We start from the raw sequence: 55,045 nt of genomic DNA on the forward strand, positions 1-55,045 counted from the left end.
GATGCCGATCACCGCGGCGTCATGCTGATCGGCGAGCGTGGCCGCGACGTCGAGCAGGACGGCGTTAGGCCGGCCGCCGTCGAGATGCACCATCAGGGTCGAATAGGTCATGCGCGGTCTCCCTCTTTCGCCGATCTGTCGGCGTTAGGGCGGGCGCAGGAAAGGATCGGGAACTACGCATAAGCGCGCGCTGCGTAGTTCCCGACGCTGTCCGCGATCGGTCGCGGCGATAGTTTGCGGTCATCGGCTCGGACCTCTCCGCGCCGTGCCCAGGAGAGTGTCATGTCCCACGACGCCAGATTACAGAAAGCCGTGCTCGCCGAACTCAACTGGGACCCGAGCGTGCCCGCCGGGCATATCGGCGTGACGGCGAACAACGGCGTCGTCACGCTGAGCGGTCACGCCGGCAGCTACGCCGCGAAATACGCCGCCGAACGCGCCGCCGCACGTGTTGATGGGGTGAAGGCGGTCGCCGAGGCGATCGAGGTGCAGCTGGAGGACCGCTTCAAGCCTGGGGACGAGGCGATCGCCAGCGCGATCGTCGAGCGCCTCTCTTGGGATACGACCGTGCCGCACGACAGCATCAAGGCGCAGGTCGAGGATGGCTGGGTCAGCCTGCGCGGCGAAGTGCGCTGGCATTTCCAGAAGGACGCAGCCGAGGCGGCGGTGCGGCCGCTCGCGGGCGTGGTCGGCGTGATCAACCACGTCACGCTAAAACCGCGCATCGACGTGACCGACGTCAGCAACGACATTCGCACCGCACTGCATCGCTCGTGGTTCTTCGATGGCGACACGATCAAGGTGTCGGTCGACGGCGGCACCGTACGGCTCACCGGATCGGTCGACTCGCCGCACGACCGGATGGTCGCCGAACGCACCGCCTGGGCGGCGCCGGGCGCGGTGAAGGTCGAGAACATGCTCGAAATCGTCTGACATGCGGGCGCTGTCATCGCATCGCGAACGTCACGTTGCCGACCGGATCGGCTGGCTTCGCGCGGCGGTGCTCGGCGCCAATGACGGGCCGATGACGAGGTCGCCTCGACTGGCAGCCTGATCATCGGCGTCGCCGTCGCCGGTGGTCAGGTCGGCGCGATCGGCGTCGGCGTGATGCTCGCCGCGTTGCTGTTCACGGCGCGGATGAGCGATACCGTCGCGATTATTGGTCCTGGGACGACGCGCCCTCCGAACGCGAAGCACTGCAGACTCAGCCAGATTTCCGGACCTGGCCTGCGCGCGCTGGGCTCGTGTCCCTCGAGAACCGGGTCTTGGTGCACCGGGACGACCGGAGAAATGCCGAAGCGTTCTGATCGTCGCGCGAACGGGAATTCAGGTCATCGTCACGGCGGCACGGCCGTGCTCGATGATCGCCGTGCCGGCCGTTTTGACAGCGCCGTCGGCGCGCGCGACGGTATCGACCGTCCGGAACTGCGTTTTCCATTGGTCCGTACCCACGTCGCACAACAGGTACCCGCGACGGTCGTTGGTCCAGGCGAGGAACGGGTTGCGGGCGCGGATGCGGTCTTCGCCGACCCGGCGATCCGCACCGTCGCCGCCCGAGCTGATCGACGTGCCGACGAACTCGACGGCGACGGCAGCCCCCTGGCCACCCTCGGTACGCAGCACGCCGGCATAGTTCTGATGCTCGTCGCCGGTCAGCACGACCGCGTTGCCGAGCCCCTCGACCATCTTCAACACGCGTTCGCGCGGCGCGTCGTAGCCGCCCCAGCTGTCCATGTTGCGGATCGGCGCGGGCTCGTCGCCGGTGCGCCGGTCGAGCGGCATCATCATCACCTGCTGCGCCAGCGCGTTCCACCGCGCTTTCTTCTGCTTCAATGCCGTGCCGAGCCACGCCTCCTGCGCGCGTCCCATGACCTGCGCGGCGGGATCGGCCCAGCCCTTGCAGCGCGTCTTGAAGCCGTCGTCGCAGGGCTGGTCGGTCCGGAACTGCCGGGTGTCGAGCAAATGAAGGTCGAGCAGATTGCCGATCGTCGCGCGACGATAGATCTGCATGCCAGCGGGCCCCGGAAACGCCGAACGACGCAGCGGCATATGCTCGTAATAGGCCTGGAATGCGGCGGCCCGGCGCAGTGCGAACACCTCGGGCGGATCGTTCTCCTGGTCGATCTCGCCGACCCAGTTGTTCTCGACCTCGTGATCGTCGAACGTGACGAACCATGCCGCGGCGGCGTGGGCGGCCTGGAGGTCCGGGTCGGTCTTGTACTGGGCGTAGCGGCGGCGATAATCGGCGAGGTCGAACAGCTTCTGCCCGGCATGCTCGCGGACGAAGCGGCGGGGCTTGCCGTCATAGCCGACCGGCATCGGCGCGCTCCGGCCTTCGTAGATATAGTCGCCGTAATGGAAGACGAAGGCGGGATCGTCTGCTGCGAGGTGACGATAGGCGGTGAAGAGGCCGTCCTCGTAGTTCTGGCAACCGGCGACCGCGAACCGCAGCCGGTCGAGCGACGCGCCGGCAAGCGGCAGCGTGCGCGCGCATCCTGTGGTCGAGCGCTCGCTGCCGACTGTGAACCGGTACCAATACGGCCGATCGGGTAGCAGGCCCGCAACCTCGACATGGACCGAGTGGGCGAGTTCGGGACGCGCCAGCGTCTTGCCGCCCGCGACCAGCGTCGCAAAGCGTGGGTCGGTCGCGACCTGCCACTCGACCTCGACCGGCTGCATCGGCATGCCGCCATGTTCGGCGAGCGGATCGGGCGCAAGCCGGGTCCAGATGACGAAGCCGTCCGCGGCCGGATCGCCTGCCGCGATGCCGAGGCGAAACGGGTAGGCGGCAAACAGTTGTTGCGCGCGCACGATCGCCGGCGCGCCGACCAGCGCCGCGGCGGCACCGATTATGGTCCGGCGATTGAGAAGCAGGCGCGAGGTGGTGTCGGTCATGATGGTCTCGTCAGTAGAGGGGTTGGGCGACGAGGGCCGCTTCGCCTGTGCAGAGTGCCGTGCCGGGTTTTGCCGTTCTGGCGTCGTGTCGAAGCGCCGCAATCTCCCGCCTGGCTGCGGCGAGATCGGCGGTGAAGGCCGGGTCGCCCTGCATCGCTGTCAGCGTCGACGACGCCGACAGCCGCCCCGCCTCGACGGCGCTGGCATTGTGGACGCCGCACACGATCCGACTTTCGCCATAAGCCCGGCCGCGTGCGAGCAGGGCGGTCGCGCGATCGGGCGCGATCTCCGCCAGCAAGGTCGCCATCGTCCAGCCCGCGGTCGTATGGCCCGACGGGTAATCATAGCTGTCCGCCACCTCGGCGGCGGGCTGACAGATCGGTCCGCGGTCGATCAGGAACGGTCGCTGCCGCTTGTAGAATGTCTTGGCGCCATTGGTTTGACGGGACGTGTCGAACATCGCGCGCCGAAGCAGCGCGGCGGTCCGCGGGGCGTTCTCAGGCGTGAGCGCGATCCCCATCGCGCAACTGAAGTCGCGGAACAGGTCGGCGGGCGCGGACTTCACGTCGTTGGTGGCCAGCGCCCAGCGCGGACTGCCCTGCAACGCGCGCGTCGCCTTGAAGATCGCACGGTCGGCGACCCCGCGAGGGTCGGTGGACCTGGGGGCAGGCGGCAGGATGGCCAACACGTCGAACGCACCGGGCTTGAGATATCCCGCCGGCCCGAGCGCCTGCTGCGCGCCGGCAACGGCACCGAGGCTCGCGAGCGTGACGGCGAGGAGAAGCGGCAAACGCGTCATGGGGTGAGTATCCTGATGGCCTGGATCATGAGACGCCGTGCGCCGGTTTTGCACGGGCAATGGACCGGTAATGTGTCAGCCACGTTGCATCGCGCTCGCCCACATCGCCGCGGTTTCCGCTGGTGGCGGACAGTCGAGCACGAGCAGAAGTCGCTCCTCGCCGGTGCCCGCGATCGGCGGCGAACGGTGGATGATCGCCTGCTCGCCGGCGAGAACGCGGCCCTTGAACAGACCGACCGCGCCGGTGTCGAGCGATTGCGGTGTCTCGACGACCGGCACGTCCGGGCTCTCGACCGACCGTTCGATCCACTGCGTTCCCGATCCGCGATAGGTGCAGATCAGGCGGACGGAGACGTAATCGGCGTGCCAGCGTTTGCAGGCGTCGCCCACCACCCGCTCCAGCCGGATCACGACGTGCGACAGCGCCATGATTGCCGCGAAGGACGTGGTGAGCGCGGCGATGTCCGCGGCGATATCCGCATGCCAGGCGGCGGCGGGCAGCTGCGCGAACGCATTCGTCAATTCTTCATGTGCGCGATCGACCGTCGTCGTCATCTGGATGGTGCCAAAACCGCCTAGCGCCCCGACCGGCACCGATGGTCGCTCCCAGATCGCGAGATTGACGTCGCGGTCGAGGATCGCAGCGAGCGCATCGACGGTCCGCGCCCGATGAACGTGCGAGCGGACTGGCGCGAGTATCGACGCGTCGGTCATCACGCCATCTCCCGCACGCCCCAGGCGGGGAACGGATCGGGCAACCCCTCCCACAACCGTGGGGTGAAAGCGGCGGCGGGCACCAGGCAGGCATCGAGACGACGCCGGATCTCGGCCTCGTCCATGTCGATGCCGATGAAGACCAGTTCCTGCCGTCGGTCGCCCCAGATCGGCGACCATTTCGCGGCGACCATCCGGTCCCACGCTTCACCGCTCGGTCGCTTCGGCTCCGGTACGCACGCCCACCAGCGGCCCAGCGCCTCCGTCACCGACTGCGCTCCGGCCTGCGCGAGTTCGCCACACCAGTCGGGGCGCGTCGCAAGCCAGAAATGCCCTTTCGCCCGGACCACACCCGGCCAGCCACCGCGCGCGAAGGCGTGGAACTTCACCGGGTCGAACGGCGCGCGAGCCCGGTAGACGAAGCTTTCAACACCGTATTCCTCGCTCTCGGGACGGTGATCGGCATGACCGTAGAGTTCCTTCGCCCAGAGCGGATGCAGTTCCGCCTTCTCGTCGTCGAACAGCCCGGTCTCGATAACGGAATCGAGCGGCACGCGTCCGTGATCGGCCTCGACGATGCGGGCATCGGCGTTGAGCGACGCGACCAGTTTTCGCACGGTCGCGAGTTGCGCGGCGTCGACCAGGTCGCCCTTGGTGATGACGATCACGTCCGCGAACTCGATCTGCTCGACCAGCAACCCGACCAGGCTGCGGCGATCGTCGTTGCCGAGCGCTTCGCCGCGATCGGCGAGAAAGTCGGTGCTGGCATAGTCGCGCAGCAGATTGGCGGCGTCGACCACCGTCACCATCGTGTCGAGCCGCGCGACGTCCGACAGGCTTTCGCCCTGCTCGTCCTCGAACGAAAACGTCGCGGCTACGGGCAACGGTTCGGAGATACCGGTACTTTCGATGACCAGGCAGTCGAACCGCCCGGAATCGGCCAGCGCTCGCACCTCGACGAGCAGATCCTCGCGCAGCGTGCAGCAGATGCAGCCATTGGTCATCTCGACCAGCGTGTCTTCACCGCGTGACAGGGCGGTATCGCCGCTGCGCACCAGATCCGCGTCGATGTTCACTTCGGACATGTCGTTGACGATCACCGCCACCCGCCGGCCCTCCCGGTTGGCAAGGATGTGATTGAGGAGCGTCGTCTTACCCGCACCGAGGAATCCGGACAGGACCGTCACGGGCAACAGCGGCTTCATATCCTGGACCATCGACTTACCTCACGCAAAATGATATGATGTATCATTACGGTATTGATGACGGGCGTGGCAAGATGAGAACGATACGGACGTGCGGAATGGACTGGCTCGATCGGGCGGCGATGGCGGGATCGGCGGCGTGCATGGTGCATTGCCTTGCGCTACCGCTCCTCCTGGCGGCGGTGCCGATGGTGTCCGCGATCATCGTCATCCCCGAAAGCTTCCACCGTTGGGTGCTGCTGGTGGCTGTTCCGATAGCGGTGATCGCGCTGATCGGCGGGCGGACCCGTCACGCCACATCATGGCCTCTGTGCCTTGGTGCCGCCGGACTGGGTCTGATGACGATAGGGGCGTTCGTCCTGCCGGAAGGCAGCGCCGAGGTCGCCGTCACGGTGACTGGCGGCATCCTGGTGGCTACCGCGCACATTATGAACCTGCGGCTGCGGCATACCTGCCTCACCTGACGACAGTCCGGCATTTCGCGTTTAAGATCTCGCTCACCTTACTCGATCACCGACTGAACGAGGCGCGGCTTTGGCTGGAGCAGCACAAGCGCACGTGCGGGATGTCCGCAAACCGGCCTTCGGCTAATCTTACGCGGGGACGGCCAGTGTAACTTCCGGTTTATCCTGCTAGCGGACGTCCATGCTCAAGATACGAACCAAGCGGCGCGCGACGGAGACGGGGCGGGCGCTCGAGCGCCTTGCGGCGGTAGAGGCGTCGGTGAAAGCGCTTGGCGACGAGGATCTGCTCGACCTCGCCGACATCTTTGCCGCAGGCGATCCGACACCGTTGCGCGAGATGGCGCGGGACGAGATGCGCCGACGCGACATCCGCCTGTGAAACGATTCCCGTCGCGCTTCCGGCGCCTCGACGGTGCACTCGCCGACCTCGCCGTCGAGGAGCCGATGCTGCTTACCGAGCTTGACGGCTTCCTCACCGGGCTGCTGATTTGTCCGGAGGCGATCCCCCCGGGCGAATGGATGACCGTGGTGTGGGGAGCGGACGTCGACGGCGTCGCGCCGTTCGAGGACCCGCTGGACGTGCAATGGTTCGCCGACGCGGTGGCGGCGCGACGCGAAGAGATCGCGCGCGATCTTGTCCGCGGCAAGCTTCAGCCGATCTTCGACGTCGACGAGCGCGATGGCGAGGTCCTTTGGGAGTATTGGATCGACGGCTTCGCCGAGGCGATCGCACTACGTCCGAACGCCTGGGAGGCGATGGCCGGCGACCCGGAAAGCGCAGCGCCGTGGTCGCAATTGACGACGCTGATCGCGGTCGCGCGCGAGGAGAGCGAGCTCGACAGCGTGGAGATCAACGCGCTGCAGGACGGTGCCGCGTCGGCGCTGACAGACGCCGTCCAGCTACTGTACGTAGTGCGTACGCGCCTCGCCGGCACGACGTCGCTCGATGCGCTGGCGACGACGGCATCGAAAGTCGGGCGCAACGATCCGTGCCCTTGCGGGTCGGGGAAAAAGCACAAGCGCTGCTGTGGTTGATCAGGTCGTAGGCGAAGATATTGCGGCCTGATTACTGGCGAGTCCGCCGACAACCTTGTCGAGCCATCCTGCGGACGAACCGTACGCGATTCCCGTCTGGCCGCTGACACGATGCACCGCTGACAAACGACATGAACGGGCGTCCACTTTGCGCCCCAGGCCGCGTGCCCCGGATATCCGCTGCGAACCACGTTCTAATATACATTAATAGTACCAGCCAAAACAGCGGCATATGCGAACGATTTGCATTAGCGTAACGTGTCGCGTAGGGGCGTCCCCATTCGGGGGACATCATGCGGTTTGGGCTTTTCACTCTACTGGCTTTGCCGATCATCGGTACGACCTCGCCGGTTTGCGCGCAGGCGACACTCGCACCGGCGACGGATGATCATGACGCTCGGCCTTCGGACGCGCCTGCGGATATCATCGTCAGTGCGACCCGCAGCATCCTGCCGCCCAACGCGCTGCCGCTGACGATCGACGTGATCGATCGTGCGGCGCTGGATCAGCAGGTCGCGATCGGCGGGTCGGTGGTCGATGCGGTGTCGAACCTGACGCCGTCCTTCTCGCCGACGCGGCAGAAGCTGTCGGGCGCGGGCGAGACGTTGCGCGGGCGCTCGCCGCTCTATGCGATCAACGGCATCCCGCAGTCGACGCCGCTGCGCGATGGATCGCGCGACGGCTTCACGATCGATCCGTTCTTCATCGACCGCGTCGAATTGATCTACGGTTCGAACGCGTTGCAGGGGATCGGCGGCACCGGCGGGATCGTCAACCAGGTGACCGTGCAGCCGCCGCGCACCGAAGGTCTGTCGGGCCGCGCGCTGGTGCAGGGGACGACCGATACCGGCTTCAGCGGCGACGGCAAGGGCGGCAAGGTCGCCGGGCTGCTCGCGTGGAAATCGGGGCGCTTCGACGTCATGGCGGGCGGTGCATACGACAAGCGCGGTGCGTTCTACGACGGCCACGGCAACCGCGTCGGCACCGACCTGACGCAGGGCGAGACGCAGAATTCGCGCAGCTGGTCGATGTTCGCGCGCGCTGGCTATGCGCTGACCGACACCGCACGGATCGACCTGATCGCCAACCGGTTCGAGCTGAAGGGCGGCAGCAATTACATCGCCAGCAACGGTAATTTCCGCACGAACCTGCCGACCACGTCGGTGCGCGGAACACCGCCGGGTGATCCGGCCGAGAACCGCACCGAGAGCATCGCGCTGTCGCTGACCGATCCCGATCTGTGGGGCGGTAATCTCGTGACGCAGGTCTTCTTCAACCGGTCGCGCGATACGTTCGGCGGCGAGGTCGCGCCGATCGCGACGTTCCAGGACGTGCGGCTCGCGCCGGTTGGCACGCTGTTCGACCAGTCGCAGAACCGCTCGCGCAAATATGGCGGCAAGTTCAGTTACGAGCGTGCCGTCCCCGGCTTCGAGGCGCTGACCGCGACGCTCGGCTTCGACGCGCTATACGATCGCACCGAGCAGCGCCTGATCACGACCGACCGCGTCTGGGTCCCGCCCGCCGACTTCCGCAGCCTCGCCCCGTTCGGGCAGGTCAACCTCGCGCTGTTCGACAAGGTCGTCCGGATCGCCGGCGGTGCACGGTACGAGAATGTGAAGATCGTCATCGACGACTACACCACGCTCGCCTCGTACGGCAGCCACGCGGTCGCGGGCGGCAGCCCGAGCTTCAGCAAGGCGCTGTTCAACGGCGGCGTCATTGTCGAGCCGATCCCCGGCATCCGCGCCTATGGCAGCTATGCGCAGGGCTTTACGGTGCCCGACGTCGGCCGCATCTCGCGCGCGATCAGCCGCGACGGGGTCGACCTCGACAGCTATGTCGACATCGCGCCGATCGTGTCGAACAACCGTGAGTTGGGCGTCGAGGTGAAGCGCGGACCGATGAACGCGAGCGCGACCTATTTCTGGTCGACCAGCACGCGCGGACAGGTGCTGGTATTCACCGGCGGCGCCTACGAGGCACAGCGCCAGCGCGTCGAGATCCAGGGCATCGAGGTCAATCTGGAGGCGCGGATGCCGCTGCCGGGGCTAACTCTGTCGACCGGGTTTGCGCATCTGGTCGGCCGCACCGACTCGAACGATGACGGCAAGGTCGATATCGATCTGGACGGCGCGAACATCTCGCCCGATCGCCTCAACCTCGCGGCGAGCTATGTCCGCGGCAAGGTGTCCGCCCGCGTGCAGCAGCAATTCTACCTCGCGCGCAAATATGCCGGGCTGCCCGCCGCAAACGACTTCAGCGGCTACAATATTACCGACGCGAGCATACGATATGCCTTGCCCGTCGGCGCGCTGACGCTGAGCGCGCAGAACATCTTCGACCATTTCTATATCGATTATTACAGCGACACGGTGCGGCCGACCGACAACGCGCACTTCTTCTCCGGGCGCGGGCGCAATTTCACGCTCGGCTGGGACGTGCGGTTCTAGCATGGCGTTGCTCGATACGCTGCACCGCTGGGCTGGCGGGTTCCTGGGCCTAGTCCTCGCGTTGTTCGGGCTGACCGGCGCGATCCTGGTGCACCGCGATGCGTGGATCATGCTGCCGCATGCCGGCGACGCGCAGATCCAGAGCACGCGCATCCTCGCCGCGACCACCGAGCGGTTGATGGCGGACCCCGCGAACCGGCCGCAGAGCATCACCTTTGCCAACGCCAATCTCGGGCTCGACCGGCTCGATTTCGGCAAGGGGGCAGGGGCCTATACCGATCAGGCGGGCACGATCGTCAGCCAGTGGCAGAGCCAATGGGCGCGGCCTGAATTGTGGCTGTTCGACCTGCATCATCATCTGTTTTCGGGCGACACCGGCGAGACGATCATCGGCATAGCGGGCGTGGCGGGGCTGTTCTTCGTGATCACGGGGACGATCCTGTGGTGGCGGACGCGCAAGACGTTCGCATTCCGTCTGGTACCCAAGCGTCTCAGTCGTCCGGCGATCGTCCGGCACCACCGCGATCTGGGGATCGTCGCGGCACCGTTGCTGATCCTGTCGCTGCTGACGGGCGCGACGCTGGTGTTCCGGCCGATCAGCGCACTGTTCCTCGGCCCCAGCGCACCGGCGACGATCGACGCGGCATTGAAGCCGCCGAAGGGGCCCAAGGTCGCTCTGGCCGACCACCTCGACTGGCAGGGCATGGTCATCGCGGCGCGCGCGCGCTTTCCCGACGCCGAACTGCGCAGCCTGTCGCTGCCGCGCAAGGAAAGCGGGCTCATCACGATCCGCATGAAGCGGCCGCAGGAATGGCTGCCGAACGGGCGGACGACGCTGTGGTTCGCGGCCGATGACGGCCGGCTGATCGGCGCACGTGATGCAGCGTCGCTGTCGAACGTCGTCGCCGCCTACAACATCCTGTATCCGCTCCACGCCGCCAAGGTCGGCGGGCTCGGCTACCGCCTTGTGATGACGCTGTCGGGGCTCGTTCTCGGCCTGCTCGGGACGTTGAGCGTCTGGAGCTTCTGGTTCAAACGGCCTGCGCGGACGAAGGTGCGGGACAAGGGCAGCGCCCGATAAGCGGGTTAGGCTCGTTCTTCCAAGGTTTCTCGGTCGAACGGTCTAGTCAGCAAGGCGCCGATGCTGCCAATAGGGCGCAACTTTCCGCAGCGAAGGCGTCCGTGGTCGGATTGGATGAAGCGTTGCGGCATGCTGGAATGCCGCGATACTATCGAGAAACTCGTAAGGGAGACCGCGGTGAGCAGCTCGAAAAAGTCCATGCGGCGCACACTTGTGCTGCTGTCTGCGATCGGCCTGTCCAGTAGCGTTTTCGCACAATCGGCCGTCACCCCGCCGTCCGCGCCTGAAGCCAGTGCGAGCGCTGCGGCGGCCCCAGCGTATACGCCGACCGTCGCCAATCTCGAGGCCCGCCGGTGGTTCCAGGATGCGAAGTTCGGCGTGTTCCTGCACTGGGGGCTGTACAGCGAGCTCGGCGGCGGTGGTTCGCCGGGGCTGGCCGAGTGGATCATGCAGGAGAACAAGATTCCGGCCGACAAATACGCGCGGCTGGCCAAGTTCTTCAATCCGGCGAATTTCGATGCGGATGCCTGGGTCGGATCGTTCAAGGCTGCGGGCGCGCGCTACATCGTCGTCACCAGCAAGCATCACGACGGCTTCGCGATGTTCGACAGCACGGTCTCGCCGTACAACGTGGTCAAGGCGACGCCGTTCGCGCGGGATCCGATCGCCGAACTGGCGGCCGCATGCCGACGGCAGGGCGTGAAGCTGTTCTTCTATTATTCGCAGCTCGACTGGCACAATCCCGACTATTTCCCGCGCGGGCAGACGGGACATGCGACCGGACGACCGGAGTCCGGCGATTGGCAAAAATATCTCGATTATCAGGATGCGCAGCTGCGCGAGCTGCTGACCCGCTACGGCCCGATCGGCGGCATCTGGTTCGATGGCTGGTGGGACCAGGAGAAGACGCCACTGCGCGATCGCTGGCGGCTCGACCGGACCTATCGCCTGATCCACGCGCTGCAACCCGCCGCGCTGATCGTCAACAACCACCATCACGCGCCTTTCCCAGGCGAGGATTACCAGACCTTCGAGCGCGACCTGCCCGGGCAGAACACAATGGGCTACAGCGACCCGTCGGTGGTCGGCACACTGCCGCTCGAGATGTCGGAGACGATGAACGGCAGCTGGGGATTCAACCTTGTCGACGACAAGTACAAGTCGCCCGAAACGCTGGTGCGCACGCTGGTCGGGGCGGCGGGACGCAACGCCAATTTCCTGCTCAACACCGGACCCATGCCGAACGGCGAGATCCAGCCTGAAAACCTGGCGACCTTCCGTACGATCGGCGAATGGATGACCGCGCACGGCAAGGCCATCTACGGCACGCGCGGCGGGCCGATCGCGCCGGGGGACTGGGGCGTCACCACGCAGCGTGGCAAGACGGTGTATGTCCATCTGATGCGCGCGCACGACGGGCGGGTCACGCTGCCGATCGATGCGCCGATGCGGGGCAGGGTCGCGTCCGCCCGGCTGTTCGACGGCGGGGAACCGGTAAAGGTCACGGCGGGCAAGCGCCGGATCGAACTGTCGGGTCTGCCGCCGCTGGGCAAGGCGTGGGACCAGATCGTCGCGCTGGAATTGCGCTAACCCGTGATGCGCGCCGACCCGGTTTTGCTACTGCCGGCGCGTCGCCTCAGGCGTCGCGCGGCGGCTGCCACCCCAATGCGACCGAGATGCGCTGGCCGGTCTGCTTGAGTTCGGCACACGCGTCTTCGATCGAGACGAGTTGCGAGCCGTCGAGCAACTCCAGGAACGGCACCGTCAGCGCCGCGAGCAGCTCGCCATCGAAGCCGAAGATCGGGCAGCTGATATCGGTCACGCCGCGCGTCACCGGGCTTTCGCGCAGACCGTGGCCCTGCGCGCGAACCTGCCGGAGCGTCTTGGCCAGGGCGGCGTGCCCGACCGGCTCCTTGCGCAGCGCGGAGGCGCGCGCGAGCAGTCGTTCGGCCGCATCCTCGGGCGTGAAGGCCAGGATGACGCTGCCCGAGCAACTGCGCACCAGATCGATCGACGCACCGACGCGCAGCGCGAAGCCGCGCACGCCGGGGTTTTCCTCGCGCGCGATGACGAGCCCTTCGGCGCGTTGCACCACGACGAGATGACAGGACTGGCCGATCGCGGCGGCGAGCATCTGCATCTCGGGCTGCGCGGTGACGACCAGCTTGCGCGCAGGTGTGGCGCGATAGGCGACGTCGAGGAACTTGTAGGTCACGGTGTAGCGATCGGTGACCTTCGATTTCTGCAGATAGCCGGCTTCTTCCATGACCACGACGATACGGAACAGCTCGCCGAGCGAGCGTTGCAGCGCGGTCGCCATCTCGCTCGCCAGCAGCCCCTGCGGGTTGTTGGCGAGAAGTTCGATGATCAGGAACGCCTTGTCGAGCGCGGGCGCATTGTAATTGCCCTTGCGCTGCGCCGCGTCCCCCTCCTGCTTCGCCATCGTTTCCTCGCCCCCCGTTCTGGCGTTGATGTCTAGCCGCAACCGCCCCGCCAAGGAAGCGCGCGGGCAGGGCGCGGTCTCCGGCTCTCAATCCATTCGGGAACTCAGATGGTGACGATCGCCTTCAACACATCCTCCTGTCGGGCGATCAGCGCCGGGATCGCGAGAGGCGAATCGTCGAGATCGACCCGGTCGGTCAGGAACCGGTCGGCCGGCACAGAGCCGTTGCGGATCGACGCGATGACATGGTCGAAATCCGCCGCGAGCGCGTTGCGGCTGGCGAGCAGGGTCGTCTCGCGCTTGTGGAATTCGGGGTCGGGGAAGACCAGATCGTCGAGGCACAGGCCCACCAGCACATAGGTGCCGGCGTTGGCGACGTTGAACAGGCCCGCCTTCATCGCCTGGCTGCTGCCCGTCGCGTCGAACACATAGTCGAACATCTCGCCGTCCGTTCGATCCGCCAGCGCGGCGGTCGCATCCGGGCCGGCAACGACGCCGTCATCGAAACCGAACCGCTCCGCTGCGGTCGCGAGACGCTTTGCGCTGCGATCCAGCAGCGTGACGGAGCCGGCGCCGGCGATCCGCGCGAACAGCGCGCAGCCGATGCCGATCGGTCCCGCCCCGGTGACCAGCACCCGCGTGCCCGGTTCGATCGCGGCACGGCGGACCGCGTGCGCGCCGATCGCGAGGAATTCGACCATCGCCGCCTGATCGACGGTGAGGCCCTCGGTCGTCACGATCGAACCGACCGGCACCGCGAGAAATTCGGTCATGCCGCCATCGGCGTGCACGCCGAGCACGCTGATCCGCGCGCAGCAATTGGGCCGCCCCCGCCGGCACGCGACGCAGGTGCCGCACGCGATGTAGGGATTGACCGTCACGATCTGGCCGAGTGTCAGCCCGCTGTCCGCAGGCGCCTCGATCACCTCGCCGGCGAGTTCGTGGCCGATCAGGCGGGGATAGGTGAAGAACGGCTGGCTGCCGTCGAAGATATGATAGTCGGTGCCACAGATCCCGACCCGCCGCATCCGCAGCAGTACCTGACCCTCCCCGCGCTGGGGCGCCGGCCGGTCTTCTATCCGCGCCGCGTTGGGCGCCGTGCAGACCAATGCCTTCATTGCTTCCTCCACTATGTCGTTCTGCGTCGCTGGGTCGTTCTGCGTCGCTGGTCGCGCGCCGAGGGCAGGGCGCCTGCTCCACAACGACCGGCTGATTGACGCAGAATGAGACCCGCCTATCATATGTGCAATCGAAATTCGAGTTTCCGGTTATAGTCGTCGCCGGAATTGAGGAGAGAAAAATGTCTCGTCGCGTGTGTTTCGCGCTCGATCTCGTCGATGATGCGGATCTGATCGCCGACTATGAGCGGGCGCATGCGCCGGGCGCGGTCTGGCCCGAGGTGACGCGGGGTATCCGCGACAAGGGTTTCACCGACATGGAAATATGGCGTGTCGGCGATCGTCTGGTGATGATCGCGCAGGTGTCCGACGACTGGCCACGCGACCTCGATGCCGAGGGAAGGGCGATCGATGCGCGCTGGGAGGCGGCGATGGATCGCTTCCAACGCCCGCTGTCGTGCGCCGGTGACGGGGAAAAATGGGTCCCGATGCGCCGCATATATTCGCTTGGCGACCAAGCCGGCTAGCGGGCGCCGTCGACGGGATCCGCGCATCCCGTGGGCGTGGTCTCCGGGGAAGAGGTTGCCAAAGGCGAGGCGCTCGGTTAGCTCTCGCTCGTGAAAATATGATCTCGCATGTGTGGGGACAGTCGTTTGCTGTCACACGTTTATCGATGGCCTGACGCGGCGTCGCAACGATCGAGACTGGAGAGACAGGATGGCCTTGCCGCCGATGATCGATGCTCACTCCGCGGATCCTCACCACGCCCCGCGGTCGACGGGCGGCGCGGACGGCGGGCGCTATGTCGCGGCGCTCGTCATCACCGTTGCGCTGTTCTTCCTGTGGGGGATGGCGAACAACCTGAACGACATCCTGATCGCGCAGTTCCGCAAGGCGTTCGCGCTGTCGGACTTCGGCACCAGCTTCGTCCAGCAGGTCTTTTATTTCGGCTATTTCGTCGTCGCGATCCCGGCGTCGTCGGTGATGCGGCGCTTCGGCTACAAGACCGCGATCGTCACCGGGCTGACGCTGTACGGGTGCGGCGCGTTGCTGTTCTATCCCGCCGCTGTCGCCGGCATGTACCAGCTGTTCCTGCTCGCGTTGTTCGTGATCGCCTGCGGCCTCGCGTTCCTCGAAACCTCGGCCAACCCGCTGATGACCGAACTGGGCGATCCGCGCACCGCGACGCGGCGGCTCAACTGGGCGCAGGCGGCCAACCCGCTCGGCGCGATCACCGGGATTCTGGTCGGGCGCAATTTCATCCTGTCGGGGATCGAGCATAACGAGCGCAGCCTCGCCGCGATGAGCGACGCGGCGCGCGACGCGTTTTACCGCGCCGAAGTGCAGGCGGTGGTGATGCCCTATGTCGCGATCGCGGTGGTCGTGCTGCTGTTCGCAGTCGCCGCCGCGCTGGTGCCGTTCCCACGTGGCAGCGTCGAGCATGATGCGGGCCCGACGGGTCGCTTCACCGACGTGTTCTGCCGCCCGCAGCTGATCGCCGCGGTCGTCGCGCAGTTCTTCTATGTCGGCGCGCAGGTCGGCCTGTGGAGCTATACGATCCGCTATGCGCAGGCGAACGCAGGGATGGGCGAACGTGCCGGTGCCGATGCACTGTTCGTGTCGCTGGTGCTATTCGCGGCCGGGCGCTTCGTCGGCACTGCACTGATGGCGCGGCTCGCGCCGGTCGTGTTGCTCGCGATCTTCTCGGCGATCTCGCTGCTGCTGGCGGTGTTCGCAGGCGTCGTCGGCGGCACGATCGGCCTGTACGCGATGGTCGCCGCCAGCCTGTTCATGTCGATCCAGTTCCCGACGATCTTCGCGCTAGGCGTCGAGGGTCTGGGGCCGCTGCGCAAGGCGGGATCGTCGTTGATCATCATGGCGATCATCGGCGGCGCGGCGCTGACCGCGCTGATGGGCTGGGTCTCGGATCGCGCCGGCATCACGCATGCGATGCTGGTGCCGGCCGCCTGTTTCGCAGGCGTATTCGCCTTTGCACTGTACGCCCGCGGCACGACCGCGCGGGCATCGATCTGAAAGGAAAGACGACGTGGATAGACTGAAGGGCAAGCGCGCGATCGTGACCGGCGCCGGCCAGGGTATCGGGCGCGCCGCGGCCGAACTGTTCGCCGCAGAGGGCGCCGAGGTGCTCGCGCTCGATCGCAATGCGGCGGCATTGGCGGATCTCGCCGGATGCACCACGCATGTCATCGACCTGACCGATCGCGCCGCGATCCGCGCGTTTGCGGAAAGCGCCGGCGGGGTCGACGTGCTGTTCAACTGCGCGGGCTATGTCGATGCAGGCGTGCTGCTGGAGACCGCCGACGCGGGCTACGACCTGTCGTTCGACCTCAACGTCCACGCGATCACGCACATGCTGACCGCGCTGCTGCCGGCGATGATCGCGCGTGGCGGCGGCTCGATCGTCAACATGTCGTCGGTCGCCGGCGCGGTGATCGGCGTCGGCAATCGCTACGCCTATTGCGCGTCGAAGGCCGCGGTGGCCGGGATCACCCGCTCGGTCGCGCTCGATTATGTCGGCAAGGGTATCCGCTGCAACGCGATCTGCCCGGGCACGGTGCAGTCGCCGTCGCTGGACGAGCGGCTGGCGGCGACCGGCGACGAGGCGGCGGCGCGCGCCGCGTTCGTCGCGCGCCAGCCGATGGGCCGGCTTGGCAAGGCCGACGAGGTCGCGGCGCTCGCGCTGTATCTCGCATCGGACGAGAGCGCCTACACCACCGGGCAGTTGCACGTGATCGACGGCGGCTGGTGCATGGCGTGATGCGATGGTGACGATCGCCTCGACCCTCGATTTCCAGCGTGCGGCAAAGGCACGGCTGCCGCGCTTCCTGTTCGATTATGCGGACGGCGGCGCGTATGCCGAGCAGACGCTGCGGCGTAACACCGCGGATCTCGCCGACATCGCGTTGCGCCAGCGGGTGTTGCAGGACGTCGCGACGATCGATCTGTCGACCACCTTGTTCGGCCGGCAGATGCCGCTGCCCGTGGCGCTCGCACCGATCGGGATCGGCGGCATGTATCGCCGTCGCGGCGAGACACAGGCGGCGCGCGCCGCCAACGCGCGCGGCCTGCCGTTCACGCTCTCGACCGTCGGGTTGTGCGGGATCGACGAGGTCCGCCGCGCGACCGACGGACCGTTGTGGTTCCAACTCTACGTCCTGCGCGACCGTGGTTTCATGCGCGAGCTGATCGCGAACGCCAAGGCGGCAGGCGCGGAGGCGCTGGTGTTCACGGTCGACATGCCGGTACCGGGCGCCCGCTACCGCGACGCGCATTCGGGCATGTCCGGCCCGCGCGCGCCGTTGCGCCGAATGCTGCAGGCGATCGGCCGGCCTAGCTGGGCGTGGGATGTCGGTCTGCGCGGGCGGCCGCATCGGCTTGGCAATCTGGAGCCGGTGCTCGGCAAGGCCAGCGGCATGAACGATTACATGGGCTGGCTCGGCGCCAATTTCGATCCGTCGATCCAGTGGCGCGATCTCGACTGGATCCGTGCCGCGTGGGACGGCCCGCTGATCATCAAGGGTATCCTCGACCCCGACGACGCGCGCGCCGCCGCCGATGTCGGTGCGGACGGGATCGTCGTCTCCAACCACGGCGGCCGCCAGCTCGACGGCGTGCTGTCGACCGCGCGCGCGCTGCCGGCGATCGCCGATGCGGTCGGCGACCGGCTGACCGTGCTGGCGGATTCGGGCGTGCGCTCGGGTCTCGACGTCGTGCGGATGCTCGCGCTGGGCGCACACGGCGTCCTGCTCGGGCGCGCGTGGCTCTATGCGCTGGCCGCGCGCGGCGAGGCGGGCGTGACCCAACTGCTCGACCTGATCGAAAAGGAAATGCGCGTCGCGATGACGCTCACCGGCGTCAACACGATCGCCAAGATCGATCGCTCCATTCTGGTGTCTGCAAAGGATAATCTATGAAACTCTGTCGCTATGGTACGCCCGGAAACGAACAGCCGGGCCTGATCGATGCCGACGGCCGCCTCCGCGCGCTGACCGGCCACGCCGACATCGCCGCGGAAACGCTGTCGCCTGAATCGCTGGCAAAGCTCGCCGCGATCGATCCCGCGACGCTGCCACTGGTCGAGGGCGAGCAGCGCTACGGGGTGCCCGTATCGGGCACGCGCAAATTCATCGCGATCGGGCTGAACTATGCCGATCACGCCGCCGAATCGAACCTGCCGATCCCGGCAGAGCCGGTCGTCTTCAACAAATGGGTCAGCTGTCTGCAGGGCGCGAACGACCCCGTCGTCATCCCGCGCGACTCTAAGAAGACCGACTGGGAAGTCGAACTGGGCATCGTCATCGGCACCCGCGCCGAATACGTCGAAACCGCCGATGCACTCGCGCATGTCGCGGGCTACCTCGTGGTCAACGACGTCTCCGAGCGGCATTGGCAGATCGAGCGCGGCGCGACCTGGGACAAGGGCAAGGGCTTCCCGACCTTTGGCCCGGTCGGCCCGTGGCTCGTCACCGCCGACGAGGTGGGCGATCCGCAGAACCTGTCGATGTGGCTCGACGTCAACGGCAAGCGGATGCAGGACGGCAGCACGAAGACGATGATCTTCTCGGTCGCCGAGATCGTCGCCTATTGCTCGCAGTTCATGACGCTGGAGCCCGGCGACATCATCACCACCGGCACGCCGCCGGGCGTCGGCATGGGCCAGAAGCCCGAGCCCCGGTATCTCAAGGCGGGCGACGTCGTCACGCTCGGCATCGAGAAACTCGGTGAGCAGCGCCAGGATTTCGTCGCCTGGCAGCCGCGCCGCTAGGATGGCCCGACCGCCGTTCGTCGATGCGCATCTGCACCTCTGGGACAGGGATGGCCTGCGCTATCCCTGGCTCGACGAGCCGGACACCGCGCCGATCGCCGCCACCTATACGGTCGCGCACCATCGCACGGCGGCGGCGGCGTGGAACCTGGTCGGCGCGGTGCACATCGACGCCGGTGCGCACCGCGACGACGGCGAGCGTGAGACCGACTGGCTCAACGCGGTCGCCGACACGCACGGCCTGCCCGATGCGATCATCGCGCGCGTCGAACTCGACGATCCCGACGTCGAGGCGCTGCTCGCCCGGCAAGCTGCGCGACCACGCGTCCGCGGCATCCGCCACCTCGTCAACTGGCATCCCGATGCCGTGCGGCAAGCCTATCCGCGCGACCTGACGATCGATCCGGCATGGCGACGCGGCTTTGGCCTGCTCGCCGATCACGCGCTCAGCTATGATTTTCACGGCTTCCCCGCGCAGCTTGCCGGGCTGGTCGAAATCGCCGCGCTCCACCCGAGCGTTTCCGTCATCGTCAATCATCTCGGGCTGCCGATCCCCGGCGACGGGCTCGACCAATGGCGCGCCGGAGTGACCGCGCTGGCGGCGATGCCGCAGGTGTCGATCAAGCTGTCGGGGGCCGGCTTCATCCACGCGCCGTTCGACCCCGCCGCCTTTGCCGACATCGTCGCGGAGGTGATCGAGCTGTTCGGCACCCGCCGCGTGATGGTCGCCACCAATTTTCCCACCGACCGCCTGTTCGCGACGCTGGACGAGACGCTCGGCGCCTATGAGGCTCTGCTCGCCAACCGCAGCGACGACGAGCGCGCGGACCTGTGGGGCCGCAACGCCAACCGCATCTATCGACTGGACCTGGACCTTTGACGCCTATTCCCCATCGGCCGATCGGCCGCACCGCGCTTTCGGTGCCCGAACTCGGCTTCGGTGCCGCCTCGCTCGGCAATCTCTACGCGCCGGTCGCCGACGCCGATGCGCGCGCCGCGGTCGATGCCGCGCTCGCTGCGGGGCTGCGCTATGTCGACACCGCGCCGCATTACGGCCGCGGGCTGTCCGAACGGCGCGTCGGCGATGCGCTGCGGTTGCAGCCGGATACCGTCGTCTCGACCAAGGTCGGCCGGTTGATGGACCCCGATGCCTCGATCACCGATGATCGCGAACGCGACGGCTTCCGCTCGCCGATGCCGTTCCGGATGCGCTACGACTACACGCACGACGGCATCCTGCGCAGCCACGAGCACAGCCTGCAGCGGTTGGGCGTGGCGAAGATAGACCTGCTCTATGTCCACGACATCGGTCGCTACACGCACGGCGAGGCCGCGGACGGTTACTGGCAGCAGCTGACTAGCGGCGGCGGATTGAAGGCACTCGAGCGGTTGCGCGACGACGGCACGATCACGGGCTTCGGCATCGGCGTCAACGAGATCCAGGTCTGCCTCGACGTGATGGCCGAGGCACGGCTCGACGCGATCCTGCTCGCCGGGCGCTATACATTGCTCGAACAAGATGCGCTCGACGCGCTGTTCCCGGCTTGCGCCGCGGCGGGCACGTCGATCGTGATCGGCGGTCCGTACAACAGCGGCATCCTCGCGACCGGCACGCGGCGCGGCGGCACGATCCACTATGACTACGGACCCGCGCCCGACCACGTCCTGGCACGCGTACGCGGAATCGAGGCGATCGCCGATCGCCACGCCGTCGCTCTGCCTGCCGCAGCGCTCGCGTTCGTGCTCGCGCATCCTCTCGTGGCCAGCGTCATTCCGGGCATCGGCAGCGCGGCGCGCGTGGCGCAGACGGTCGACCTGTATCACGCGGCGATCCCGCTCGCATTCTGGGAAGACTTGCGCGCCGAAGGGCTGCTGCGCGGCGATGCGCCCGTGCCGGAGTTGGCGGCATGACCGCTGCCGCCATCCGCCTGTCCCCCAGCGACAATGTCGCGGTAGCCTGCCGCAACCTGGTCCCCGGCGAGACGATCGTGGTCGAGGGCACCACGCTGGCGATCACCGAAAAGGTCGATCTCGGTCATAAGATCGCAGTCTCGTCCTTGAAAATGCGAGACAAGATCGTCAAATATGGCATGCCGATCGGATCGGCGACGACGGACGTGCCCGCGGGCGGCTGGGTGCACATGCACAACATGCAAAGCGACTATATCCCCGCGCACCTGCGTGACGCGGCAGGAGATCATTCATGAACGACGCTGTTCAGACCATTGGAGCCCAGAAAATTGGGGCCCAGAACGACGGGACCCAGAACGACAAGACGATGACCGGCTGGCTGCGCGCCGATGGCCGCAAGGGCATCCGCGATGCCATCGTGGTCGTGTATCTGGTCGAATGCGCGCACCACGTCGCGCGCCGGATCGTCGACAAGATCGACGATCCGCGCGTCCAGCTGATCGGCTTTCCCGGCTGCTATCCCAACGACTACGCGCTGGCGATGATGAAGGCGCTGACCACGCACCCCAATGTCGGCGGAGTCGTGCTGCTGTCGCTCGGCTGCGAAAGCTTCAACCGCGAACTGCTCGGCGCGAACGCACGGGAGCAGGGCCGCCCGGTCGAAACCGTGGTGATCCAGCAGGTCGGCGGTACCGGCCCGGCGATCGCGGCGGGCATGGCGGCGGTCGAACGCGTCCGTGCCGAAGCCGACGCACGCGCGCGTCGCGTGCCGATGGCGATGTCCGAGCTGGTGTTCGGCACGATCTGTGGCGGGTCTGACGGGACCAGCGGAATCACCGGCAATCCGGCGGTCGGCCGAGCCTTCGATACGCTGATCGACGCGGGTGCGGCGTGCATCTTCGAGGAAACCGGCGAGATGATCGGCTGCGAAGGCCATATGGCGAGCCGCGCCGCGACACCCGAAGTGGCGGACGCGCTGATCGCGTCGGTCCACAAGGCCGAGATCTATTACCGCGCGATGGGCTATGGCAGCTTTGCACCCGGCAACGCCGAGGGTGGCTTGTCGAGCCAGGAGGAGAAATCCGCCGGCGCTTATGCCAAGTCGGGCAGCCGCGCGATCGATGGCGTGATCGATCCCGCCGAACTGGTGCCGGGGCCGGGCCTCTATCTGCTCGACGTCGTGCCACCGGGCGATCCGAAGTTCGGCTTCCCCAACATCGTCGACAATGCCGAGATCGGCGAACTGATGGCGAGCGGCGCGCATATCAACCTGTTCGTCACCGGCCGCGGCTCGGTGGTCGGCTCGGCGATCTCGCCGGTGGTGAAGATCTGCGCCAATCCCGACACCTATCGGCGGATGGCCGACGACATGGACGTCGACGCCGGTCGCATCCTCGAGGGGCGCGGTACGCTGGACGAAGTCGGCGCCGAGATCGTCGACCTGATCATCGGCATCGCGAACGGCGCGCAGACCAAGTCCGAAGAACTGGGCCATTCCGAATTCATCCTGACGTACAAGGCGTCGGGACCGGCTCGCCCCGCGGTCTGTCACTAAGTCAGGCGTTGGCGGCGCGCGTCAGGCTGAGGAAGACGTCCTCGAGATCGGGTTCCTTGGTCGAGACGTCGACGATCCCGAAGCCGACGGACTGGACTGCGGCCAGGACTTCGCCGGCGTTCACGCGGTCCTTCTTGTAAGTGATCTCCAGCGTCCGCGTGCCTTTCAGCGCGATCTTCTGGAAGCAGGCGTTGGCGGGGATGTCGGTGACGTCGCGGTCGACCGTGACCGCGACGATCTTCTCCTGCGCCTTGCCGACCAGTTCGCGCGTCGGTTCGTTCGCGATCAGCCGACCGTTGTTGATGATCGCGATCCGGTCGCAGAGTTCCTCGGCTTCCTCGAGGTAATGCGTGGTGAGGACCACTGTCACGCCGGCCTGGTTGAGGCCGCGGACATAGGTCCAGAGCTGCTGGCGCAGTTCGATATCGACGCCTGCGGTCGGCTCGTCGAGGACGAGGACGGGCGGCGAGTGGACCATCGCTTTCGCCACCATCAACCGCCGCTTCATCCCGCCCGACAGCGTGCGGGCGTAAGCATGCGCCTTGTCCTCGAGATGAACCGCACGGAGCAGTTCCATGGTGCGGCGCTTCGCCTTGGGGACGCCGTAGAGGCCGGCCTGGATCTCCAGCGTCTCGAACGGCGAGAAGAAGGGGTCGAACAGGATCTCCTGGTTGACGATGCCGATCGACGCCTTGGCGTTGCGCGGGTGCTCGTCGATGTCGAACCCCCAGATCGCCGCGCTACCGTCGGTCTTGTTGACGAGCCCGGCGAGGATGTTGATCAGCGTGGACTTGCCTGCGCCGTTGGGGCCGAGCAGCCCGAAAATCTGCCCACGCGGCACGTCGAACGTCACGCCGTCCAAGGCACGCTTGCCACCAGCGTAGGTTTTGCAAAGGTTCGAGATTGCGATCGCAGCTTCGGTCATGGCTGCGGCATAGCGGGGGCCGCAAGGCGGGTCATCCCCTGATGCTGCAAGAAGATGTGTTCACGCGAAGGCGCAAAGGCGCGAAGGATCCGGCGCGCAGACGATCGGTCGCCAGACGAAACGAACTGCGCCGCCATACGCGATTGAAAAGTCGCCGTGCGACAAGCGCAACATCTTCGCGCCTTTGCGCCTTCGCGTGAACCATCTTCTGTCGCAGGGGCAACGGACGCGGGTGGAAGAAGCAATTGCCCGGCCGGCGTGCGCTTGCTATCGCCCCCTCATGCATCCGCCGCTCGAAACCACCCGCGTCACTCACGCCCGCGTCGCCTGCGACGGCGCCACCGACATCCCCGGCGGCGCAGCGCTCGGCCACCCACGCGTCTGGTTGCAGATCGACGAGACCGGCTATGTCGATTGCGGCTATTGCGACCGTCGCTTCATCCTGGTCGGCGGCTCCGCCGATGGCGTGGACCAGTCGACTTTGCGCGATCACGGGGATGGCGCAGGGCGCTAAGCCGCTTATATCTATCGGATGACGATAGCAGCAGACCCCCGTTCGTTCCTCTACCGCGATACCCTGGACCCCGAACAGGCGCAGGCGCTGACCGCCAAGGCGCTGGGCAAGGCCGATGACGGCGAACTGTATCTCCAGTACCGCAAAGCCGAGGCGTTCGGGTTCGACGACGGTCGGCTAAAGACCGCATCCTATGACACGAGCTCGGGCTTCGGCCTGCGCGCGGTGTCGGGCGAGACGACCGCGTTCGCGCATTCAAACGAGATGACCCCCGCCGCGATCCGTCGCGCGGCCGAGACGATGGCGCTGATCGAACCCGGCGTCGCCGGGAAGGCTGGTCCGCCGCAGGGCACCAACCAGCGCCGCTACACCGCTGCCGATCCCCTCGACCTCGTCCCGTTCGCGGACAAGGTGAATTTGTGCCAGACAATCGACGCTGCGGCGCGTGCACGTGATCCTCGCGTCGCGCAGGTATCGGTTAGCCTGTCCGGGACATGGTCGGTGGTCGAGATCGTCCGTGCGGACGGCTTCGTCGCGACCGATGTGCGGCCATTGGTGCGCCTCAACATCTCGATCGTCGCCGAGCAGAACGGGCGTCGCGAGACGGGGAGCTACGGGATCGGCGGCCGCTATCTCTACAATGACCTGTTCGAGCCCGCGACGTACAACCGCGCGATCGACGAGGCGTTGTCGCAGGCGTTGGTGAACCTCGACTCGATCGCCGCTCCTGCGGGCGAGATGACGGTGTTGCTCGGCAATGGCTGGCCTGGCATCCTGCTGCACGAGGCGATCGGTCACGGGCTCGAGGGCGACTTCAACCGCAAGGGTACGTCAGCATTCTCCGGCCGGATCGGCGAGCGCGTTGCGGCCGAAGGCGTAACCGTCGTCGATGATGGCTCGCTTCAGGACCGCCGCGGGTCGCTGACGATCGACGACGAGGGCACGCCGACGCGCGAGACCGTGCTGATCGAGGACGGCATCCTCAAGGGCTATATGCAGGACCGCCTCAACGCACGGCTGATGGGCGTCGAGGCGACCGGCAACGGCCGCCGCGAAAGCTACGCGCACGCACCGATGCCGCGGATGACCAACACGTTCATGAAGGCGGGCAACGACGATCCGGCCGAGCTTCTGTCGCGCGTGAAGAAGGGCATCTTCGCCAAGGCGTTCGGCGGCGGCCAGGTCGATATCGTGTCCGGAAAATTCGTGTTCAGCTGCACCGAGGCCTATCTGATCGAGGACGGCAAGCTCGGTGCCCCGATCAAGGGCGCGACGCTGATCGGCGACGGGCCGAGTTCGCTGACCAAGGTCCGCGGGATCGGCAACGACTTCGCACTCGACGAGGGTATCGGGATCTGCGGCAAGGGCGGACAGTCCGTGCCGGCGGGCGTTGGCCAGCCGACGTTGCTGGTCGATGGGCTTACGGTTGGCGGGACGGCGGCCTAAAACCCGGAGATCAACATATCGAGCGCAGCCTTGATCTCGAACTGCGCTGCGTCGAGTGTCGTGACGGTATCTTCGATATCGCGGACATCGATCGCCCGCGCTAACGGCGTGATCATGGTCAGTGCCGTGCCGTCGATAACGAAGGTCGGCGTCAGCCTCTTGAGTGCGACGGTGTCGATCGGGCGAAGCGGCACTACGAAGCGGGTCGGCAAATCGGTCAGAAGATCAGACTGGCAATCGATCACCAGCACGTTGCCGCGAACGCGGTAGACATCGAACTGTGCCAATCAGAGCGACCGCAAATGAGCGAGCGGATCGCCGTTCTTTTCGTACCAGTGGTTCCAGCCCTCTATCGCCTCGCGATTTTCTTCCTTCCAGCGCCGCTCCTGTTCGACCTTCGTCGCGTGCCTGATAGCATGTTCGCTGATCTGGGAGAGGTTGAGCCCTGCCTCCCGTGCCGCCGCTACGATGCCGGTATCGAGCGACAAATTGACCGATTTGCGCTTGCCGGTTGCGACGGGATCATGTTTCATGGGCATAGAGTATGCGCGTCGATGATGCGCGTCAATTCGGAGCCGAACGATGGACTTCTTCCCCGCGCTTACCGACGATCACCGCGCGTTCGTGATGCGGCAACCGGTATTCTTCGTTGCCACCGCCGCGGAAGGCGCGCGGATCAATCTCAGTCCCAAGGGCATGGACAGCTTTCGTGTGCTCGATCCGAAAACGGTCGCGTATCTCGACGTCGGTGGGTCGGGGAACGAGACGAACGCGCATCTGGGTGCCGATGGTCGCATCACGATCATGTTCTGCGCGTTCGACCAGCCCGCGTTGATCTTCCGCATTTATGGCAAAGGGCGCGCGGTGCTGCCGCAGGACGAGGGCTGGGCTGACCTCTACGCGCAGTTCACGCCGTTGCCGGGAACGCGGCAGATCTTCGTGATCGCGGTCGACGAGGTGCAGACGAGTTGCGGGTGGGGCGTGCCGTTCATGACGCTGGAACGCGAACGGCAAACGCTGTCGAAGTATCACGCGAAGCAGACCGAGGCCCAGCGGATCGACGAACTGGCGGGACCGACCGAGAGCATCGACGGGTTGCCGGTTCGGCTCGGCACCGTTCTGCCGGATCGCGTCGGCGCATGAGCTTGGTCGAACTGGGGCGGTACGGCCGGAACGAGGCGCATATCATCGTCGGGCGGCTGGAGAGCGAAGGCATCCCCGCGATCGCGTTCGATGGTGGGATGTCGATCATGGAGGGCAGCTGGCTGCTGATCCCGGTTCGCGTGATGGTCGACGAGGATGACCTCGACGAGGCGAGGGGGATCTTGGCGGGGTGAGCAGGTGCGTTAGGCGCTGACAGAAAGCCGCCTAAGCCCCCGGATCGTCATTCCCGCGCAGGCGGGAACCCATACTGGCAATGCTCGCGAGTCAATCGACAAGCCTTGAGCATATGGGTCCCCGCCTCCGCGGGGATGACGAAAAGTTGGGATCGCCCGCGCCAATTACCAGCGTATTGGAGGGCGGAGTCTTGACCACCCTCCGCCAAGATCAGCCCCCAGCGCTAACCCGCCAGATCGCGTTGCCGACGTCGTCCGCGACCAGCAGCCCACCGGTCTTGTCGGTGATGACGCCGACCGGGCGGCCCTGCGCGTCGCCGTCCTTGTTCAGGAACCCGCCGAGCACATCGACCGGCTTCGCGTTCGCCGCCGGGAAGCCGGTGTCGCCGAAGGGCACGTAGACGACCTTGTAGCCCGACACCGGCTTGCGGTTCCACGAGCCGTGCTCGCCGATGAACGCGCCGTTGGCGAACTTCGCGCCAAGTTTTGCGTCCGCGGAGAAGGTCAGGCCGAGCGCGGCGACGTGTGGTCCGAGTGCGTAGTCGGGGCGCTTGGCGTATTGTTGGAGCGCGGGGTTCTTCGGTTCGACGCGGGTGTCGGGATAGCCGCCCCAATAATACCAGGGCCAGCCGAAATGATCGCCGAACTCGACCTGCGTCAGGTAATCCGGCGCCAGGTCGGAGCCGAGCATGTCGCGCTCGTTGACGACCGTCCATAGGCCGCCCGACTTGGGGTTGATCGCCATGCCGTTGGGGTTGCGCAGACCGGCGGCGTAGATCCGCCAGTTCTTGTCCTTCGGCCAGACCTGCAGGATATTCGCGCGGTATTTCTCGGCGTCCATGCCGTTCTCGGCGATGTTCGACGACGAGCCGACGCCGACGTACAGCGTCTTGCCGTCGGCGGCGGCGATGACGTTGCGCGCCCAGTGATTGCCGCCGGGGTTGAGCTTGATGACGAGCTCGGGCTTGGCGGTAATCTTGGTCGCGCCATCGGTGTACGGCACGCGGACGAGCGCGTCGGTGTTGCCGATGTAGAGCTGGCCATCGAGCAATGTCATGCCGAACGGCGAGTTGAGACCGGTCATGAACACCGACTTGGTCTCAGCCACGCCGTCGCCGTTCGCGTCGCGCAGCAGCGTGATGCGGTTGGCCGACGGCACGCCGGCGCCGGCGCGGCCCATCAGCACCTTCATCACCCAGCCGGTGATCCCGCCGCCTTCGCGTGGGGGCGAGTTCGTCTCGGCGACTAGTACGTCGCCGTTGGGGAGGCGGTACATCCAGCGTGGGTGATCGAGCCCGGTCGCGAACGGCTGGACCTTCAGCCCGGCGGCAGGCGTCGGCATCGCGCCGTTCTGCCAGCCGACGACCTTGGCGACCTTGACGGTCGGGATCGTCTGGATGCGGGGATCGGTGATCTTGGGCAGCTTGCCGGCGACTTGGTCGACCGACAATTCCGCCGTGTCGGGCCAGGCGAGATAGGTGACGCCCGCGGCGATCACCAGCAGGATCAGCCCAAGGACGATGAGGATGTGTTTGCGCATGAAGGGAAGTTAGAACGGAGGCAGGGCCGGGGCAATGGATCATGGGTAAAAGGCCCGTCGATCCATTGCAGAGGCTGTATCAGTCGTCGTCCTCGACCGGCACCACCGGCGGATGCAGGCGCAATCGGTTGATACGGCGTTCGTCGGCGTCGATAATCTCGAGCTTCCAGCCGCTTGGATGATCGACGCATTCGCCGATCTGCGGGACATGCCCCGCCAGCAAGGCCGCCAGCCCGCCCAGCGTGTCGATATCGCCGTCGACCTCCGCCAGACGTGGATCGATCAGTTCGGCGGCATCCTCCAGTTCAGCGCGTGCGTCGGCATCCCAGGCGCCGCCTTCGATCGGCGTCATCAGCACTTGGGGCGCCTCGTCATGCTCGTCCTCGACCTCGCCGACGATCTCTTCGATCAGGTCCTCGAATGTCACCAGACCCTCAGTGCCCGAATATTCGTCGAGCACGATCGTCAGATGTACGTGCTTCTGGCGCATGTCGGCGAGCAGATCGAGCGCACCGCGCGACATCGGCGCGTAGAGCGGCTCGCGGATCAGCCCGGCGATCGACGTCGGATGCTCGGCACCGGTCGCGAGGATGTTGAAGACATCCTTGATGTGGACCATGCCGATGATCGTATCGAGGTTGTCGCGGTAGACCGGCAGGCGGCTATGGCCGGCTTCGGCGAACAGCTTGACGAGATCGGCGAACGGCGTGTCCTCCTCGACCGCGATGATGTCCGCGCGGGGCACGCCGACGTCGCCCGCATCGCGCTCGCTGAAGTGGAGCAGGTTGCGGACCATCTGGCGCTCGAGCGGGGTCAGATCGCCCTTCGCATCGGGGGCGGGATCGCCCTCGTGCCGGTCGATCGCATCCTCGAGCTGGTCGCGAAGGGATTCGTCTTGAGCACCGAAGATCAGGCCCTTGAGCCCGCGCCAGATACTGTCGCTACTATCGCCGTTACCGGCATTGGGGCCATCGGCCATCGTGGTCGTCAGTCCTCTGTTATCAAGTAAGGATCGTGGAGACCGAGCGCCGCGAGCGCATCGCGCTCGATCTGCTCCATGCCCTCGGCCTCGTCGTCGTCGATATGGTCATAGCCTAGCAGATGCAGCGTGCCGTGCACCATCAGATGCATCGCGTGATCCTCGACCGAAATCCCGCGCTCGGCCGCTTCCGCGACGCAGACGCCGTGCGCGAGGATGATGTCGCCGAGCAGCACTTCGCCATCGTCCGAATTCTGGCTCACCGTGGCAAGCAGGTCGGGCTGGACCATCGGGAAGGACAGGACGTTGGTCGGCTTGTCCTTCTGGCGGTACTGCTTGTTAAGGGTGTGGACCTCGTCATCCGAGGCGAGCCGGATCGAGATCTCGACCGTGGCTGCGCTGGTCAGCAGTTCGCCATGCGGAGTCCGCTCGATCGCCGCCATCGCCGCACGCAAGGCGAGCGCCTCCCAATCATACCCGGGGCCCTGGCCCGGCCAGGGGGCGTCAGAAGAAAGTGCGATTTCGAGCATGCAGGCCTTTCGGGCGAAAGCGTCAGGACGAAAGCACTACCCGCGAACGGAAGTTCCACGCCAGCGCATTTCTATCGATCGCGCAGGCGACTGCCTAGGAAGTCGATCAGTGCCTCGACCCGGGCCGGCCTCAACGGGCTGGGCGGAGTCAGCAGATGAAGGCCGATCGGCGCGGGTGCCCAATCGTCGAGGATCGTCACCAGCGCGCCGGTCGCGAGATGCGCATTGACGATGAAGTCGGGCAGCCGCGCGATGCCGAGGCCGGCGATCAACGAGGGAATGATTGCTTCGCCGCTGTTCGCGGTAAGCTGCCCCTGCGTGCGTACCGAGACGTCCGCGCCGTCGGGCCCGTGAAAGCGCCAGGGCCCGACGACATTGGAATAGCCGAACAGTTTATGCTCGCCGAGTTGCGCCGGATGCGTCGGCGTTCCGTGCGCCGCCAGATAACGCGGTGCAGCGACGAGATGCGCCTGGATCGTGCACAGGCGGCGCGCGCGCAGCGAACTGTCGGGCAGCTCGGCGATCCGCAACGCGACGTCGAACCCCTCCGCGACGATATCGACGCGCGCGTCGGACAGATGCAGGTCGACCTCGATCCCGGGGTGCGCGGCGAGAAATTCGGCGAGCAACGGCGCGACGTTGGTGATGCCGAAGCTCATCGGCGCGGCCAGGCGGACGCGGCCGGTATGCGCGCTGGCGGCGTCGTGCGCGGACTCTTCGGCGGCCCGCGCTTCGCCGAGGATACGTGCGGCATGCTCGGCGAGCGGTTTGCCCGCCTCGGTCAGCGCGAGCCGCCGCGAGGTGCGGTGGAACAGCGACTGGCCGAGATGCGCTTCGAGCCGCGTGATCGCCTTCGACACCGTCGCCTTGCTGAGCCCGACCGCGTCGGCGGCGGCGCTGAACGAACGATGCTCCACCACACTGGCGAAGATCGCCCAGGCTTCGAGATCGGGCAGGCGCATGAGGAGCTCCGAGAACATCAGAAATATACCACCCCGGCGAAGGCCGGGGCCCAATTGGGAGGCATCGATAACGAAGCGCAGTCCTTCGTTATGTCGACCTTGCCGATTGGGCCCCGGCCTTCGCCGGGGTGGTGGATCAGCTTGTCAGCACGCTAGCACCGAAACGATCGGTTTCCACCGTTTCTATTTACGCGGCGATCCCCGCGCCTATCTTGGGATCAACCAGTGGAGACATCTCATGACGACCACGACGCTCAGCAAAGTAGACCGCCGCGCCTTCGACAGCCTCGGCCATGCCGATCATGGCTGGCTGAACGCGCGCCACCATTTCTCGTTCGCCAGCTATTACGATCCCGCGCGGATGGGCTGGGGCGCGATCCGGGTGTGGAACGACGATCAGATCGCCGCCAATTCGGGCTTCCCGCCGCATCCGCACCAGGACATGGAGATCATCACCTACGTCCGCAGCGGCGCGATCACGCATCAGGATTCGCTCGGCAACAAGGGCCGTACCGAGGCAGGCGACGTGCAGGTGATGAGCGCTGGCACCGGCGTCCGCCACGCCGAGTATAATCTCGAGCCCGAGACGACCACGATCTTCCAGATCTGGATCGAGCCGTCGCGCAAGGGCGGCGCGCCGAGCTGGGGCGCCAAGCCGTTCCCCAAGGGCGAGCGCTCGGGCCAGTTCGTGACGCTGGCGAGCGGGTTCGAGGGTGATGCCGACGCGTTGCCGATCCGCGCGAATGCCCGCGTGCTGGCCGCGACGCTCAAGGCCGGCGACAGTGTCGACTATGCGATCGGCGAAGGTCGCCACGTGTATCTGGTGCCTGCGACCGGTGCGATCACGATCGGCGACGACGCCTTTGCCGCGCGCGACGGAGCGGCGCTGTCGGGCGGCCAGACGGTGACGATCACGGCACAGGACGACGCCGAGATCGTTCTCGTAGACTCGGAATAATACTCCCCTCCCGCCTGCGGGAGGGGTTGGGGGAGGGGCTTCTTGCCTCGACCCCGCCCGGAACTTCCCTCCCCTAACCCCTCCCGCAGGCGGGAGGGGAACTCGAAGGAAACGCATATGACCAAGGTTCTCGTGCTCTATTACTCGTCCTACGGCCACATCGAGCAGATGGCCGACGCCGTCGCCGAGGGCGCGCGGGCCGGTGGCGCCGACGTCGATATCCGCCGCGTCGCAGAGACCGCACCGCAGGCCGTCATCGAAGCCGCACACTTCAAGACCGATACCGCGCACGCCGAGATCGAAGGCCCCGCCGCGCTCGAACACTATGACGCGATCATCGTCGGCGCGCCGACCCGATTCGGCCGGATGCCCGCGCAGATGGCGCAGTTCTGGGACACGACCGGCGGCCAGTGGTTCTCGGGCGCCTTGGTCGGCAAGGTCGGCGGTGCCTTCACCTCGACCGCGAGCCAGCATGGCGGCCAGGAGACGACCTTGTTCTCGATCATCACCAACCTGTTGCATCACGGCATGACGATCGTCGGGCTCGACTATGGCTTCCAGGCGCAGATGGGCGTCGACGCAGTCAAGGGCGGCTCGCCCTACGGCGCGACGACGATCTCGGACGGCGACGGCAGCCGCATGCCGAGCACCGCGGAGCTCGACGGCGCCCGTTATCAGGGCAAGCGTATCGCCGAGACCGCAGCGAAGCTGAAGGGCTGAACCGCGTAGGGAATACCCACGCTCCTACTCCTCCGTCATGCCGGGCTTGTTCCGGCATCCACCGTTCCGCAAAATCGACAGAGATGATTTCGCGGAACCATGGACCCCGGAACGAGCCCGGGGTGACGGAGTAGTTTGGACATGCCCCGGTCTCTACCCCGGTCTCTAATCAGTCGTCCTTGCCCTCGTAAGCCTCGACGACGCGCCCGACGATCGGATGGCGGACCACGTCGCCAACGGTGAAGCGGCACATCGAGATGCTCTCGAGCCCTTCCAGTCGCCGCACCGCATCGCCCAATCCCGACGCCGCGACTCCGCCCGGAATATCCACCTGCTTCGGATCGCCGCAGATCACCATCCGGCTGTTCTGGCCGAAACGGGTCAGGAACATCTTCATCTGCGCGGGCGTGGTGTTCTGCGCTTCGTCGAGGATCACGAACGCATCTGCCAGCGTCCGCCCACGCATGAACGCGATCGGTGCGACCTCGATTTCGCCGCTCGCGATCCGGCGTTCGACCTGCTCGGCGGGGAGGCAATCGTACAGCGCATCGTACAGCGGGCGAAGATACGGATCGACCTTCTCCTTCATGTCGCCGGGCAGGAACCCGAGCCGCTCGCCCGCCTCGACCGCGGGGCGCGACAGGATCAGCCGCTGGACGCTGCCGGTGATGAGCTGCTGTACCGCCTGCGCGACGGCGACATAGGTCTTGCCCGTCCCTGCCGGCCCGAGCGCGAAGATCATGTCGTTGTTGGCGAGTTCGCGCATGTAGTGTGCCTGCGCTGGCGTGCGCGGTACGATCGTCTTCTTGCGCGTGCGGATCATGATCGGCGGCGCGCCACCGCCGCCCGCATCGGCGCGGATGATGCCCTCGAGCACGGGCTCGTCCGCCATCGCGATCGACGCGTCGACGAGACCGGTATCGACATCCTCGCCGCGTTGGATCCGGGCGTAGAGATCGTGGAGCACGTCGCGCGCCTTGGCGACCTGTTCGGCGGTGCCCTCCAGGCCGATCTTGTTCCCTCGTGCGGTGATGTAGACGCCGAGGCGATTTTCGAGCGCTACCAGGTTCTGGTCGTACTGGCCGAACAGCCGGACGAGCAATTGGGGCTTGTCGAACAACAGCTCGACTCGGGCGCGGTCACCGGACTGGGCGGGAACGGGTTTACGGCTCATACGGTCCTTTCAGGGTGTCAAAGGTTACGCCTGGAAGCGTCGAACCGTAACCTTTGAAAGGAAGATGAGCATCGCGGGCGACGCGTTCAAGCCGCGCCGGAGCGCTGGCTGAGAGATGATTCGAGTCGCGTGGGCGAAGCTGCATCGGGGGCGAGTGTGACAGGCGATCCGTATGTAGGACAGCGAAATCGCGGGGGTTCGCGCGGACGTTCGGTACGATCTTTACCGGGGCCGACAGGCCCCGATCAAAAGTCGGATATCAGCACACAATCGTTCCCGTCATCCTGACGAAAGTCAGGATCCAGAGCCGCACGGAGCGTACTCGGTTACCCTGGATCCTGACTGTCGTCAGGATGACGGACCGTAGGAAGGGGCGCGTGGACGATGGCCAGCCGTCCCGTCGTTACGCCGCCTCGCGCACGCGCTCCACGCCGGTCAGCGAATTAGGGCCGGCAGCGGCCAGCGTCACCTCGACCAGATCGCCGATCGCATGGTCGCCGATCAGGTGGACCGATTGCAGCCACGGCGACTTGCCGATCAGCTGTCCCGGCAGTTTCCCCGTACGCTCCAGCAGGACCGAGCACGTACGCCCGACAGTGGCGGCATTGAAGGCGTGCTGGTCGCGGTTGAGCGCCGCCTGGAGACGCTGGAGGCGCTCGTCCATCACGTCCTCAGAGACCTGCTCGACGATCGACGCCGCCGGCGTGCCGGGGCGGGGGCTGTATTTGAAGCTGTACGCCTGCGCATAGCCGACCGCGTCGACCAGGCTCAGCGTGTCCTCGAACTCGGCGTCGGTCTCGCCGGGGAAACCGACGATGAAGTCGCCCGAGAGCGCAATGTCGGGGCGGACTTCGCGGACCCGGTCGAGCAGGCGGAGATAAGAGTCGCGCGTGTGCGACCGGTTCATCGCCTTCAGCACGCGGTCGCTGCCGGACTGCACGGGCAGATGGAGGAACGGCATCAGGCTCTCGATATCGCGGTGCGCGTCGATCAGGCCCTGCGTCATGTCGTTGGGGTGGCTGGTGGTGTAGCGGATGCGCGCGAGGCCGGGGATGCGGTCGAGGTCGCGGATCAGGTCGTGCAGCCCGCGCTCGTTCTCGCTCCACGCGTTGACGTTCTGGCCGAGCAGCGTGATCTCGCGCGCACCGGCGTCGACCAGCGCCTTCGCCTCGTCGACGATCGCGGCGAACGGCCGGCTGATCTCCGCGCCTCTCGTGTAGGGCACGACGCAATAGGTGCAGAATTTGTCGCACCCTTCCTGCACGGTGAGGAACGCCGAGGGCGCGACCTTCCGCCGCGCCGGCAGCGCGCCGAACTTCGACAGCAGCGGCATGTCGGTGTCGAGCGACGGCGTGCCCGCGGCGGCCTTGGCGACGAGGTCGGGCAAGTTGTGATAGGCTTGCGGGCCGACGACGATATCGACCTTGGCGCGGGTGAATATCTCCTCGCCCTCGGCCTGCGCGACACAGCCGGCGACCGCGATCATCGGCGTCTTGCCGGACTTGCGGCGCTGGTCCTTCCGCAGCCGGCCGATATCCGAATAGACCTTTTCGGTGGCGCGTTCGCGGATGTGGCAGGTGTTGAGGACGACGACGTCGGCATCGACCGCGTCGGCCTGCGTCAGGCCCTGCGCGGCCATCAATTCGGCCATACGCTCGCCGTCATAGACGTTCATCTGGCAGCCGAACGACTTGACGTGAAAGGTTTTGGGGAAGGTTTCGGGAGGGGACATGCCGAGCCCCTACCAAATTTGCGCGCAAGTGGGGAGGGGGCTCTCTAACCCTCCCCCCTCGGGGAGAGGGAGGGGCCCGCCCGCTCTTGCGGGTGGGAGGGTGAGGGGTGTGAGGCTCCGGACCGTTCGTCCCAAAGCCCCTCACCCTTCCGTCGCCAAGCGGCTCCTCCCTCCCTCTCCCCGTTGGGGAGAGGGACTAGGCGTTCACTTCTTCGCTGGAACCGCAGCCGGCACGACCGCCATCGTCCAGTCCTTCTCCGGCCGCAGGTATTTCGCCGCCGTCGCCTGCAACTCCACCGGCGTGGTGGCGACCAAGTCCGAAGCGATCCGCTGCGTCGCCGCGATCCGGCGCGGATCGAACGTCGCCCCGCCGAGCTGCTGCAACCAGAACTGGTTCCCCGTCGAGGCGCGCAGGATATACTGCCCCATCGGCGTCTTGATCCGGTCCAGCTCGTCCGCCGCGATCGGCGTCGACACCAGTTCCGCCGCGATCTGTCGTGCGATCTGGAAGAAGAACGACACCTTGTCCGGCGCCACCTGACCGATCGCGACCATCCGCCCGCCGGTGGTCATGCCCACCGGCCACTGGCTCGACACGTTGGGGCTGTAGCTCGCCCCCGCCGCCTGCCGCAGCCGCTCGAACAGCCGATCGCTGAACACCTGCGCCAGCACGTCGAGACGCCGTGCCTCGACGATGTTGTCGATCCCGCCGCCGGTCGGCCACGCGATCACCGCCGCCGCCTGGTTCTCGGGGCCGGTATGCGCGCGCATCACCGGCGCCGCGTTATGCGCGGGGAAGCCGACCGGCGCCCCGACCGTCGACACCGCGGTCCGCGGCGCCATCGCCCCGAACGACTTCGCCACCGCCGCGATCGCCTCCTCGGTCTTCACGTCGCCGAAGATCGAGACCTCGATCGGCCCGGTCTTCAGGATCGGCTCCCAGAACGCGCGGAAGTCCTTCGCATTGAGCGCTTCGACCGTCGCCTTCGACGGCGTCCCCCAACGCGGATCGCCCGCGCGGAGCAGGCCCTCGAGGTCGCGCGACAACACGCCGTCGGGCGACGAATCATAGCCTGCAAACCCGGCCAGCGCAGCAACACGCGCCCGCGCGACCGGTGCCGGATCCCAGGCCGGGAACGTCAGTTTCGCAGCCATCAGCCGCAACTGATCCGCGTAATCCGCGGGCGACGTGATCGCATTCAGTGTGAACGCATCGTCGTCGATCCCGAAGTCGAGACCGATCCGCCGCCCCGCGGTAAGCTGATCGAGATCGCCCTGATCGAGCTTGCCGATACCCCCCGCGACCAAGGCGAGATCGCCCGCCCAGGCCGGCGTCGGCCGGTTCGACGGGATCGCGGTATAGCCGCCGCCGAACCGCACGCGCACATAGACGCGCCCGGTCTCGCCCGAGTTGGGGAACAGCAGCACGCGCGTCCCGTTGGCGAAGTTCACCTGCTCCATGTCGAAGGAGGCGATCTTCTCGCGGCTGGCGACGACGCCCGGCCTGCCGAGCGACGGCAGCTTCGAGAAGTCGACCGCGGCCTGCGCGCGGCGCTTGCCGGCAAGACCCGACACGTCCGCCTTCAACGCGGTCGCCAGCTTCGTCGCGGCGCCGGCATCGGGCGTCTGCGTATTGACGAGCGCGCGCGTGATGCCTTCGAAGATCGCCTTGCTCGATGCGAGCAGCGTGGCGGGCGTGAACATGCCCTTCGCCTTGGCGTCCTGCAGAATTTTGTACGACGTCTCGGGCCCCGCGACCGTCTCGCGAATGTCGAGCGCACTGGCCATGTCGTCGGCCTGCTTCGATCCCGCCTCGACCTTGGCGGTCTCGACGCTGGTCCGCATGATCGTGTCGAAATCGGCGTATTCGCGATCGACTTCGGCCTGGCTCGGCGCGTTGGTCTGCGCGTCGGCGATCACCGCGCGCACGTCCTTCAACGCCGCTTCCCAGTCGGTCCCGATCGGTACGATGTTGACGCTCGTCAGGTTCGCCGAGCGCGACACGTCGTCGATCGACACGCCCGCCTGGAGGAAGCTGCCGCCGGCGCGCGCGCGCGTTTCAAGGCGGCGGCTGATCAGCCGCGTCGCGAGCACGTCGACCAGCCGCTTCTGGTTCATGATCGCGGTGTCGTCCTTGTACTCCCAGGGGCGGACGACGCCGAGCGTGACCACCGCCGGGATGGCCGGCTCGGCGATCGACGCGGCGACCGGCGCTTTGGAATCGGGCTTGCCGAAGCTGGGCGCAGGCGTGAACGGGTCGGTACGCTTCCAGTCCGCGAAGTTCTTGACGATCAGCCGTCCGAACAGCGCCGGATCCATGTCGCCCGAGATGATGACGACGGTGTTCTCGGGCCGATACCAGCGATCGTGGAACGCCTTCACGGTGGCGCCGGTCGCCGCCTCCAGCGTCTTGATATTGCCGATCGGCGAGCGATCCGCGAGCGGCTGCCCGGCGAAGAACGTCGCGCGGATCGCATCGCCGAACCGCACCTGCGGCCCCGGCTGCTCGCGCTGTTCCGCCAGCACGACCGGCCGCTCGGCGGTCACCGACGCATCGGTGATCGTCGGCTTCTCCATCATGCCCGACATGATCTTCAGGCTCTCGTCGAGCCCTGTTTCGGTCGCCGAGGGCAGGTCGAGCTTGAAGGTGGTCGAGGTCGGCGTAGTCTGCGCGTTGGTGTCCGAGCCGAAGGTCGCGCCGAACCGCTGCCAGACGCGCTTCGCCTCGCCGTCCGGCACGTATTCGGAGCCGCGGAAGGTCAGATGCTCGATGAAATGCGCGAACCCGCGTTCGCTGTCGGTCTCGTTGAGCGACCCCGCATCGATCCGCACGCGCACCGATACCTGGCCGGGCGGCACGCCGTTCTTGCGCACCGCAAAGCGCATGCCGTTGGGCAGCGTGCCGAACTTCCATTCGGGATCGCGGGTGAGATCGCTGCCCTTGTAGAGCCACGCGGTCGTGTCGATCCCGGTCAGTTCGGGAAGCGTCGGCGCTTCCTTGCCACCCTCTGTAGCGGGCGTGGAGGTGGCCTGCGGCGTCGCCATCTGCCCGCTCGCCGGGATGGCGAGGCCGAGCATGAGGGGAAGCAGGATGGGAGCGCGGTACAGGCGCGGAAAGGATAGCATCGTGCATCTCTAGCGCCCCCGCGCGCGCATCGCCAGCGCCGCGCCTTGGATCGCCGGCGCCAGCCTCAGTCGGCCGCCGCGGCGCCATCATTTCGTCCAACACCTGCGGTATGCCGCATCTCAACACGGGGATCGGCGCAGGGACGTGCCGATATGCAGGGTAGCGATGACGGTCGGAGCCGAACTGGGGCAGTCTTCATTGTGGCGGGATTCGGGCGGGTCGGCCGTACGGCGTCGCGTTCGCGTTCCCGATGTGAACGTCATCTCCAGCGAGTCGATCGCGGGCAAGGTCAACCGCCCGCTAGTTGCTAGTATCGGCGAGCATCTGCGTCGCGCGTTCGATCGGATGATCGCGTCGTCATCGCTGGTCGCCAACGATCCGGTGCTCGACGTGCGCGACTTCGCGTGGACCGCGGGGTTACGCGACGACTGGGCGGCGATCCGCGACGAAGCCGTCCGCGTCGCGCGGCCAGCCGAGGCATTGCCCGGCGGCGCGACGGTCGAGCACACTCTCGCGCGCTGCCCGCATACTGCCGCCGCGGTTGCGCGTATCCCCAGGCTCCACGGCGCGTCCTTTTCGATCCTCGCGCCCGGCACGCACATTCCCGAGCGTCGCGGCGCGACCAAGGGCCTGATCACCTGCCACCTCGGCCTGATCGTCCCGCGCGACGGCGACGTGCGGATGCGAGTCCACGACCGCACCGTTCGCTGGGCCGAAGGCGAGACGCTGGTGTTCGACGATACGTATCGGCACGAGGTCTGGAACGACACGAACGGTACGCGGGTGGTGTTGCTGATCCAGTTCGAACGGCCGCTGCGCAATCCCGGCAAATGGATTGCAGACCTGGTCCTGCGCGTCGCCCATCGCTCCGCCTAAGCCTGCATGCCGCGGTGATGTCCCCGGCCACGTGACGTCGGGCGGATCGAACCAAACCGGACCGGTCTTTGCAAACCGTGCGGCCGTTTGCTGATACGCCGTACTGGTGGGGAGAAATGGCCGTGGCCAAGGATCGCGCGACACCGAGATACATGCTGACGATCGATGGCGGTGGGATACGCGGGCTGATCCCCGCGCTGATTCTCGCCGAACTGGAGCGTCGGATCGAACGGCCGCTGCACGAATGCTTCGACCTGATCGCGGGCACCTCGACCGGCGGGATCATCGCCGCTGGCCTTACCGCGCCGAGCCAGGCGGACAAGACCAGGGCGGCGTGCACGGCCAGCGATCTGGTCGATTTCTACCGCACCGACGGCAAGCGGATATTCCCGCATATTCTCGGGCTGTCGCAGCGGCTGCCGGGCTTCCCCTACAGCGCCCGCCCGCTCGAGAAGATTCTCGCCGCGCGGATCGGTACGATCGCGACGACGCGCGACGCGCTGACCAACATAGTCATTCCGGCCTATGACATGATCGGGCGCAAGGCCGTCTTCATGGCGGGCGGCCCCGATTATCCCGTGGACCCGGCAAAACCCGAGCGCGTCTTCCCGCTGCATGTCGCGGCGCGCGCGACCTCGGCGGCGCCGACCTTCTTTCCCCCCGCGGCCATCCCAGCGACCGCGGCGGGCGGCTCGGTCAGGGCGGAACCCGCGCTGCTGCTGATCGACGGCGGCGTCTTCGCCAACGACCCGACGATCGCGGCGATCATCGAGGCGCGCAAGCTTGGCTGGCATCTCGGCGACCTGGAAATCCTGTCGCTCAGCACCGGGGCCTCCGACCGGCCCTACAAATCCGCGGGCCACTGGTCGATCTTCGGCTGGGTCAATCCGCTGCGCCGCGTGCCGATCTTCTCGATCCTGATGCAGGCCGGCTCCAGCACGATATCGTACCAGGCCCGAGAACTGGCGAGCAGCGGCAATTATGATCGCGCAGAATTCCCGCTCAGTCCCAATGGAGGCGGACTGGACGATGCCAGCCCCGAGCATCTCGCCGAGCTGACGGGACTGGCCAAGACGTGGATAGGTGAGAACGAGGAGGTCCTGGCGCGCTGGGCCGCCAAACTCAGCCCCAAGCGGTCCGACCCCTCGCTCCCTCTCGCGGCCTAGTCTGTAGGAGAGCAACACCGCCGCATATCAGCCGCACAGTGATGCCGGACCCGACGCGAGAGCCCCGGCACGGGAAACAAGACTCGAGAGCCCTGGCGTAGGAACCCAGCGCGCGCCGGCACGATAACAATGCGGTGCTCGGCGCCCGAAAGAAACCGTTTCCCGTTCCGCGCTTGATCCCTCGCGCCCGCCGGGCCACATGACCCTCATGCTGATCGAAACGGAATCCACCCCGAACCCCTCGACGTTGAAGTTCCTGCCGGGACGCACCGTCATGGACGCCGGCACGCGCGACTTCGCCACCCCGGAGGAGGCCGAGACCAGTCCGCTGGCCGAGGCGATCTTCAATCTCGGCGATGTGACCGGCGTGTTCTTCGGCCGCGATTTCGTGTCCGTGACCGCCGGGCCGGGCGTCGCCTGGTCTGACCTCAAGCCCGACGTGCTCGCGATCCTGCTCGATCATTTCTCCGCGGCGATGCCACTGTTCAAGCCCGCGCGCGCCGGCTTCTCGGTGCCGTCCGACGAGCCCGCGCTGTCGGATGACCCGGCCGATGCCGACATCGTTGCGCAGATCCGCGAGCTGATCGACACGCGGGTCCGCCCCGCGGTCGCGAACGACGGCGGCGACATCGTCTATCGCGGCTTCGACAAGGGAAAGGTGTTCCTCCAGTTGCAGGGGGCGTGTGCGGGTTGCCCGTCATCGAGCGCGACGCTCAAGAACGGTATCGAGCAGCTGCTGAAATACTATGTTCCCGAAGTCACCGAAGTGAGAGCCGTTTGATGATTCTCGACGACACCGTCCTCGACGCCGTCTTTCGCGACGCGCGCAGCTACAATGGCTACACCGATCAGCCGGTCGCAGAGTCCGAGCTGCACGCCATCTGGGACCTGATGAAGTGGGGCCCGACGTCTGCGAACCAGCTCCCCGCCCGTCTGATCTGGTTGGTAAGCGACGAGGCCAAGCAGAAGCTCGCCGATGCGTGCAGCGCGCAGAACCAGCCGAAGATCCTCAACGCCCCCGTGTCGGTGATCATCGGCATGGACACCAACTTCCACGAACACCTCCCCGAGCTGTTCCCGCACGCCGATGCGAAGTCGTGGTTCGACGGCAACGCCGAACTGCGCGAGGCGTCCGCGTTTCGCAACTCGACGTTGCAGGGTGCGTATTTCATCATCGCCGCGCGGATGCTCGGGCTCGATACCGGGCCGATGTCGGGCTTCGACGCAGGCAAGGTCGATGCGGCGTTCTTCCACGACACGCCCGCGGTGCGGACCAACTTCATCTCGACGCTCGGTCACGGCGACCCCGCGACGATCTACGCCCGCTCGCCCCGTCCTGACTTCGCGAAGTTCAACAGCATCGCTTGAAGCGGGACCTGCTCCCTCTCCCTTGCGGGGAGAGGGTCGGGGTGAGGGGCAGTGGGGAAGACGGCGCTCGCGGCGCCCCTCACCCCGCCCTCTCCCCTGAGGGGAGAGGGTAAGAAGTAATGCGCACGTTAGTCATCGAAACATCCACCACCGCCTGCTCGGTCGCCCTGATCGAAGACGGCGCCATCATCGCTCGCGCGCACGAAGTCGTCGGCCGCGGCCACGCCGAACGCCTGATCCCGATGATCGCCGAACTCCCTAACGGAGGCCGAGCGGACCGCATAATAGTGGATTGCGGCCCCGGCAGCTTCACCGGCGTCCGCGTCGGGATCGCCGCCGCGCGTGGCCTCGCGCTCGGCTGGGGCGCGGACATCGCCGGCTTTTCCTCGCTTCCGCTGATCGCCGCCGCCGGTTTCGCCAACCGCTTAACCGACGATATTGCGGTGATCATGGAAGGCGGGCATGGCGAGGTCTTCATGCAAGCGTTCTCCGCCGATCTGTCGCCGCGATCCGACATGGTATCGCTGAAGCCCGACGCCGCGCTCGCCGCGCTGGCAGGACGGCGCGCAGTCGGCAACGGCATCCGCTGGCTCGCCGCACTCGACGACGGCTTGGACCTCACCGAAGCGCTGCCCGACGCAGCCTCCGCGATCCTGCTCCCCTCGGAACTAACTGCGCTCCAGCCAAGCCCGATCTACGGCCGCGCGCCCGACGCCAAGCCGTCGGTCCCGAAATAATGGCCACCCGCCAGGCCGCCACGCGCACCGTCACGCTCCGCACCGGCGACGCGCGCGATCTCGCGATCGTCGACGCGCTGATGACCGACGCGTTCGACCCGCGTTACGGCGAGGCGTGGACGCGCAGCCAGTGCCTCGGCGTGCTCGCGCTGACCGGCGTCCACCTCACGATCGCCTTCGTCGACGACCTCCCCGCCGGTTTCACGATGACCCGGTCGGTCGCCGACGAAGCCGAACTGCTGCTGATCGCGGTCGCGCCAGACTATCGCCGCCGCGGCGTCGGCACGGCGCTGATCCGTGCGGCGATCGCCGATTGCTCGGTCGGCGCTATCGCCAAGCTCCATCTCGAGGTCCGCGCCGGCAACGATGCGGTCAACCTGTACGACGCGCACGGCTTTACCAAGGTCGGCGAACGCCGCGCCTACTACCGCGGCAAGACCGGCGTCGCGTATGACGCACATACATATTCGAAAGATATCAACAGCTAAGGCTTATTGCGAATCACTATCCCTTTTCGCAACAGCGCGGAGGCCCTACATGGCACTCAACGAGGGAATGACACATGCCGCGCAAGATCGATCTGGAAGCACTCTGCAACGAGAAGGGCCTGCGCATCACCGAGCAGCGCCGCGTCATCGCGCGTGTGCTGTCCGAGGCGGACGACCATCCCGACGTCGAGAAGGTCTATGAGCGCGCCTCGCAGATCGACCCCGGCATCTCGATCGCGACCGTGTACCGCACGGTCCGGTTGTTCGAGGAAGCCGGCATTCTCGACCGCCACGATTTCGGCGACGGCCGCGCGCGCTACGAGCCCGCGCCCGAAGCACATCACGATCACTTGATCGACGTCGAGAGCGGCAAGGTGATCGAATTCGTCGACCCCGAACTAGAGCAGTTGCAGAAGGCGATCGCGGAAAAGCTCGGCTTCCGGCTGGTCGACCACCGCATGGAACTCTACGGCGTCGCGCTCACCCGCAAGGACTGACGCGATCGGCCGAATCCGCTTTGGCGCGCGGCTGGCGGCGCTGCTGCTGGCGCTGGTCCTGGCGTTGCCGTTGCATGGCATGTGGCGGTTGTTCGGGCGAAAATCGCCGTGGCCGCCGCGGTTCCTGGGGCTGGTCTCGCGCATAGTCGGCGCCCGCCCCCGCGTCGTCGGCACGCCGCTTCGCCATGACGTCGTCTTCGTTTCGAACCATCTGAGCTGGATCGACATCCTGCTCCTGTCGGGCGCGACCGGCACCGCGTTCGTGGCCAAATCGGAACTCCGCTCCGCGCCACTGGTCGGCTGGCTCTGCACGCTCAACCACACCATCTTCGTGTCGCGCGCGGATCGCATGGCGGTGACCGACCAGATCGCGCAGATCCGCGATACGCTGGCCGCGGACTGGCCCGTGACGCTGTTTCCTGAGGGGACGACGGGTGACGGCGTTACTCTGCTGCCGTTCAAGGCGGCGTTGCTGGCCGCGTTGGACCCGCCGCCGCCCGGCGTGAAGGTCCAGCCCGTCCGGATCGATTACGGCGCGGCGACGAGCGAATTGGCGTGGGTCGGCGACGAGCCCGGCCAACATCACGCCGCGCGCGTTCTGAAGCGCAAGGGCAGTTTCGTCGCGACGCTGCACTTCGCCGAGCCGTTCGATCCCTTGGGATACGGCGACCGCAAAGCGATAGCCGCAGAAGCCCGCCGCCGCATGGAAGCGCTGTAAGCCGCGAGCAAAGACTGTTTGCCCGCGAAGGCGAGGACCCAGACTGGACTCCCGCCCTCGCGGGAGAACAAGGGGGGAAGCTCCCACCCATCCTCAAACTCGAGCACCACCCCGGCGAAGGCCGGGGCCCAATTGGGGGACAGTGCTAACGGAGGTTCGCGCGTCGTTACTGCGGCTTTGCCAATTGGGCGCCGGCCTGCGCCGGGGTGGGGGAGCTACCAGTCGAGGCAACCTCCAAATCTCACCCCGAATACAAACCGTCCAGCCGCTCCCCATACGCCTGCTTCAAAACATGCCGCCGGATCTTCAAGCTCGGCGTCAGCTGCTCGTTCTCGATCGTGAACGGCCCGTCGGCCAGCACGAAGCGGCGGATCCGTTCGGTCACCGTCAGCTCCTTGTTCACCCGCTCGACCGCCGCGCCCAGCGCGGTACGGAACTCGCTGTTCTCCGCCAGCCGCGCGAAGCTGCACGCGTCGCCATTGCCCGCGCACCATTCCTGCGTCCATTCCGGGTCGGGCACGATCAGCGCCACCATGTACGGCCGCTTGTCGCCGGCGATCATCGCCTGCGCGATCTCGGGCTGGAGCGTCAGCATCCCCTCGACCTTCTGGGGCGCGACGTTCTCGCCCTTGTCGTTGATGATCAGGTCTTTCTTGCGGTCGGTGATGCGGATCCGGCCGCGGTCGTCGATCTCGCCGATGTCGCCGGTGTGGAGCCAGCCGTCCTTGAGCACCTTCGCGGTCTCGGCGTCGTTGCGCCAATAGCCGTGCATGACGAGTTCGCCGCGCACCAGGATCTCGCCGTCCTCGGCGATGCGCACCTCGGTATCCTTCAGCGCGGGGCCGACCGAGTCCATGCGGACGCCCGCCTTGGGGCGGTTGCACGAGATGACGGGGGCGGCTTCGGTCTGGCCATAGCCTTGCAGGAAGGTAAGGCCGAGCGCCTCGAAGAACAGGCCGACCTCGGGATTGAGCGGGGCACCGCCAGAGATCATCGCTTTCAGCCGGCCGCCAAATTTCTTCGAGATCTTCGGCTTGAAGAGGGTGGCGACGGCGGCCTGCATCGGGCGGTCGATCAGGCGGAGGCGACCGGCATAGCGCTTGCCGCCGATGTCGAGCGCCTGCCGCAGCAGGTACGCGGACGCGCCGCCCTGTTTCTCGATCGTCTTCGAGATGCGCGTGCGGAGGACTTCGAACAGGCGGGGGACGACGAACATGATCGTCGGGCGCGTTTCCTCGATGTTCGCGGCGAGCTTTTCGAGGCCTTCGGCGTAGTAGATCTGGCCGCCCAGCGAGATCGGGAAATGCTGGCCGCCGGTGTGTTCATAGGCGTGGCTCAGGGGCAGGAACGAGAGGAAGACCTCGTCGTCCCACCCGAAATCCTCCGAGATGACGCTCGCGCAGCCGGCGCAATTGTGGAGGATCGCGCCGTGGTGCTGCATCACGCCGCGCGGGGCGCCGCCGGTGCCGCTCGTGTAGATGATGCAGGCGAGGTCTTCGCGTTCGAAGTCGGCGCGGGCGGCGGCGGTCTCGGGCGCGGTCTGGTGCGCCGCGATCAGCGCGTGCCAGTTGTGGAAGTCGATCCCGGCGGGGACCTTCATGTCCTCGAACCCGATCACGGTCTGCGCCTGGTTCGAGCGGATGACCGCCGGGAGCAGCGTCTTGGCGAGTTTCGCGGTAGAGACGATGATCGCGCAGGCGCCGGCGTTCTCGATGATGTGGAGGTGATCGCGTTCGGTGTTGGTGACGTAGGTCGGCACGGTGATGCACCCCGCCGCCATGATCGCGAGATCGCTCAGGCACCATTCGGGGCGGTTCTCGCTGACCAGCATTACGCGGTCGCCGCGTTTCAGGCCGATCGCGGTCAGCGCGGTCGCCAAGCTCGCGACCTGTCGCGCGGCGTCCGCCCAGCTGGTCGCGACCCAGGTCCCGCTCGTCTTGGTCCAGAGGAACGGCGCGTCGCCTTTCTCGGCGGCGCGCGCGAAGAACATCGTGACGAGGTTCGGGAAGCGTTCGAGCTGGCGGGCCATTGTCTCTCCTGAACTGCGCTGCGAGCTTTTTGCCCTGGCGGGGATGCTCGATCTTTGGGGTGGTATAGCCCGTTGCACTCTCACGCTCCAAGCCTGTTTCCCCGCGAAGGCGGGGACCCAGACTGGACTCCCGCCTTTGCGGGAGAACAAGGAAGGGGCGGGTGGTTTACTCCGGAGCGCGCTGGAGGGCGCCGACGCGCTGGATCTTGGTGACGGTACCGTCCTCCGCGATCGCGACGCCTTCGCTGCGCGGATCCGCTGCGCCGACCCATTTGCCGCCTACGCGCTCGATCGCGTTTGCCTTGAGGCCTAGCGCTGCGACCTGGACCGTCTCGCCTAGCGCTTGCAACGCGGGGACCATCGCCTCACGCTCCGTGCCCTTTTCGGCAGCAGCGACGTGGCCGGGCGCGTAGAGCAGTCCGAGTGCGATCGAGTCCTGTGCGGACAATTTCCAGTCGACCACGCCGATGATCGCCTTGGCCACCTGCGCGATGATCGTCGAGCCGCCTGCCGCGCCGACCGCAAGGCGCACCTTCCCGTCTGGGCCGTAGACGATCGTTGGCGACATCGAGCTGCGTGGGCGCTTGCCACCCTCGACGCGGTTGGCGACCAGTGCGCCGTCCTTGACAGGGACGATGTCGAAGTCGGTGAGCTGGTTGTTGAGGACGGTGCCGTCGACGGTGATGCCTGAGCCGAAATAGCCTTCTACGGTGGTGGTGACCTCGACGACGTTGCCCCGGGCGTCGACCGTCGCGATGTCGGTGGTGCCGGGGACTTCGCTGACCGGGGCGCGGGTGCGGGCAGGGGCGCCGGGGGGCGTGCCGGGAGCGACGTTTGCCATCGTCTTGGCGGGGGAGATTAGTGCGGAGCGCGACGCGAGATACTTGGTGTCGAGCATGCCCTGCACCGGTACGCGGACGAAATCGGGATCGCCGACGTAGAGGTCGCGGTCGGCATAGGCGAGGCGCGAGGATTCGGCGAACAGGTGCCAGGCCTGCGCGCTATCCTTGCCGAGCTTGCCCATGTCGAAGCGTTCGAGCTGCTTAAGGATCATCAGCACGGTGATGCCGCCGGACGAGGGCGGGCCCATCCCACACACGCGATAAACGCGGTATTTGACGCAGACCGGCGGGCGCGACTTGGCGTCGTAGCTGGCGAGGTCGCCGAGCGTCATCTTCGACGGATTCTGTGCGGCGGTGTTGACCGCGGTGACGATCTTCTGCGCCTCGGGACCGACGTAGAAGCTGTCGGGGCCCTGGGTGGCGATGCGCTGAAGGAGGGCCGCCTGCTGCGGGTTCTTGATGACCGCGCCGATCGCGATCGGCGAGCCGTCGGGCGCGGAGAAGAGTTTGCGCGTCTCGGGTGTGATGTGGTCGCCATAGGCGGTCATGCCGTTGACGAGGCGGGGGGAGGCCTGGAAGCCGTTGGTCGCGAGCCGGATCGCGGGGGCGAACAGTTGCGCCCAGGGGAGCTTGCCCGACGCGCGGTGCGCGAGCGCCATGCCGCGGAGTGCGCCGGGGATGCCGACGCTGCGGCCGCCGGGAACTGCGTCCGAATGGCTGAGCGGGGTGCCGTCGGGGGCGTAGAACCAGCGGGCATCGGCGGCCGTGGGGGCGGTCTCGCGCGCGTCGATCGTGCTGAGCGCACCGCCGGCCGCGTGAGAAATCCAGAAGCTGCCGCCGCCGATGCCGGAGCTTTGTGGTTCGACGACGTTGAGGGCTAGCATCGTCGCGATGGCGGCGTCGGTGGCGCTGCCGCCGGCGCGAAGGATCTCGACGCCGGCGGCGGCTGCGCGGGGGTCTGCGGCGCTGACCATGCCCTGGTCTTTTGCCGGGGCGGGTTGGCGTGCCTCTACGGTGGCTGCGGGGACGAGGAGGGCGAGCGCTAGGAGAGAGGTCTTCATCGCGGGCGAGCGTAGCGTGGTTCGAATATGAGGCAAGCGGTTAGCCCCATCCGTCCGTCATCCTGGGCTCGACCCAGGATCCAGAGCCACGAAGGCCGAAGTGTGAGGCTCTGGATCCCAGCGTTCGCTGGGATGACGGGAGAAGGTCAGCGCGCGTCGACACCCACCGCGTCGGCGACCGTGGCGAAGCCGTCGCGGGTCAGCAGCGCGTCCAGTTCGCGGAGGATGCGGGCGGGGAGGCCGGGGCCTTCGTAGACAAGCGCGGTGTAGAGCTGGACGAGGCTCGCGCCGGCGCGGAGGCGGGCATAGGCCTCCGCGCCGCTGTCCACGCCGCCGACCGAGATCAGCGGAATCGCAGCCCCAGTCGCCTTGCGAAAGTCCGACAGGCGTTGGCGGGCTAGCGGGACGAGCGGCGAACCCGACAGGCCGCCGGTTTCCTCGGCATTGGCCGAGCGCAGGCCGGGGCGGGAGATCGTCGTATTGTTGACGATCAGCGCGTCGATCCGGTTGTCGATCGCGGCGCGGGCGATGTCGTCTATGTCGGCGGGTTCGAGATCGGGGGCGACCTTGAGGAAGATCGGCGTCGTGCCCTTGGCGGCGGTGCAGGCGGCGAGGAGATCGCGCAGGGCTGCACCGTGCTGGAGGTCGCGCAGGCCGGGGGTGTTGGGCGAGCTGATGTTGATCGTGACGTAATTGGCGTGGCGCGCGGCGCGGGTCACGCCGTGGACATAGTCGGCGGTGCGATCGGTCGCGTCCTTGTTCGCGCCGACGTTGATGCCGAGAACGCCTTCGCCACCCGCGCCGCTTTCGACGCGATCCAGCGCCGCGTCGAGGCCGCCATTGTTGAAGCCGAGCCGGTTGATAATCGCGCGGTCCTCGGGAAGGCGGAAGATGCGCGGCTTCGGGTTGCCGGGTTGTGGCACCGGTGTGAGCGTGCCGATCTCGACGCTGCCGAAGCCCAGCCCCAAGAACCCGTCGATCGCGCGACCGTCCTTGTCGACGCCTGCCGCCAAGCCGACCGGGTTGGGGAAGGCGATCCCCGCCACGGTCGTCGCGAGCCGCGGTACGCTGGGGGCGAGCGGCGTTCCGGCCTTCCCCCAGGCGGCAAGTGCGGCGATGGTGAGGGTATGCGCGCGCTCGGCGTCGAGACGGAAGAGGATCGGGTGGTAGAAGGCCATGCGCGCTCTTAGGCATATCGGCTGGGGTGGCCAAACCCTTCTTCCGTCACCCCACATTCTCCGTCACCCCAGCGAAAGCTGAGGTATCCTTGTTCAAGCCACCTGCTCCGAACCGGGAGACCCCAGCTTTCGCTGGGGTGACGGATTGGGGGAGGGACGGTGCTAAAAGGGGGCGGGGGGCGACCAGAAATGCGCCCCCAGTTGCGAGTCGTTAGCACCCCTGGCCGGGTTGACGATGCACTGCACAAAGCCCATTTGACCAATCGGATCATATCGGTCCGATTGGACTCCGAAGCCACCATGCGTCTTTCCAGCCTAGCCGACTATGCGGTCGTGATGATGAGCGCCGCGGCGCGTCATTGCGGCGGTATCGCGCGGCTGAACGCGACGCTGCTCAGCGAGGAGACCGGCGTGCCGCTGCCGACCGTGCAGAAGCTTGTGAGCCGGCTGTCCGCCGCGGGGCTGATCGAGAGCACGCGCGGCACTGGCGGCGGCTTCCGCCTGTCGCGACCGCCCGCGATGATCTCGCTCGCCGACATCATCGAGGCGGTCGAGGGACCGATCGCGCTGACCTCGTGCGTCGATGGCGCATCGCAGGATTGCTGTGTCGAGCAGACGTGCAAGGTGAAGCCGCACTGGAACGCCGTCAACGGCGCGGTCCGCGGTGCGCTTGCCGGCGTGTCGCTCGCCAGCCTCTCGCAAACCCCGGTTTTACAGGCGCCCGCATGACCTCGCGCGCAGCTTACCCCTTCCTTCGCGATCTCTGCGCCTCTGCGCGCAAAAGTACTTGTTCGCGCCGAGACGCAGAGATCGCCGAGTTTTTAGAGAGCCGCGCCGCGGCGGAGATGGAATGATGGCTACCCGGAACGCAGAGGCCTATGCCGCCGCGAACAAGACGTACGAGTGGGGTTTCTCCTCGGACATCGAACAGGAATTTGCGCCCAAGGGCCTGTCGGAAGACACGGTGCGCTTCATTTCCGCCAAGAAGGGCGAGCCGCAGTGGATGCTCGACTGGCGGCTCAAGGCGTTCGCGTTGTGGCAGACGATGGAGGCACCCGACTGGTCGAAGCTCAACGTGCCCCCGATCGATTACCAGGACGCGTATTATTACGCGGAGCCCAAGGCGAAGCCGAAGCTCGGGTCGCTCGACGAGGTCGATCCGGAGATCCTGCGTGTCTACGAGAAGCTCGGCATTCCAATCGGCGAGCAGAAGATGCTGGCCGGCGTGGTCGAGGATCCGCTGAACGAGGACGGCACGCCTAAGCGTCGCGTCGCGGTCGATGCGGTGTTCGACAGCGTCTCGGTCGCGACCACGTTCCGCAAGGAGCTCGAGGCTGCGGGCGTGATCTTCCGCTCGATCTCCGAGGCGATAAAGGAATATCCCGAGCTCGTGCGGAAGTGGCTCGGCAAGGTCGTGCCGCAGCGCGACAATTACTTCGCGACGCTGAACTCGGCGGTCTTCTCCGACGGCACGTTCGTCTACATCCCGGAGGGCGTCCGCTGCCCGATGGAGCTGTCGACGTATTTCCGCATCAACGCGGAGAATACCGGGCAGTTTGAACGCACGCTGATCGTCGCGGACAAGGGGTCGTACGTCTCGTATCTCGAAGGCTGCACTGCGCCGATGCGCGACGAGAATCAGCTGCATGCTGCCGTGGTCGAACTGGTCGTGCTCGACGATGCCGAGATCAAGTATTCGACCGTGCAGAACTGGTATCCGGGCGACGAGAACGGCGTCGGCGGGATCTACAACTTCGTCACCAAGCGTGCATTATGCCAGGGCAAGAACTCGAAGGTGTCTTGGACTCAGGTCGAGACCGGTAGCGCGATCACGTGGAAATACCCCTCGTGCGTGCTGCTCGGCGATGGCTCGATCGGCGAGTTCTATTCGGTCGCGGTGACGAACAATCGCCAGCAGGCCGATACCGGCACGAAGATGATCCACCTCGGCAAGAACACGCGATCCACGATCGTGTCGAAGGGGATTTCGGCGGGGCGTTCGGACAACACCTATCGCGGGCTGGTGCGCGTCGCGCCGACCGCGGAGGGCGTGCGGAACTTTACCCAGTGCGACAGCCTGCTGCTCGGCGACCAGTGCGGCGCGCATACCGTGCCGTATATCGAGGTCCGCAACCCGTCCGCGCAGATCGAGCACGAGGCGACGACGTCGAAGATTTCCGAGGACCAGCTGTTCTACGCGATGTCGCGCGGGCTGGACCAGGAGGCGGCGGTGGCGCTGATCGTGAATGGCTTTGCGCGGGAAGTGCTGCAGCAGCTGCCGATGGAGTTCGCGGTGGAAGCGCAGAAGCTGCTGGGGATCAGCCTTGAGGGGTCGGTGGGGTAGTGGACGCCGCACGACCTCGGCGAGCGCGGCGGCGCTTGCGAGGCTACTTTCTTGGTAGCGGAGTCGTGCTGGCATTTCTTTATCTGATCGCAGCCGCCTTTATCATCCGTCTGTTTGGCATCGAGATGACGCACTACGTGGCGACTTTGATGATGGCCACTGGGGTAATGTTGGGCGGAACCTACGCAATTATCATGTTTGTATGGCTCGCAGCACACGTCGTCAGGCGGTTGGTAAAGCGACAGCCAATCGGAGAAATCGAAGTCTAATGCTGAAAATTGAAAACCTCCACGCCGAGATCGACGGCAAGGAAATCCTCAAGGGCCTGTCGCTCTCGGTGAACGCGGGCGAAGTGCACGCGATCATGGGGCCGAACGGGGCGGGCAAGTCGACGCTGGGCTATGTGCTCGGCGGACGGCCCGGCTATGAGGTCACGGCGGGCTCAGTGACGTTCGACGGCGTCGACCTGCTCGAGTTGGAGGCGCATGAGCGCGCTGCGGCGGGCGTGTTCCTCGGCTTCCAGTATCCGGTCGAGATCCCCGGCGTATCGAACGTTCAGTTCCTCCGCGAGGCACTCAACGCCCAGCGCGCGACGCGTGACGAGAAGCCGCTGTCGGGTGGCGAGTTTCTGAAGCTCGCGCGCGGGCAGGCGGATCTGCTCGGCATGGATTACGACATGCTCAAGCGGCCGGTGAACGTCGGCTTTTCGGGCGGCGAGAAGAAGCGCAACGAGATGGTCCAGATGGGCATCGTCAACCCGAAGTTCGCGATCCTCGACGAGACTGATTCGGGGCTCGACATCGATGCGCTGCGCGTCGTCGGCGACGGCATCAACCGCATCATGCGCGCGCCCGACAAGGCGGTGCTGCTGATCACGCATTACCAGCGGTTGCTCGATTACGTGGAGCCGGACTTCGTCCACGTGCTGGCGGACGGTAAGATCGTCCGCTCGGGCGGCAAGGACCTCGCCAAGCAGCTCGAGAGCGAAGGCTATGTGGGGATTGCGGCGTGACGATTCTGCTCGACCTTCCCTCGACGCGCGAGGAATCGTGGCGCTGGGGTGATCCGGCGGCGATTGTGGCGGCGGCCGGACTGCCGCGCGGCGCCGCGCTGGACGCCGATGCGTGGTTTATGGACCTGCCGGGTGCGCGTGCGCTGTTCGTTGACGGCGTGCTGGATCAGGGTCGGAGCGATCTGCGCCACGTCACGATGACGGGGATTCACGGCGGCGAGCATGCGCTCGGTCGTCGTACAACGGGCAACGGTTGGTCGATCCGGGTCGAGGCGGATGCCGGCGTTGAGCTTCTCCAGATCGTGCATATTGCGACGGGCGGCGAGAACCAGCTTCCGGCCCAGATCGTGCTCTCCGATGGCGCGAGCGCTTCCGTGATCGAGACGTATGTCGGCACGGGCTGGTCGAACCGGTCGACGCGGATGATGCTTGGCAAGAGTGCGAAACTGACGCGCGCAGTGCGGTTGCTTCAGACCGGTGGTTTCGTGTCGTTGCGCGACGAGGTTGAGATCGGTGCTGAGGCGAGCCTGATCGTGACGGTCCTCGGCGCAGGCGATGCCGGGACGCGGATCGATGGTGCGATCACCGTGACGGGCGACGACGCGTTTGCCGAATATGGCGGCGCGTTGCTGACGCGGAACGACCAGCGGCAGGAGTGCGCGGTGTCGGTGCGGCATGCTGCGCTGAACGGGCAGAGCAAGCAGATCTGGCGTGCGGTCGCGGCGGACAAGTCGACGGCGAGCCTTGCGGCGCGGGTCGAGGTGGCGCGCGATGCGCAGAAGACCGACGGGGTGCAGTCGTTGCGCGGGTTGCTTTTGCAGCGCACCGCGACGGTCAACCTGAAGCCCGAGCTGGAGATCTTCGCGGACGACGTGAAGTGCGCACACGGCGCGACGGTCGGTGAACTCGACCAGCGCGCGCTGTTCTACATGCAGAGCCGCGGCATCCCGCATGCGAAGGCGCAGGCGCTGCTCACGCGGGCGTTCGTTGGCGATGCGTTCGTGCAGATTGCCGACGAGACGGTGCGCGAGGCATTCGTGGCGGACGCCGATGCGTGGCTGGAGCGGGCGTTGTGAGTGTGATCGCCGACGTTCGTCCCCTGGATCGCCTGTCGGATTTTCCGGCGATCCCGGAGGGTTGGGCGTATCTCGATACCGCCGCGACTGCGCAGAAGCCGCAGGTCGTGGTCGACGCGATTACGCGTGCGTATGGCGAGACCTACGCGACGGTGCATCGCGGCGTGTACCAGCGTTCGGCGGATATGACGGTCGCGTATGAGGCTGCGCGCAAAGCCGTCGCGCGGTTCATCGGTGCGGGTTCGGCCGACGAGATCGTATTCGTGCGCGGTGCTACCGAGGCGATCAATCTTGTCGCGCAGTGCTGGGCCGGGACGCAGTTGAAGGCGGGCGATCGCATTCTGCTCTCCATGCTCGAGCATCACTCGAACATCGTGCCGTGGCAGATGGTCGCGGAAGCGCGCGGCGTCGCGATCGACGTGTTGCCGTTGACGCCAGACCACCGCATCGATCTCGACGCGATGGAGCGGATGATCACGCCGGCGCACAAGCTGGTCGCGCTGGGGCATGTCTCGAACGTGCTCGGCTCGGTGCTCGATGCCAAACGCGCTACCGAGATCGCGCATTCGGTTGGCGCGAAGATCCTGCTCGACGGCTGCCAGTCGGTGCCGCGGATTACGGTCGACGTTAAGGCGATCGGCTGCGATTTCTACGTGTTCTCGGGGCACAAGCTGTACGGGCCGACCGGGATCGGCGTGCTGTGGGCCAAGCCGGAATTGCTCGACGCGATGCCGCCGTACCAGGGCGGCGGGTCGATGATCGACAAGGTGTCGTTTGCGAAGACCACTTACGCGCCGCCGCCGGGGCGGTTCGAGGCGGGGACGCCGCATATCGTCGGGGCGCTCGGGCTGCATGCCGCGATCGACTATGTCGAGAGTATCGGGCTCGACGCGATCCACGCGCACGAGACGGCGCTGGTGACGGCGACGCGCGACGCGCTGTCGGGGATCAATTCGGTACGCCTCTACGGCCCGGCGGACTCGGCGGGGATCGTGAGCTTCACGATCGAGGGGGTTCATCCGCACGACATCGGCACCATATTGGACGAAGAGCGCGTCGCGATCCGTGCCGGCCATCACTGCGCGCAGCCGTTGATGGAGGCGCTGGGCGTCGAGGCGACGGCACGCGCGAGCTTCGGCGTGTATAACGGGCCGGCGGACGTCGAGGCGCTGGTGCGCGGTATCGAGCGAGTAACGAGGATCTTCAAATGAGCGATCGGTTCGAGATCGAGGAAGTGGATGCCGTCGCATCGC

The 55,045-nt window shown here is 66.6% G+C and carries 57 protein-coding genes and 1 pseudogene (2 of these 58 only partly in view); 38 read left to right on the top strand and 20 right to left on the bottom strand.

Going from position 1 to position 55,045, the window contains the following annotated elements; all coding sequences use genetic code 11:
- Positions 1–111, bottom strand: partial view of a universal stress protein gene (locus tag C8J43_RS14375; protein WP_133031526.1) — the 5' portion only. The gene continues 708 nt to the left of window position 1, outside the view; only the first 111 of its 819 coding nucleotides appear in the window; its start codon is at positions 109–111; its stop codon lies off the left edge, out of view.
- Between the two features lie 171 nt (positions 112–282).
- On the opposite strand from C8J43_RS14375, the gene C8J43_RS14380 reads away from it, so the two are divergent.
- Together C8J43_RS14380 and C8J43_RS14385 are read left to right on the top strand one after the other, a co-directional pair.
- Positions 283–933, top strand: a complete 651-nt coding sequence (locus C8J43_RS14380) for a BON domain-containing protein (RefSeq protein ID WP_133031527.1) — start codon at positions 283–285, stop codon at positions 931–933.
- Position 934: 1 nt separating this feature from the next.
- Positions 935–1,077: pseudogene (locus C8J43_RS14385) on the top strand (VIT family protein); the annotation flags it as partial.
- Between the two features lie 249 nt (positions 1,078–1,326).
- On the opposite strand, the gene C8J43_RS14390 reads toward C8J43_RS14385, so the two are convergent.
- The 4 genes from C8J43_RS14390 to C8J43_RS14405 form a co-directional block, all read right to left on the bottom strand.
- Positions 1,327–2,895, bottom strand: a complete 1,569-nt coding sequence (locus tag C8J43_RS14390) for an alkaline phosphatase D family protein (RefSeq protein WP_133031528.1) — start codon at positions 2,893–2,895, stop codon at positions 1,327–1,329.
- A gap of 10 nt (positions 2,896–2,905) precedes the next feature.
- Positions 2,906–3,694 (bottom strand): phosphatase PAP2 family protein, encoded by a 789-nt coding sequence (locus C8J43_RS14395; RefSeq protein WP_133031529.1) that lies wholly within the window; start codon positions 3,692–3,694, stop codon positions 2,906–2,908.
- A gap of 75 nt (positions 3,695–3,769) precedes the next feature.
- On the bottom strand, positions 3,770–4,408 hold the full coding sequence (locus C8J43_RS14400; RefSeq protein ID WP_133031530.1) for a DUF1826 domain-containing protein: 639 nt from the start codon (positions 4,406–4,408) through the stop codon (positions 3,770–3,772).
- Positions 4,408–5,613, bottom strand: coding sequence for a GTP-binding protein (locus C8J43_RS14405; RefSeq protein ID WP_207893413.1), 1,206 nt, complete (start codon positions 5,611–5,613; stop codon positions 4,408–4,410). The genes C8J43_RS14400 and C8J43_RS14405 overlap by 1 nt, the downstream gene beginning before the upstream one ends.
- A 98-nt stretch (positions 5,614–5,711) precedes the next feature.
- On the opposite strand from C8J43_RS14405, the gene C8J43_RS14410 reads away from it, so the two are divergent.
- From C8J43_RS14410 to C8J43_RS14435, 6 genes are all read left to right on the top strand, one after another.
- Complete coding sequence (locus tag C8J43_RS14410) at positions 5,712–6,077, top strand: MerC domain-containing protein (RefSeq protein WP_165899637.1); 366 nt, start codon at positions 5,712–5,714, stop codon at positions 6,075–6,077.
- Between the two features lie 181 nt (positions 6,078–6,258).
- Positions 6,259–6,456, top strand: a complete 198-nt coding sequence (locus C8J43_RS14415) for a hypothetical protein (RefSeq protein ID WP_133031532.1) — start codon at positions 6,259–6,261, stop codon at positions 6,454–6,456.
- Positions 6,453–7,112 carry a UPF0149 family protein gene (locus tag C8J43_RS14420; RefSeq protein ID WP_133031533.1) on the top strand — a complete coding sequence of 220 codons (660 nt, stop codon included), beginning with the start codon at positions 6,453–6,455 and terminating at the stop codon, positions 7,110–7,112. The genes C8J43_RS14415 and C8J43_RS14420 overlap by 4 nt, the downstream gene beginning before the upstream one ends.
- A gap of 293 nt (positions 7,113–7,405) precedes the next feature.
- A complete protein-coding gene (locus C8J43_RS14425; protein ID WP_133031534.1) occupies positions 7,406–9,562 on the top strand; it encodes a TonB-dependent receptor in 2,157 nt (718 codons plus the stop codon).
- A 1-nt stretch (position 9,563) separates the two neighbouring features.
- Positions 9,564–10,643 carry a PepSY-associated TM helix domain-containing protein gene (locus C8J43_RS14430; RefSeq protein ID WP_133031535.1) on the top strand — a complete coding sequence of 360 codons (1,080 nt, stop codon included), beginning with the start codon at positions 9,564–9,566 and terminating at the stop codon, positions 10,641–10,643.
- 198 nt (positions 10,644–10,841) lie between these two features.
- On the top strand, positions 10,842–12,233 hold the full coding sequence (locus tag C8J43_RS14435; protein ID WP_133031536.1) for an alpha-L-fucosidase: 1,392 nt from the start codon (positions 10,842–10,844) through the stop codon (positions 12,231–12,233).
- A gap of 46 nt (positions 12,234–12,279) precedes the next feature.
- Here C8J43_RS14435 and C8J43_RS14440 read toward each other — a convergent pair whose 3' ends face one another.
- Both C8J43_RS14440 and C8J43_RS14445 read right to left on the bottom strand, forming a co-directional pair.
- Entirely contained in the window at positions 12,280–13,086 is an 807-nt protein-coding gene (locus C8J43_RS14440; RefSeq protein ID WP_121903687.1) for an IclR family transcriptional regulator, read from the bottom strand.
- Positions 13,087–13,190: 104 nt separating this feature from the next.
- Positions 13,191–14,204 (bottom strand): zinc-binding alcohol dehydrogenase family protein, encoded by a 1,014-nt coding sequence (locus C8J43_RS14445; RefSeq protein ID WP_133031537.1) that lies wholly within the window; start codon positions 14,202–14,204, stop codon positions 13,191–13,193.
- A 182-nt stretch (positions 14,205–14,386) separates the two neighbouring features.
- Between C8J43_RS14445 and C8J43_RS14450 the strand changes: the two genes are divergently transcribed.
- The 9 genes from C8J43_RS14450 (at position 14,387) to C8J43_RS14490 (ending at position 22,456) form a co-directional block, all read left to right on the top strand.
- On the top strand, positions 14,387–14,731 hold the full coding sequence (locus tag C8J43_RS14450) for an L-rhamnose mutarotase (RefSeq protein ID WP_133031538.1): 345 nt from the start codon (positions 14,387–14,389) through the stop codon (positions 14,729–14,731).
- Positions 14,732–14,921: 190 nt separating this feature from the next.
- Positions 14,922–16,238 carry an L-fucose:H+ symporter permease gene (gene fucP / locus C8J43_RS14455; RefSeq protein ID WP_243645588.1) on the top strand — a complete coding sequence of 439 codons (1,317 nt, stop codon included), beginning with the start codon at positions 14,922–14,924 and terminating at the stop codon, positions 16,236–16,238.
- A 13-nt stretch (positions 16,239–16,251) separates the two neighbouring features.
- A complete protein-coding gene (locus C8J43_RS14460) occupies positions 16,252–16,983 on the top strand; it encodes an SDR family oxidoreductase (RefSeq protein ID WP_133031539.1) in 732 nt (243 codons plus the stop codon).
- A gap of 7 nt (positions 16,984–16,990) precedes the next feature.
- Positions 16,991–18,139 (top strand): FMN-dependent L-lactate dehydrogenase LldD, encoded by a 1,149-nt coding sequence (gene lldD / locus C8J43_RS14465; protein WP_133031833.1) that lies wholly within the window; start codon positions 16,991–16,993, stop codon positions 18,137–18,139.
- Positions 18,136–18,990, top strand: coding sequence for a fumarylacetoacetate hydrolase family protein (locus tag C8J43_RS14470; protein WP_133031540.1), 855 nt, complete (start codon positions 18,136–18,138; stop codon positions 18,988–18,990). Before lldD ends, C8J43_RS14470 begins: the two co-directional genes overlap by 4 nt.
- Position 18,991: 1 nt before the next feature.
- Complete coding sequence (locus tag C8J43_RS14475; RefSeq protein WP_133031541.1) at positions 18,992–19,870, top strand: amidohydrolase family protein; 879 nt, start codon at positions 18,992–18,994, stop codon at positions 19,868–19,870.
- A complete protein-coding gene (locus C8J43_RS14480) occupies positions 19,867–20,901 on the top strand; it encodes an aldo/keto reductase (protein ID WP_133031542.1) in 1,035 nt (344 codons plus the stop codon). Before C8J43_RS14475 ends, C8J43_RS14480 begins: the two co-directional genes overlap by 4 nt.
- Entirely contained in the window at positions 20,898–21,197 is a 300-nt protein-coding gene (locus tag C8J43_RS14485) for a UxaA family hydrolase (protein ID WP_133031543.1), read from the top strand. The genes C8J43_RS14480 and C8J43_RS14485 overlap by 4 nt, the downstream gene beginning before the upstream one ends.
- A gap of 71 nt (positions 21,198–21,268) precedes the next feature.
- Positions 21,269–22,456, top strand: coding sequence for a UxaA family hydrolase (locus C8J43_RS14490; protein ID WP_207893425.1), 1,188 nt, complete (start codon positions 21,269–21,271; stop codon positions 22,454–22,456).
- 1 nt (position 22,457) lies between these two features.
- Here the strand turns inward: C8J43_RS14490 and C8J43_RS14495 are convergent, their stop codons facing one another.
- Positions 22,458–23,381 carry an ABC transporter ATP-binding protein gene (locus C8J43_RS14495; protein ID WP_133031545.1) on the bottom strand — a complete coding sequence of 308 codons (924 nt, stop codon included), beginning with the start codon at positions 23,379–23,381 and terminating at the stop codon, positions 22,458–22,460.
- Between the two features lie 280 nt (positions 23,382–23,661).
- On the opposite strand from C8J43_RS14495, the gene C8J43_RS14500 reads away from it, so the two are divergent.
- Both C8J43_RS14500 and tldD read left to right on the top strand, forming a co-directional pair.
- On the top strand, positions 23,662–23,895 hold the full coding sequence (locus C8J43_RS14500) for a zinc-finger domain-containing protein (RefSeq protein ID WP_133031546.1): 234 nt from the start codon (positions 23,662–23,664) through the stop codon (positions 23,893–23,895).
- Positions 23,896–23,913: 18 nt separating this feature from the next.
- Positions 23,914–25,341: a metalloprotease TldD gene (gene tldD / locus C8J43_RS14505; protein ID WP_133031547.1), complete on the top strand. Its 1,428-nt coding sequence runs from the start codon at positions 23,914–23,916 to the stop codon at positions 25,339–25,341.
- Here tldD and C8J43_RS14510 read toward each other — a convergent pair.
- Both C8J43_RS14510 and C8J43_RS14515 read right to left on the bottom strand, forming a co-directional pair.
- Positions 25,338–25,628 carry a CcdB family protein gene (locus C8J43_RS14510; protein WP_133031548.1) on the bottom strand — a complete coding sequence of 97 codons (291 nt, stop codon included), beginning with the start codon at positions 25,626–25,628 and terminating at the stop codon, positions 25,338–25,340. The genes tldD and C8J43_RS14510 overlap by 4 nt on opposite strands.
- Positions 25,629–25,874: a type II toxin-antitoxin system CcdA family antitoxin gene (locus C8J43_RS14515; RefSeq protein ID WP_133031549.1), complete on the bottom strand. Its 246-nt coding sequence runs from the start codon at positions 25,872–25,874 to the stop codon at positions 25,629–25,631. It lies immediately after the preceding gene.
- A 49-nt stretch (positions 25,875–25,923) separates the two neighbouring features.
- Between C8J43_RS14515 and C8J43_RS14520 the strand changes: the two genes are divergently transcribed.
- Both C8J43_RS14520 and C8J43_RS14525 read left to right on the top strand, forming a co-directional pair.
- Positions 25,924–26,484 carry a pyridoxamine 5'-phosphate oxidase family protein gene (locus tag C8J43_RS14520; protein WP_133031550.1) on the top strand — a complete coding sequence of 187 codons (561 nt, stop codon included), beginning with the start codon at positions 25,924–25,926 and terminating at the stop codon, positions 26,482–26,484.
- The gene (locus C8J43_RS14525) at positions 26,481–26,678 is read left to right on the top strand and encodes a DUF2007 domain-containing protein (RefSeq protein ID WP_056057596.1); all 198 of its coding nucleotides are present in this window, start codon (positions 26,481–26,483) and stop codon (positions 26,676–26,678) included. The genes C8J43_RS14520 and C8J43_RS14525 overlap by 4 nt, the downstream gene beginning before the upstream one ends.
- 211 nt (positions 26,679–26,889) lie before the next feature.
- Here the strand turns inward: C8J43_RS14525 and C8J43_RS14530 are convergent, their stop codons facing one another.
- The 4 genes from C8J43_RS14530 to C8J43_RS14545 form a co-directional block, all read right to left on the bottom strand.
- Positions 26,890–28,218, bottom strand: a complete 1,329-nt coding sequence (locus C8J43_RS14530; protein ID WP_133031551.1) for a sorbosone dehydrogenase family protein — start codon at positions 28,216–28,218, stop codon at positions 26,890–26,892.
- Positions 28,219–28,297: 79 nt separating this feature from the next.
- Positions 28,298–29,197, bottom strand: coding sequence for a hemolysin family protein (locus tag C8J43_RS14535; protein WP_120299875.1), 900 nt, complete (start codon positions 29,195–29,197; stop codon positions 28,298–28,300).
- Between the two features lie 8 nt (positions 29,198–29,205).
- The gene (gene ybeY / locus C8J43_RS14540) at positions 29,206–29,727 is read right to left on the bottom strand and encodes an rRNA maturation RNase YbeY (RefSeq protein ID WP_133031552.1); all 522 of its coding nucleotides are present in this window, start codon (positions 29,725–29,727) and stop codon (positions 29,206–29,208) included.
- A 71-nt stretch (positions 29,728–29,798) separates the two neighbouring features.
- A complete protein-coding gene (locus C8J43_RS14545) occupies positions 29,799–30,689 on the bottom strand; it encodes a LysR family transcriptional regulator (RefSeq protein ID WP_133031834.1) in 891 nt (296 codons plus the stop codon).
- A 238-nt stretch (positions 30,690–30,927) separates the two neighbouring features.
- Here C8J43_RS14545 and C8J43_RS14550 point away from each other — a divergent pair, with 238 nt between their 5' ends.
- Together C8J43_RS14550 and wrbA are read left to right on the top strand one after the other, a co-directional pair.
- On the top strand, positions 30,928–31,647 hold the full coding sequence (locus tag C8J43_RS14550) for a pirin family protein (protein WP_133031553.1): 720 nt from the start codon (positions 30,928–30,930) through the stop codon (positions 31,645–31,647).
- A gap of 117 nt (positions 31,648–31,764) precedes the next feature.
- A complete protein-coding gene (gene wrbA, locus C8J43_RS14555; protein WP_133031554.1) occupies positions 31,765–32,367 on the top strand; it encodes an NAD(P)H:quinone oxidoreductase in 603 nt (200 codons plus the stop codon).
- 169 nt (positions 32,368–32,536) lie between these two features.
- Here the strand turns inward: wrbA and C8J43_RS14560 are convergent, their stop codons facing one another.
- From C8J43_RS14560 to C8J43_RS14570, 3 genes are all read right to left on the bottom strand, one after another.
- Positions 32,537–33,541 (bottom strand): PhoH family protein, encoded by a 1,005-nt coding sequence (locus C8J43_RS14560; RefSeq protein ID WP_133031555.1) that lies wholly within the window; start codon positions 33,539–33,541, stop codon positions 32,537–32,539.
- A 403-nt stretch (positions 33,542–33,944) separates the two neighbouring features.
- On the bottom strand, positions 33,945–35,273 hold the full coding sequence (gene miaB / locus C8J43_RS14565; RefSeq protein ID WP_133031556.1) for a tRNA (N6-isopentenyl adenosine(37)-C2)-methylthiotransferase MiaB: 1,329 nt from the start codon (positions 35,271–35,273) through the stop codon (positions 33,945–33,947).
- A 204-nt stretch (positions 35,274–35,477) separates the two neighbouring features.
- A complete protein-coding gene (locus C8J43_RS14570; RefSeq protein WP_133031557.1) occupies positions 35,478–38,399 on the bottom strand; it encodes a M16 family metallopeptidase in 2,922 nt (973 codons plus the stop codon).
- Positions 38,400–38,565: 166 nt separating this feature from the next.
- Here C8J43_RS14570 and C8J43_RS14575 point away from each other — a divergent pair, with 166 nt between their 5' ends.
- From C8J43_RS14575 to C8J43_RS14610, 8 genes are all read left to right on the top strand, one after another.
- Positions 38,566–39,276: an aspartyl/asparaginyl beta-hydroxylase domain-containing protein gene (locus tag C8J43_RS14575; protein WP_133031558.1), complete on the top strand. Its 711-nt coding sequence runs from the start codon at positions 38,566–38,568 to the stop codon at positions 39,274–39,276.
- Positions 39,277–39,398: 122 nt separating this feature from the next.
- Positions 39,399–40,442: a patatin-like phospholipase family protein gene (locus C8J43_RS14580; RefSeq protein WP_165899639.1), complete on the top strand. Its 1,044-nt coding sequence runs from the start codon at positions 39,399–39,401 to the stop codon at positions 40,440–40,442.
- A gap of 208 nt (positions 40,443–40,650) precedes the next feature.
- Positions 40,651–41,223 (top strand): NifU family protein, encoded by a 573-nt coding sequence (locus tag C8J43_RS14585; protein WP_056050182.1) that lies wholly within the window; start codon positions 40,651–40,653, stop codon positions 41,221–41,223.
- Complete coding sequence (locus tag C8J43_RS14590) at positions 41,223–41,810, top strand: malonic semialdehyde reductase (protein ID WP_133031560.1); 588 nt, start codon at positions 41,223–41,225, stop codon at positions 41,808–41,810. The genes C8J43_RS14585 and C8J43_RS14590 overlap by 1 nt, the downstream gene beginning before the upstream one ends.
- Before the next feature lie 119 nt (positions 41,811–41,929).
- Positions 41,930–42,547, top strand: coding sequence for a tRNA (adenosine(37)-N6)-threonylcarbamoyltransferase complex dimerization subunit type 1 TsaB (gene tsaB / locus C8J43_RS14595; protein ID WP_133031561.1), 618 nt, complete (start codon positions 41,930–41,932; stop codon positions 42,545–42,547).
- On the top strand, positions 42,547–43,035 hold the full coding sequence (locus tag C8J43_RS14600) for a GNAT family N-acetyltransferase (RefSeq protein WP_133031562.1): 489 nt from the start codon (positions 42,547–42,549) through the stop codon (positions 43,033–43,035). Before tsaB ends, C8J43_RS14600 begins: the two co-directional genes overlap by 1 nt.
- 74 nt (positions 43,036–43,109) lie before the next feature.
- Positions 43,110–43,532, top strand: a complete 423-nt coding sequence (locus tag C8J43_RS14605) for a Fur family transcriptional regulator (protein WP_056047123.1) — start codon at positions 43,110–43,112, stop codon at positions 43,530–43,532.
- A gap of 79 nt (positions 43,533–43,611) precedes the next feature.
- Positions 43,612–44,250: a lysophospholipid acyltransferase family protein gene (locus tag C8J43_RS14610; protein ID WP_133031563.1), complete on the top strand. Its 639-nt coding sequence runs from the start codon at positions 43,612–43,614 to the stop codon at positions 44,248–44,250.
- A 241-nt stretch (positions 44,251–44,491) separates the two neighbouring features.
- On the opposite strand, the gene C8J43_RS14615 is transcribed toward C8J43_RS14610, so the two are convergent.
- The 3 genes from C8J43_RS14615 to C8J43_RS14625 form a co-directional block, all read right to left on the bottom strand.
- Entirely contained in the window at positions 44,492–46,279 is a 1,788-nt protein-coding gene (locus tag C8J43_RS14615) for an AMP-dependent synthetase/ligase (RefSeq protein ID WP_133031564.1), read from the bottom strand.
- 166 nt (positions 46,280–46,445) lie between these two features.
- Entirely contained in the window at positions 46,446–48,182 is a 1,737-nt protein-coding gene (ggt, locus tag C8J43_RS14620) for a gamma-glutamyltransferase (protein WP_165899640.1), read from the bottom strand.
- Between the two features lie 146 nt (positions 48,183–48,328).
- Positions 48,329–49,360, bottom strand: a complete 1,032-nt coding sequence (locus C8J43_RS14625) for a quinone-dependent dihydroorotate dehydrogenase (protein ID WP_133031565.1) — start codon at positions 49,358–49,360, stop codon at positions 48,329–48,331.
- A 300-nt stretch (positions 49,361–49,660) separates the two neighbouring features.
- Between C8J43_RS14625 and C8J43_RS14630 the strand changes: the two genes are divergently transcribed.
- From C8J43_RS14630 to C8J43_RS14660, 7 genes are all read left to right on the top strand, one after another.
- Entirely contained in the window at positions 49,661–50,089 is a 429-nt protein-coding gene (locus C8J43_RS14630; protein WP_133031566.1) for an SUF system Fe-S cluster assembly regulator, read from the top strand.
- A gap of 124 nt (positions 50,090–50,213) precedes the next feature.
- A complete protein-coding gene (sufB, locus tag C8J43_RS14635; protein ID WP_133031567.1) occupies positions 50,214–51,704 on the top strand; it encodes a Fe-S cluster assembly protein SufB in 1,491 nt (496 codons plus the stop codon).
- Positions 51,705–51,769: 65 nt separating this feature from the next.
- The gene (locus C8J43_RS14640; protein ID WP_133031568.1) at positions 51,770–51,973 is read left to right on the top strand and encodes a hypothetical protein; all 204 of its coding nucleotides are present in this window, start codon (positions 51,770–51,772) and stop codon (positions 51,971–51,973) included.
- On the top strand, positions 51,973–52,716 hold the full coding sequence (gene sufC / locus C8J43_RS14645; protein ID WP_093399109.1) for a Fe-S cluster assembly ATPase SufC: 744 nt from the start codon (positions 51,973–51,975) through the stop codon (positions 52,714–52,716). The genes C8J43_RS14640 and sufC overlap by 1 nt, the downstream gene beginning before the upstream one ends.
- Positions 52,713–53,792 (top strand): SufD family Fe-S cluster assembly protein, encoded by a 1,080-nt coding sequence (locus tag C8J43_RS14650; protein ID WP_133031569.1) that lies wholly within the window; start codon positions 52,713–52,715, stop codon positions 53,790–53,792. The genes sufC and C8J43_RS14650 overlap by 4 nt, the downstream gene beginning before the upstream one ends.
- Positions 53,789–55,003, top strand: coding sequence for a cysteine desulfurase (locus C8J43_RS14655; protein WP_133031570.1), 1,215 nt, complete (start codon positions 53,789–53,791; stop codon positions 55,001–55,003). The genes C8J43_RS14650 and C8J43_RS14655 overlap by 4 nt, the downstream gene beginning before the upstream one ends.
- A protein-coding gene (locus C8J43_RS14660; protein ID WP_133031571.1) for an SUF system Fe-S cluster assembly protein crosses the window boundary here: on the top strand, positions 55,000–55,045 show its beginning. Its footprint extends 416 nt past the window's final position; the window shows 46 of its 462 coding nt (coding positions 1–46); it begins with the start codon at positions 55,000–55,002; its stop codon lies off the right edge, out of view. Before C8J43_RS14655 ends, C8J43_RS14660 begins: the two co-directional genes overlap by 4 nt.

The sequence above is a fragment of the Sphingomonas sp. PP-CE-1G-424 genome (genome assembly GCF_004341085.1).
In the GTDB taxonomy this organism is placed as follows: Bacteria; Pseudomonadota; Alphaproteobacteria; order Sphingomonadales; family Sphingomonadaceae; genus Sphingomonas.

Excerpts from the sequence above, each read along its gene's own strand:
- C8J43_RS14380 (WP_133031527.1), top strand. The coding sequence starts at position 283 with ATGTCCCACGACGCCAGATTACAGAAAGCCGTGCTCGCCGAACTCAAC.
- C8J43_RS14390 (WP_133031528.1), bottom strand. The coding sequence starts at position 2,895 with ATGACCGACACCACCTCGCGCCTGCTTCTCAATCGCCGGACCATAATC.
- C8J43_RS14395 (WP_133031529.1), bottom strand. The coding sequence starts at position 3,694 with ATGACGCGTTTGCCGCTTCTCCTCGCCGTCACGCTCGCGAGCCTCGGT.
- C8J43_RS14400 (WP_133031530.1), bottom strand. The coding sequence starts at position 4,408 with ATGACCGACGCGTCGATACTCGCGCCAGTCCGCTCGCACGTTCATCGG.
- C8J43_RS14405 (WP_207893413.1), bottom strand. The coding sequence starts at position 5,613 with ATGAAGCCGCTGTTGCCCGTGACGGTCCTGTCCGGATTCCTCGGTGCG.
- C8J43_RS14410 (WP_165899637.1), top strand. The coding sequence starts at position 5,712 with ATGGACTGGCTCGATCGGGCGGCGATGGCGGGATCGGCGGCGTGCATG.
- C8J43_RS14415 (WP_133031532.1), top strand. The coding sequence starts at position 6,259 with ATGCTCAAGATACGAACCAAGCGGCGCGCGACGGAGACGGGGCGGGCG.
- C8J43_RS14425 (WP_133031534.1), top strand. The coding sequence starts at position 7,406 with ATGCGGTTTGGGCTTTTCACTCTACTGGCTTTGCCGATCATCGGTACG.
- C8J43_RS14430 (WP_133031535.1), top strand. The coding sequence starts at position 9,564 with ATGGCGTTGCTCGATACGCTGCACCGCTGGGCTGGCGGGTTCCTGGGC.
- C8J43_RS14435 (WP_133031536.1), top strand. The coding sequence starts at position 10,842 with ATGCGGCGCACACTTGTGCTGCTGTCTGCGATCGGCCTGTCCAGTAGC.
- C8J43_RS14440 (WP_121903687.1), bottom strand. The coding sequence starts at position 13,086 with ATGGCGAAGCAGGAGGGGGACGCGGCGCAGCGCAAGGGCAATTACAAT.
- C8J43_RS14445 (WP_133031537.1), bottom strand. The coding sequence starts at position 14,204 with ATGAAGGCATTGGTCTGCACGGCGCCCAACGCGGCGCGGATAGAAGAC.
- C8J43_RS14450 (WP_133031538.1), top strand. The coding sequence starts at position 14,387 with ATGTCTCGTCGCGTGTGTTTCGCGCTCGATCTCGTCGATGATGCGGAT.
- fucP (WP_243645588.1), top strand. The coding sequence starts at position 14,922 with ATGGCCTTGCCGCCGATGATCGATGCTCACTCCGCGGATCCTCACCAC.
- C8J43_RS14470 (WP_133031540.1), top strand. The coding sequence starts at position 18,136 with ATGAAACTCTGTCGCTATGGTACGCCCGGAAACGAACAGCCGGGCCTG.
- C8J43_RS14475 (WP_133031541.1), top strand. The coding sequence starts at position 18,992 with ATGGCCCGACCGCCGTTCGTCGATGCGCATCTGCACCTCTGGGACAGG.
- C8J43_RS14485 (WP_133031543.1), top strand. The coding sequence starts at position 20,898 with ATGACCGCTGCCGCCATCCGCCTGTCCCCCAGCGACAATGTCGCGGTA.
- C8J43_RS14490 (WP_207893425.1), top strand. The coding sequence starts at position 21,269 with ATGACCGGCTGGCTGCGCGCCGATGGCCGCAAGGGCATCCGCGATGCC.
- C8J43_RS14495 (WP_133031545.1), bottom strand. The coding sequence starts at position 23,381 with ATGACCGAAGCTGCGATCGCAATCTCGAACCTTTGCAAAACCTACGCT.
- C8J43_RS14500 (WP_133031546.1), top strand. The coding sequence starts at position 23,662 with ATGCATCCGCCGCTCGAAACCACCCGCGTCACTCACGCCCGCGTCGCC.
- tldD (WP_133031547.1), top strand. The coding sequence starts at position 23,914 with ATGACGATAGCAGCAGACCCCCGTTCGTTCCTCTACCGCGATACCCTG.
- C8J43_RS14515 (WP_133031549.1), bottom strand. The coding sequence starts at position 25,874 with ATGAAACATGATCCCGTCGCAACCGGCAAGCGCAAATCGGTCAATTTG.
- C8J43_RS14520 (WP_133031550.1), top strand. The coding sequence starts at position 25,924 with ATGGACTTCTTCCCCGCGCTTACCGACGATCACCGCGCGTTCGTGATG.
- C8J43_RS14525 (WP_056057596.1), top strand. The coding sequence starts at position 26,481 with ATGAGCTTGGTCGAACTGGGGCGGTACGGCCGGAACGAGGCGCATATC.
- C8J43_RS14530 (WP_133031551.1), bottom strand. The coding sequence starts at position 28,218 with ATGCGCAAACACATCCTCATCGTCCTTGGGCTGATCCTGCTGGTGATC.
- C8J43_RS14535 (WP_120299875.1), bottom strand. The coding sequence starts at position 29,197 with ATGGCCGATGGCCCCAATGCCGGTAACGGCGATAGTAGCGACAGTATC.
- ybeY (WP_133031552.1), bottom strand. The coding sequence starts at position 29,727 with ATGCTCGAAATCGCACTTTCTTCTGACGCCCCCTGGCCGGGCCAGGGC.
- C8J43_RS14545 (WP_133031834.1), bottom strand. The coding sequence starts at position 30,689 with ATGCGCCTGCCCGATCTCGAAGCCTGGGCGATCTTCGCCAGTGTGGTG.
- C8J43_RS14550 (WP_133031553.1), top strand. The coding sequence starts at position 30,928 with ATGACGACCACGACGCTCAGCAAAGTAGACCGCCGCGCCTTCGACAGC.
- wrbA (WP_133031554.1), top strand. The coding sequence starts at position 31,765 with ATGACCAAGGTTCTCGTGCTCTATTACTCGTCCTACGGCCACATCGAG.
- C8J43_RS14560 (WP_133031555.1), bottom strand. The coding sequence starts at position 33,541 with ATGAGCCGTAAACCCGTTCCCGCCCAGTCCGGTGACCGCGCCCGAGTC.
- miaB (WP_133031556.1), bottom strand. The coding sequence starts at position 35,273 with ATGTCCCCTCCCGAAACCTTCCCCAAAACCTTTCACGTCAAGTCGTTC.
- C8J43_RS14570 (WP_133031557.1), bottom strand. The coding sequence starts at position 38,399 with ATGCTATCCTTTCCGCGCCTGTACCGCGCTCCCATCCTGCTTCCCCTC.
- C8J43_RS14575 (WP_133031558.1), top strand. The coding sequence starts at position 38,566 with ATGACGGTCGGAGCCGAACTGGGGCAGTCTTCATTGTGGCGGGATTCG.
- C8J43_RS14585 (WP_056050182.1), top strand. The coding sequence starts at position 40,651 with ATGCTGATCGAAACGGAATCCACCCCGAACCCCTCGACGTTGAAGTTC.
- C8J43_RS14590 (WP_133031560.1), top strand. The coding sequence starts at position 41,223 with ATGATTCTCGACGACACCGTCCTCGACGCCGTCTTTCGCGACGCGCGC.
- tsaB (WP_133031561.1), top strand. The coding sequence starts at position 41,930 with ATGCGCACGTTAGTCATCGAAACATCCACCACCGCCTGCTCGGTCGCC.
- C8J43_RS14600 (WP_133031562.1), top strand. The coding sequence starts at position 42,547 with ATGGCCACCCGCCAGGCCGCCACGCGCACCGTCACGCTCCGCACCGGC.
- C8J43_RS14605 (WP_056047123.1), top strand. The coding sequence starts at position 43,110 with ATGCCGCGCAAGATCGATCTGGAAGCACTCTGCAACGAGAAGGGCCTG.
- C8J43_RS14610 (WP_133031563.1), top strand. The coding sequence starts at position 43,612 with ATGTGGCGGTTGTTCGGGCGAAAATCGCCGTGGCCGCCGCGGTTCCTG.
- C8J43_RS14615 (WP_133031564.1), bottom strand. The coding sequence starts at position 46,279 with ATGGCCCGCCAGCTCGAACGCTTCCCGAACCTCGTCACGATGTTCTTC.
- ggt (WP_165899640.1), bottom strand. The coding sequence starts at position 48,182 with ATGAAGACCTCTCTCCTAGCGCTCGCCCTCCTCGTCCCCGCAGCCACC.
- C8J43_RS14625 (WP_133031565.1), bottom strand. The coding sequence starts at position 49,360 with ATGGCCTTCTACCACCCGATCCTCTTCCGTCTCGACGCCGAGCGCGCG.
- C8J43_RS14630 (WP_133031566.1), top strand. The coding sequence starts at position 49,661 with ATGCGTCTTTCCAGCCTAGCCGACTATGCGGTCGTGATGATGAGCGCC.
- sufB (WP_133031567.1), top strand. The coding sequence starts at position 50,214 with ATGGCTACCCGGAACGCAGAGGCCTATGCCGCCGCGAACAAGACGTAC.
- sufC (WP_093399109.1), top strand. The coding sequence starts at position 51,973 with ATGCTGAAAATTGAAAACCTCCACGCCGAGATCGACGGCAAGGAAATC.